At 40.0% G+C, this 57,671-nt stretch carries 61 protein-coding genes (2 of these 61 running past the window's edge); 29 read left to right on the top strand and 32 right to left on the bottom strand.

The features are described from left to right. Positions 1-874, top strand: the 3' portion of a protein-coding gene (locus ACXAFK_RS09055; protein WP_474957522.1) for an aldehyde dehydrogenase. The gene continues 497 nt to the left of window position 1, outside the view; the window shows 874 of its 1,371 coding nt (coding positions 498-1,371); the start codon falls outside the window, past its left edge; it ends in the stop codon at positions 872-874. Between the two features lie 134 nt (positions 875-1,008). Beyond that, entirely contained in the window at positions 1,009-1,809 is an 801-nt protein-coding gene (locus tag ACXAFK_RS09050) for a universal stress protein (protein ID WP_474957521.1), read from the top strand. A gap of 691 nt (positions 1,810-2,500) precedes the next feature. Here the strand turns inward: ACXAFK_RS09050 and ACXAFK_RS09045 are convergent. The 3 genes from ACXAFK_RS09045 to ACXAFK_RS09035 all read right to left on the bottom strand — a co-directional run bounded on the left by ACXAFK_RS09045 (position 2,501) and on the right by ACXAFK_RS09035 (position 4,877). Next, entirely contained in the window at positions 2,501-3,172 is a 672-nt protein-coding gene (locus ACXAFK_RS09045; protein ID WP_474957520.1) for an RloB family protein, read from the bottom strand. After that, on the bottom strand, positions 3,165-4,472 hold the full coding sequence (locus ACXAFK_RS09040; RefSeq protein WP_474957519.1) for an AAA family ATPase: 1,308 nt from the start codon (positions 4,470-4,472) through the stop codon (positions 3,165-3,167). The genes ACXAFK_RS09045 and ACXAFK_RS09040 overlap by 8 nt, the downstream gene beginning before the upstream one ends. Before the next feature lie 192 nt (positions 4,473-4,664). Continuing rightward, complete coding sequence (locus tag ACXAFK_RS09035) at positions 4,665-4,877, bottom strand: helix-turn-helix transcriptional regulator (protein ID WP_474957518.1); 213 nt, start codon at positions 4,875-4,877, stop codon at positions 4,665-4,667. A 200-nt stretch (positions 4,878-5,077) separates the two neighbouring features. Between ACXAFK_RS09035 and ACXAFK_RS09030 the strand changes: the two genes are divergently transcribed. From ACXAFK_RS09030 to ACXAFK_RS09005, 6 genes are all read left to right on the top strand, one after another. Beyond that, the gene (locus ACXAFK_RS09030) at positions 5,078-5,305 is read left to right on the top strand and encodes a hypothetical protein (protein WP_474957517.1); all 228 of its coding nucleotides are present in this window, start codon (positions 5,078-5,080) and stop codon (positions 5,303-5,305) included. A gap of 607 nt (positions 5,306-5,912) precedes the next feature. Continuing rightward, on the top strand, positions 5,913-6,713 hold the full coding sequence (locus ACXAFK_RS09025; protein ID WP_474957516.1) for an ABC transporter ATP-binding protein: 801 nt from the start codon (positions 5,913-5,915) through the stop codon (positions 6,711-6,713). A gap of 6 nt (positions 6,714-6,719) precedes the next feature. Continuing rightward, positions 6,720-7,478, top strand: coding sequence for a hypothetical protein (locus tag ACXAFK_RS09020; protein ID WP_474957515.1), 759 nt, complete (start codon positions 6,720-6,722; stop codon positions 7,476-7,478). Between the two features lie 3 nt (positions 7,479-7,481). Further along, positions 7,482-8,162, top strand: a complete 681-nt coding sequence (locus tag ACXAFK_RS09015; protein WP_474957514.1) for a hypothetical protein — start codon at positions 7,482-7,484, stop codon at positions 8,160-8,162. 404 nt (positions 8,163-8,566) lie between these two features. Continuing rightward, complete coding sequence (locus tag ACXAFK_RS09010; RefSeq protein ID WP_474957513.1) at positions 8,567-9,328, top strand: sensor histidine kinase; 762 nt, start codon at positions 8,567-8,569, stop codon at positions 9,326-9,328. Then, positions 9,325-10,035, top strand: a complete 711-nt coding sequence (locus ACXAFK_RS09005; RefSeq protein WP_474957512.1) for a LytR/AlgR family response regulator transcription factor — start codon at positions 9,325-9,327, stop codon at positions 10,033-10,035. The genes ACXAFK_RS09010 and ACXAFK_RS09005 overlap by 4 nt, the downstream gene beginning before the upstream one ends. 222 nt (positions 10,036-10,257) lie before the next feature. Here the strand turns inward: ACXAFK_RS09005 and ACXAFK_RS09000 are convergent, their stop codons facing one another. The 3 genes from ACXAFK_RS09000 to ACXAFK_RS08990 all read right to left on the bottom strand — a co-directional run bounded on the left by ACXAFK_RS09000 (position 10,258) and on the right by ACXAFK_RS08990 (position 12,103). Then, positions 10,258-10,686, bottom strand: coding sequence for an FKBP-type peptidyl-prolyl cis-trans isomerase (locus tag ACXAFK_RS09000; RefSeq protein WP_224836886.1), 429 nt, complete (start codon positions 10,684-10,686; stop codon positions 10,258-10,260). 124 nt (positions 10,687-10,810) lie between these two features. Next, positions 10,811-11,605, bottom strand: coding sequence for a tetratricopeptide repeat protein (locus tag ACXAFK_RS08995; RefSeq protein ID WP_369884563.1), 795 nt, complete (start codon positions 11,603-11,605; stop codon positions 10,811-10,813). After that, positions 11,606-12,103, bottom strand: coding sequence for a hypothetical protein (locus ACXAFK_RS08990; RefSeq protein WP_293295197.1), 498 nt, complete (start codon positions 12,101-12,103; stop codon positions 11,606-11,608). It abuts the gene before it with no gap. A 111-nt stretch (positions 12,104-12,214) separates the two neighbouring features. On the opposite strand from ACXAFK_RS08990, the gene ACXAFK_RS08985 reads away from it, so the two are divergent. Then, a complete protein-coding gene (locus tag ACXAFK_RS08985) occupies positions 12,215-13,342 on the top strand; it encodes a hypothetical protein (RefSeq protein ID WP_474957511.1) in 1,128 nt (375 codons plus the stop codon). Positions 13,343-13,448: 106 nt separating this feature from the next. After that, positions 13,449-15,059: an alanine/glycine:cation symporter family protein gene (locus ACXAFK_RS08980; RefSeq protein ID WP_474957510.1), complete on the top strand. Its 1,611-nt coding sequence runs from the start codon at positions 13,449-13,451 to the stop codon at positions 15,057-15,059. A 3-nt stretch (positions 15,060-15,062) separates the two neighbouring features. On the opposite strand, the gene ACXAFK_RS08975 is transcribed toward ACXAFK_RS08980, so the two are convergent. Together ACXAFK_RS08975 and ACXAFK_RS08970 are read right to left on the bottom strand one after the other, a co-directional pair. Continuing rightward, a complete protein-coding gene (locus ACXAFK_RS08975; protein WP_474957509.1) occupies positions 15,063-16,340 on the bottom strand; it encodes an aminotransferase class V-fold PLP-dependent enzyme in 1,278 nt (425 codons plus the stop codon). A 55-nt stretch (positions 16,341-16,395) separates the two neighbouring features. Continuing rightward, a complete protein-coding gene (locus tag ACXAFK_RS08970; protein ID WP_474957508.1) occupies positions 16,396-16,977 on the bottom strand; it encodes a YdeI/OmpD-associated family protein in 582 nt (193 codons plus the stop codon). A 253-nt stretch (positions 16,978-17,230) separates the two neighbouring features. On the opposite strand from ACXAFK_RS08970, the gene ACXAFK_RS08965 reads away from it, so the two are divergent. Beyond that, the gene (locus ACXAFK_RS08965) at positions 17,231-17,851 is read left to right on the top strand and encodes a JAB domain-containing protein (protein ID WP_474957507.1); all 621 of its coding nucleotides are present in this window, start codon (positions 17,231-17,233) and stop codon (positions 17,849-17,851) included. Between the two features lie 33 nt (positions 17,852-17,884). On the opposite strand, the gene ACXAFK_RS08960 is transcribed toward ACXAFK_RS08965, so the two are convergent. From ACXAFK_RS08960 to ACXAFK_RS08920, 9 genes are all read right to left on the bottom strand, one after another. Further along, positions 17,885-19,123, bottom strand: a complete 1,239-nt coding sequence (locus ACXAFK_RS08960; RefSeq protein ID WP_474957506.1) for a DGQHR domain-containing protein — start codon at positions 19,121-19,123, stop codon at positions 17,885-17,887. Beyond that, the gene (locus ACXAFK_RS08955) at positions 19,120-19,689 is read right to left on the bottom strand and encodes a hypothetical protein (RefSeq protein WP_474957505.1); all 570 of its coding nucleotides are present in this window, start codon (positions 19,687-19,689) and stop codon (positions 19,120-19,122) included. Before ACXAFK_RS08955 ends, ACXAFK_RS08960 begins: the two co-directional genes overlap by 4 nt. Then, entirely contained in the window at positions 19,686-20,525 is an 840-nt protein-coding gene (locus ACXAFK_RS08950; protein ID WP_474957504.1) for a DNA adenine methylase, read from the bottom strand. Before ACXAFK_RS08950 ends, ACXAFK_RS08955 begins: the two co-directional genes overlap by 4 nt. Positions 20,526-20,667: 142 nt before the next feature. After that, the gene (locus tag ACXAFK_RS08945) at positions 20,668-21,045 is read right to left on the bottom strand and encodes a DUF302 domain-containing protein (RefSeq protein WP_474957503.1); all 378 of its coding nucleotides are present in this window, start codon (positions 21,043-21,045) and stop codon (positions 20,668-20,670) included. 9 nt (positions 21,046-21,054) lie between these two features. Beyond that, the gene (locus tag ACXAFK_RS08940; RefSeq protein ID WP_252079792.1) at positions 21,055-21,939 is read right to left on the bottom strand and encodes a helix-turn-helix domain-containing protein; all 885 of its coding nucleotides are present in this window, start codon (positions 21,937-21,939) and stop codon (positions 21,055-21,057) included. 219 nt (positions 21,940-22,158) lie between these two features. Beyond that, the gene (locus tag ACXAFK_RS08935) at positions 22,159-22,575 is read right to left on the bottom strand and encodes a DUF1348 family protein (protein WP_474957502.1); all 417 of its coding nucleotides are present in this window, start codon (positions 22,573-22,575) and stop codon (positions 22,159-22,161) included. Between the two features lie 67 nt (positions 22,576-22,642). After that, positions 22,643-23,110, bottom strand: coding sequence for a YHS domain-containing (seleno)protein (locus ACXAFK_RS08930; RefSeq protein ID WP_252079794.1), 468 nt, complete (start codon positions 23,108-23,110; stop codon positions 22,643-22,645). A gap of 30 nt (positions 23,111-23,140) precedes the next feature. Continuing rightward, positions 23,141-23,686 (bottom strand): carboxymuconolactone decarboxylase family protein, encoded by a 546-nt coding sequence (locus ACXAFK_RS08925; protein WP_224836871.1) that lies wholly within the window; start codon positions 23,684-23,686, stop codon positions 23,141-23,143. 371 nt (positions 23,687-24,057) lie between these two features. Then, positions 24,058-24,792 carry a cysteine hydrolase family protein gene (locus ACXAFK_RS08920; RefSeq protein WP_474957501.1) on the bottom strand — a complete coding sequence of 245 codons (735 nt, stop codon included), beginning with the start codon at positions 24,790-24,792 and terminating at the stop codon, positions 24,058-24,060. A gap of 547 nt (positions 24,793-25,339) precedes the next feature. Between ACXAFK_RS08920 and ACXAFK_RS08915 the strand changes: the two genes are divergently transcribed. Further along, positions 25,340-25,573: a hypothetical protein gene (locus ACXAFK_RS08915; RefSeq protein ID WP_224836869.1), complete on the top strand. Its 234-nt coding sequence runs from the start codon at positions 25,340-25,342 to the stop codon at positions 25,571-25,573. A gap of 10 nt (positions 25,574-25,583) precedes the next feature. On the opposite strand, the gene ACXAFK_RS08910 is transcribed toward ACXAFK_RS08915, so the two are convergent. The 7 genes from ACXAFK_RS08910 to ACXAFK_RS08880 all read right to left on the bottom strand — a co-directional run bounded on the left by ACXAFK_RS08910 (position 25,584) and on the right by ACXAFK_RS08880 (position 32,251). Further along, a complete protein-coding gene (locus tag ACXAFK_RS08910; RefSeq protein WP_474957500.1) occupies positions 25,584-26,774 on the bottom strand; it encodes a PQQ-dependent sugar dehydrogenase in 1,191 nt (396 codons plus the stop codon). Between the two features lie 96 nt (positions 26,775-26,870). Next, complete coding sequence (locus tag ACXAFK_RS08905) at positions 26,871-27,425, bottom strand: DUF4251 domain-containing protein (protein WP_224836867.1); 555 nt, start codon at positions 27,423-27,425, stop codon at positions 26,871-26,873. Between the two features lie 67 nt (positions 27,426-27,492). Beyond that, the gene (locus ACXAFK_RS08900) at positions 27,493-28,410 is read right to left on the bottom strand and encodes an EamA family transporter (RefSeq protein WP_474957499.1); all 918 of its coding nucleotides are present in this window, start codon (positions 28,408-28,410) and stop codon (positions 27,493-27,495) included. Between the two features lie 94 nt (positions 28,411-28,504). Further along, the gene (locus tag ACXAFK_RS08895) at positions 28,505-28,840 is read right to left on the bottom strand and encodes a hypothetical protein (protein ID WP_293295181.1); all 336 of its coding nucleotides are present in this window, start codon (positions 28,838-28,840) and stop codon (positions 28,505-28,507) included. Positions 28,841-29,001: 161 nt separating this feature from the next. Beyond that, positions 29,002-29,694: a YiaD family glycine zipper/OmpA-like lipoprotein gene (locus ACXAFK_RS08890; protein WP_224836864.1), complete on the bottom strand. Its 693-nt coding sequence runs from the start codon at positions 29,692-29,694 to the stop codon at positions 29,002-29,004. Between the two features lie 4 nt (positions 29,695-29,698). Further along, positions 29,699-30,184 carry a lipocalin-like domain-containing protein gene (locus tag ACXAFK_RS08885; RefSeq protein WP_293295180.1) on the bottom strand — a complete coding sequence of 162 codons (486 nt, stop codon included), beginning with the start codon at positions 30,182-30,184 and terminating at the stop codon, positions 29,699-29,701. A gap of 87 nt (positions 30,185-30,271) precedes the next feature. Next, positions 30,272-32,251 (bottom strand): alpha-ketoacid dehydrogenase subunit alpha/beta, encoded by a 1,980-nt coding sequence (locus tag ACXAFK_RS08880; RefSeq protein ID WP_474957498.1) that lies wholly within the window; start codon positions 32,249-32,251, stop codon positions 30,272-30,274. Positions 32,252-32,360: 109 nt separating this feature from the next. On the opposite strand from ACXAFK_RS08880, the gene ACXAFK_RS08875 reads away from it, so the two are divergent. The 5 genes from ACXAFK_RS08875 (at position 32,361) to ACXAFK_RS08855 (ending at position 36,532) form a co-directional block, all read left to right on the top strand. Beyond that, positions 32,361-33,311: an isopenicillin N synthase family dioxygenase gene (locus tag ACXAFK_RS08875; protein WP_474957497.1), complete on the top strand. Its 951-nt coding sequence runs from the start codon at positions 32,361-32,363 to the stop codon at positions 33,309-33,311. Between the two features lie 2 nt (positions 33,312-33,313). Next, positions 33,314-33,643, top strand: a complete 330-nt coding sequence (locus tag ACXAFK_RS08870) for a translation initiation factor (protein ID WP_224836860.1) — start codon at positions 33,314-33,316, stop codon at positions 33,641-33,643. 143 nt (positions 33,644-33,786) lie between these two features. After that, a complete protein-coding gene (locus ACXAFK_RS08865) occupies positions 33,787-34,719 on the top strand; it encodes a DUF1835 domain-containing protein (RefSeq protein ID WP_224836859.1) in 933 nt (310 codons plus the stop codon). 5 nt (positions 34,720-34,724) lie between these two features. After that, positions 34,725-35,612: a nucleoside phosphorylase gene (locus ACXAFK_RS08860; protein ID WP_474957496.1), complete on the top strand. Its 888-nt coding sequence runs from the start codon at positions 34,725-34,727 to the stop codon at positions 35,610-35,612. A gap of 71 nt (positions 35,613-35,683) precedes the next feature. Further along, on the top strand, positions 35,684-36,532 hold the full coding sequence (locus tag ACXAFK_RS08855) for a substrate-binding domain-containing protein (protein WP_474957495.1): 849 nt from the start codon (positions 35,684-35,686) through the stop codon (positions 36,530-36,532). Positions 36,533-36,558: 26 nt separating this feature from the next. On the opposite strand, the gene ACXAFK_RS08850 is transcribed toward ACXAFK_RS08855, so the two are convergent. Then, complete coding sequence (locus tag ACXAFK_RS08850) at positions 36,559-37,224, bottom strand: uracil-DNA glycosylase (protein ID WP_474957494.1); 666 nt, start codon at positions 37,222-37,224, stop codon at positions 36,559-36,561. A gap of 239 nt (positions 37,225-37,463) precedes the next feature. On the opposite strand from ACXAFK_RS08850, the gene ACXAFK_RS08845 reads away from it, so the two are divergent. Then, the gene (locus tag ACXAFK_RS08845; protein ID WP_474957493.1) at positions 37,464-39,638 is read left to right on the top strand and encodes an endonuclease MutS2; all 2,175 of its coding nucleotides are present in this window, start codon (positions 37,464-37,466) and stop codon (positions 39,636-39,638) included. 29 nt (positions 39,639-39,667) lie between these two features. Here ACXAFK_RS08845 and ACXAFK_RS08840 read toward each other — a convergent pair whose 3' ends face one another. After that, entirely contained in the window at positions 39,668-40,006 is a 339-nt protein-coding gene (locus tag ACXAFK_RS08840) for a winged helix-turn-helix transcriptional regulator (RefSeq protein ID WP_474957492.1), read from the bottom strand. Between the two features lie 120 nt (positions 40,007-40,126). Here ACXAFK_RS08840 and nfsB point away from each other — a divergent pair, with 120 nt between their 5' ends. From nfsB to ACXAFK_RS08805, 7 genes are all read left to right on the top strand, one after another. After that, positions 40,127-40,804, top strand: coding sequence for an oxygen-insensitive NAD(P)H nitroreductase (nfsB, locus tag ACXAFK_RS08835; RefSeq protein WP_474957491.1), 678 nt, complete (start codon positions 40,127-40,129; stop codon positions 40,802-40,804). A gap of 6 nt (positions 40,805-40,810) precedes the next feature. Continuing rightward, entirely contained in the window at positions 40,811-41,686 is an 876-nt protein-coding gene (locus tag ACXAFK_RS08830) for a DUF4437 domain-containing protein (protein ID WP_474957490.1), read from the top strand. A gap of 2 nt (positions 41,687-41,688) precedes the next feature. Then, on the top strand, positions 41,689-42,492 hold the full coding sequence (locus ACXAFK_RS08825; protein WP_474957489.1) for an SDR family NAD(P)-dependent oxidoreductase: 804 nt from the start codon (positions 41,689-41,691) through the stop codon (positions 42,490-42,492). Positions 42,493-42,698: 206 nt separating this feature from the next. Further along, the gene (locus ACXAFK_RS08820) at positions 42,699-43,619 is read left to right on the top strand and encodes a leucine-rich repeat domain-containing protein (RefSeq protein WP_474957488.1); all 921 of its coding nucleotides are present in this window, start codon (positions 42,699-42,701) and stop codon (positions 43,617-43,619) included. Between the two features lie 220 nt (positions 43,620-43,839). Next, positions 43,840-44,628 carry a DUF6090 family protein gene (locus ACXAFK_RS08815; protein ID WP_474957487.1) on the top strand — a complete coding sequence of 263 codons (789 nt, stop codon included), beginning with the start codon at positions 43,840-43,842 and terminating at the stop codon, positions 44,626-44,628. Between the two features lie 149 nt (positions 44,629-44,777). After that, a complete protein-coding gene (locus tag ACXAFK_RS08810) occupies positions 44,778-47,084 on the top strand; it encodes a TolB family protein (RefSeq protein ID WP_474957486.1) in 2,307 nt (768 codons plus the stop codon). A gap of 302 nt (positions 47,085-47,386) precedes the next feature. Next, entirely contained in the window at positions 47,387-48,130 is a 744-nt protein-coding gene (locus tag ACXAFK_RS08805; protein WP_474957485.1) for a DUF2268 domain-containing putative Zn-dependent protease, read from the top strand. A gap of 49 nt (positions 48,131-48,179) precedes the next feature. On the opposite strand, the gene ACXAFK_RS08800 is transcribed toward ACXAFK_RS08805, so the two are convergent. Genes ACXAFK_RS08800 through ACXAFK_RS08790 form a run of 3 tightly spaced genes read right to left on the bottom strand, consistent with a single transcriptional unit; the run spans position 48,180 to position 49,719 of the window. Beyond that, positions 48,180-48,599 (bottom strand): hotdog fold thioesterase, encoded by a 420-nt coding sequence (locus ACXAFK_RS08800; protein WP_474957484.1) that lies wholly within the window; start codon positions 48,597-48,599, stop codon positions 48,180-48,182. A 9-nt stretch (positions 48,600-48,608) separates the two neighbouring features. Beyond that, positions 48,609-49,127 (bottom strand): peroxiredoxin-like family protein, encoded by a 519-nt coding sequence (locus ACXAFK_RS08795; protein WP_474957483.1) that lies wholly within the window; start codon positions 49,125-49,127, stop codon positions 48,609-48,611. Between the two features lie 10 nt (positions 49,128-49,137). Next, positions 49,138-49,719, bottom strand: a complete 582-nt coding sequence (locus ACXAFK_RS08790; RefSeq protein WP_474957482.1) for an NAD(P)H-dependent oxidoreductase — start codon at positions 49,717-49,719, stop codon at positions 49,138-49,140. A gap of 105 nt (positions 49,720-49,824) precedes the next feature. On the opposite strand from ACXAFK_RS08790, the gene ACXAFK_RS08785 reads away from it, so the two are divergent. Both ACXAFK_RS08785 and ACXAFK_RS08780 read left to right on the top strand, forming a co-directional pair. Further along, a complete protein-coding gene (locus ACXAFK_RS08785) occupies positions 49,825-50,229 on the top strand; it encodes a winged helix-turn-helix transcriptional regulator (RefSeq protein WP_252079816.1) in 405 nt (134 codons plus the stop codon). 198 nt (positions 50,230-50,427) lie between these two features. Then, complete coding sequence (locus ACXAFK_RS08780) at positions 50,428-50,835, top strand: thiol-disulfide oxidoreductase DCC family protein (RefSeq protein WP_474957481.1); 408 nt, start codon at positions 50,428-50,430, stop codon at positions 50,833-50,835. Position 50,836: 1 nt separating this feature from the next. On the opposite strand, the gene ACXAFK_RS08775 is transcribed toward ACXAFK_RS08780, so the two are convergent. Both ACXAFK_RS08775 and aroC read right to left on the bottom strand, forming a co-directional pair. After that, entirely contained in the window at positions 50,837-52,162 is a 1,326-nt protein-coding gene (locus ACXAFK_RS08775; RefSeq protein ID WP_224836843.1) for a dicarboxylate/amino acid:cation symporter, read from the bottom strand. 58 nt (positions 52,163-52,220) lie between these two features. Then, complete coding sequence (aroC, locus tag ACXAFK_RS08770) at positions 52,221-53,285, bottom strand: chorismate synthase (RefSeq protein ID WP_474957480.1); 1,065 nt, start codon at positions 53,283-53,285, stop codon at positions 52,221-52,223. Positions 53,286-53,477: 192 nt separating this feature from the next. Between aroC and ACXAFK_RS08765 the strand changes: the two genes are divergently transcribed. Next, positions 53,478-54,398: a UDP-2,3-diacylglucosamine diphosphatase gene (locus ACXAFK_RS08765; protein WP_224836841.1), complete on the top strand. Its 921-nt coding sequence runs from the start codon at positions 53,478-53,480 to the stop codon at positions 54,396-54,398. Here ACXAFK_RS08765 and ACXAFK_RS08760 read toward each other — a convergent pair. Then, positions 54,369-57,284 (bottom strand): FAD-binding and (Fe-S)-binding domain-containing protein, encoded by a 2,916-nt coding sequence (locus ACXAFK_RS08760; protein WP_474957479.1) that lies wholly within the window; start codon positions 57,282-57,284, stop codon positions 54,369-54,371. The genes ACXAFK_RS08765 and ACXAFK_RS08760 overlap by 30 nt on opposite strands. A gap of 88 nt (positions 57,285-57,372) precedes the next feature. Between ACXAFK_RS08760 and ACXAFK_RS08755 the strand changes: the two genes are divergently transcribed. After that, a protein-coding gene (locus tag ACXAFK_RS08755; protein WP_224836839.1) for a hypothetical protein crosses the window boundary here: on the top strand, positions 57,373-57,671 show its 5' portion. 196 nt of this gene lie beyond the right edge of the window; 299 of the gene's 495 nt are visible here — the first part of the coding sequence; the start codon lies at positions 57,373-57,375; its stop codon lies beyond the right edge, outside the window.

The following is a 57,671-nucleotide window of genomic DNA, read 5'->3' as shown; positions in this document are numbered from 1 at the left end:
TGGAGTAGAGGCATCTACCGAACTATTGGCCGAAAAGTGGGAATACATCTTTTTTACGGGCAGTACACGTGTCGGTAAAATTGTGTACCAAAAAGCAGCGGAACATTTAACACCTGTTACTTTGGAACTAAGTGGCAAAAATCCATGTATTGTGGACGAAACCGCATCCATAAAATTGGCGGCTAAAAGAATTGCATGGGGAAAATTTATAAATGCAGGGCAAACATGTATTGCCCCCGATTATATTTTGGTGCACAAGAGCGTAAAAAATGACCTTGTGGACGGGTTAAAATCCCACATTGAACAATTTTATGGAAATACTATTGAAAACTCAGAGGATTTTGCACGGATTACCACGAGTAAGCATTACGAAGAACTGAAAACCATGCTCCAAGGTCAAAAAATACTATTTGGAGGTAATTTTAACGATAAAGATCGTTTTGTGGAACCTACATTGGTGGACGAACCGCCCTTGGATAGTACTGTAATGGAAGGGGAGGTCTTTGGTCCTATTTTGCCAATAATTTCGTATGATGACGAAAGTGAACTGGACAACTATATTTCTCGCTACCCTAACTCTTTGGCCTTTTATGTGTTCTCTACCAACAAAAAGTTTCAAAAACGGATGATGCGCCAATACTCCTTTGGCGGGGGAACCATAAACGATACCGTGGTACACATCAGCAATAAGTCCTTGCCCTTTGGTGGGGTGGGCCAATCTGGAATAGGGGGTTACCACGGCAAACATTCCTTTGATTTGTTTTCGCACCATAAATCGATTGTAAAACGTGCCAATTGGTTAGATGTTCCCTTGAGGTATGCACCGTACACGATTTCTTTGGGTTTGATGAAAAAAATCAAACATTTCTTCTAAAAAGTGGTTATAAATCTTTGATTTGATGTGAAATTGGTTGCGAAAATCACATTTATCTATTAATCCTGCGTTAAAAAACGGGATAAAAGCGAGTTAGGTAGTATCTTTAAGTAAAAGGATAATCACAATCAGGTATGAAAAAACATCACAAAAAGTATCGTATCTCCGTATTGTTGGATATGACGGACAACTCTGAATCTGTCCTGTCCAGTGCGGTAGAGCTCGCCAAGCGTGTTGATGGTGACATAGAGGTCTTCCATGTAAAACCAGCTACAAATCTAATCAAAGGTGATAGCCAATTATCGGCCATTCGAACGCTGAACCAAGATGATAGGGCCACGAGGTCGGCATTGGAGCAGTTGATTTCGCGCGTTAGCTTGAATGAAGATTTCACCATCGGCTACAAACTGGAATATGGCAATGTTAGGAACAGGGTCGGCGACTATTTGGCCAAGGCAACACCCGATTTTTTGGTTTTGGGCAAACAACGACCAAAAATTGGAGTTTTCTTTGAAAGTATCATCGATTTTGTAATAGATCAGGTTAGCCATACCCACGTTCTAATATTGGGCAACGATAACACCTTGCGTTCGTTCGATGATATTAATCTTGGAATTTTCGGCGATGAATTGGCGGAAAACGACCTAGACCTAATTTTGGAACTAAAACGGGATAACGAAAAGCCGGTACGACATTTTGGAATTTCCGATGAACAGGAATCGGAAACCCGTGCATATCCATGGCAAAAAACGGTTTCCTATAATTTTAGTCGAGGCAGTAATGCCGTTGATGGCTTGGTGAGTTATGTTTCCAGGACAAATACGCAGCTATTGTGTATTTCCCAGAAAGGAAACGATTCTGATTTTTTTAAATCGAGTCCCATAAAGTCCGTTATCCGAAAGGCTAACGTTCCATTAATGATTTTGGGAGGGTAGATTGGAAAGGGAAGCTGTTAGGGCTTCTTTTATTTTCTATTTTACATAACATAAATTATAGTACAAATGTCGTTGTATTGTATTTTAATGGTTTTGCCAATTGCTTTCATAAAAAGTAAATGCCACAGCATTCATTTTTATACGCAATTCTCAGCCACTTGGCTAGCGCCATTAAAAGCTCAGCTTTTCGTTTTTATTGAAACCTTTGGTTTAATTGAAAATTTAAAGAAGAAAAATTTCACGGACTTTTCGTCAACTTGTCGCAAAAGCTTAAAATTTAGCCGAGCATAAATTTCTAAGCACTTGCTTACATCCTCCTTCGATTCTGCATTTTTTGTGAGCACCCATAACATTATGTCAAATAGGATTGAAACTTATTATTGTTGTTCCTTTTCTTTTGTCTTGAAACAAAAGAAACAAAAATTCAAGAAGAAAATATGCTTCTGCGCTCTCTTTGTGTCTTATAGCTTCGCTATTTGGCCGTTTCACGCCCACACACAGGGCCGAAACGTAAAGAAAAGGTCTGGTAGACCTTTTTAGTGAAGGAGCCAGATGGCGAGTTGGCGGCAATGCTCCACTACTCCATCTCGCCGAAAAAAGCAATCATTCACTGAATAATCACTTTTTCTCGCGTGTGCCAAGCCACAAATTCACCCCGACACCGGCCCGCATTTTCTTCAGTCACTACCCTTTATTTAAAAACATTTAACTCCTCTATGAGTTTATAAACCAAAGTTGATGGATTTGAATTTGCACACGACTTACCTTCATGGATTTCTTCCAATTTTTTTGCTCTGTTAATAGCCAAATCCTCTCTGCTATTATCCAAGTCTTTTAAAAGGTTGTAAATTTCAGTATCATTCTTTTTATATTCTCTACCCAAATGTTTAGATAATAATTTTGAATAATCATTTCGGCTCATCGCGTGTTGATAATCTTCAAAATGTAATAAATACCACAATTCAAATGCTTCATTTGAATATGCACATTTATAATCAAAAGAATTAGCTTTATTTATTGCGTTTTCAAAATTTGAATCAGGAAACGAATCTTTATCAAAAACTATCCAAACTTCATATTCTATATTCGGATTAGTGCTTTGGTACTTTGGCACCATTTTTACAGCATGGTTCACCAAGGAAATCGTGTTCTTACCTCCAGAGGGATCTATATCAATATTCACCAAATTTTTAGGCAATTCTTTTTTAATTTCTTCAAAATAATTTGGCTCTGTTCTTGCTCCCTCACAAAACAACAAATAGTATTTTCTTAATGGCTTATCTTCAATTTTTCTAGCGTTCCTTTCCTTTTTCCTCTGCAACCTTTTTAGAATAGCATTATCTATTTTTTGAACTCTAGCCATCTATAGTATTTTTATTTAAATTCCTACAAAACAATGACTCAATGTTACCCAGAAAAGGAATAGCTCCATATTTACCGTTAATATAATTTTTCTCATAAGCTTCATCATTTCGAGGCTTATATTCAATTAATGAATAAAGATGGGATTCTCCATATGCATCTTTTTCAGTAAAATATATTTGATCTCTTCTGAAAATTTCTCTGTCCAGTAAATTTGTATCATGAGTTGTGAATATTAATTGTGCGTTATTTGGATTCCCTGTTTTACTATTAAAAATTTCAATAATTTTCCTAGTTAACAAAGGGTGCAACCTAGTATTGAACTCATCAATTAATAACACATTTCCTTCCATCAAGGTATGGATTATCGGCCCAATAATGTTAAACAACTTTTGAGTTCCATCTGATTCGTGTTGGAAAAGAGAAAATTCAACTTCTCCTACTTTATTCTTTTTATTATCATACTTATCATGAAATGTAATAATATCAGCATATTGTTCATTTTTCATGGCTTCCAATGCTGACTTAAACTGTTCTCTTGCCTTTTTAGTTAAAATAGTTTCATCAAAATCTCTAAAATCACTTTCTAACTCCTTTACTTTTAAACTATTTATGCCAAGGTCAGCAAGTTTCATAAATTCATAGATGATTTCAGCTGTGTCTTCATCTTGTAACATATGAACAGTCATGTCAAAGTACATCTCATCTTTTATACCATGCACAGTATTACAATTCTTAAACCAATCAATAATTTTGGTAGAAATCTTCCCGTTAAACTGAGCTACAACTGATAGAAACAATGCATTAGGCCTTGTTTTATCCTCAAGCCTTTCGCCTTCAGAAAATTTATCGACCATTTCGATATTGTCCATTTCACGTACAAAAAGAGGCTTTTCTTTAATCTTCAAGGTTTCAAACAACCATTCCGATGTAAATCGCTCATTAGTAGCTTCAAAACCGTATCTGTATTTAATTTTTCCAACATAAAATACCATCTCAAATAGCGATGGTTTTTTTTGAGAACTATCATCTAGCAAAAATGGTTTGATATTTAATGGTTCCTTCGCATTTGATTCTCTTGCTGAATTAACTACTAACCAGCGCATTTGTGCAATAGAATCCATTAAATTTGATTTGCCACTTGCATTAGCACCATATATAACAATACTTTTTAGCAAGTTGAATCGCTCTGACTTGATAAGTGTCTTATCTTCTAATTCTTTTATAGAAGTAGCAACCATACTAAGGGTGTTATTTTCCCTAAATGATTTATTATTTGTTGTATTGAATTCTATCAACATGAGAATTAGTCATTTAATTTTGTGCAAAAAAAACTATTTTAAGCAATAAACCTATTAAATATACGGATTTATCTCAATATTATTGTTTTTTTAACTTGTTTGATGTTATAAAACCTCTAGAATTCTTTGAAATACATGGATGTATGTATTCTTGAGCTAAGAAAATTCCAACTTAATCGTTAAATAGGTAGACTACTTGATAGTCTTGGTCTGCACCAACAGCTCTCTTATATCCACGTCAAGAATTTCAGCAATTCTTTTGAGGTCTTTTAAATGTGGCTGGGATTTATTGTTACAAATTGAAGTAATTGTATTTGGATTTCGGTCAAGTTTAACCGCCAATTCCTTTTGGCTCATTCCCTTAATAACAAGTACTTCTTTAATTCTGTTTATTCGCTCAGACATAGTCCAAAACTAGTCATAATCACATTTTAAGACAATGTTGGATTTTAACGAGTGTTTATTAAAACAATATAAATATTGTTTTAAACTATATTTATATATGTAAAAACAATGAATTTTGTTTTCATTTTTATAAATAAAACCTATATTTATATAGTTATTACCAGTGTTTCCATCGTAAATACAAATAGATTTATCCCAAAATGAGCTTAAAACCAAATAACCTACTCCCTCTCCTCTCCTACTTAGAAAAATGCCATGAGGGAGATTTGCTTTCCTTTACACAATGGTTGGATAAGGCCATTTATATGTTTCATTACTTACCTACCGATTCGTTTTCAGAAACGGAGCGCCAAAATGTTTGTCATGTGCTTATGGAATTAAAAGAAGCTGTTTTGAAAATCTATGTTGACCCAAATAATTATGCCTAAAACCCATTCCATACACTTTCACCTCCCCCACTCCCTTCGGCTTCGCTCAGGACAGGCTGCGGGTTCGGCAAAACAGTATTCCATTATATTTTTAAAGGAAGTTTTTAGAAGAAATTTTTCAGGAAATACAGAACAAACTTTGCCATTACTTCAACTCGCTCAAAAAAGAAAAGGTCTACCAGACCTTCCCTTTTTATGCCGTACCAAAGCTCAAGTTACATAACGCTAGAACATTATAGTACAGATGTTATCATATAGCAAATTGCGTATAGCTGTGCTATTTGATATAAAATCAGTTCTAGCGCTTTAGTGCTATAACGATACCAGTTTTATGTCAAATCAATTTGCTTTAAACATTGGTTGTTTTATCTCCCACCCTTCTTCTCGCAGTCAAATAAAATCAGCCACGGGTTGATTTGTTTTACCACGTTTTTGTACCCACGATCAATCTATTTGCAAAATTGTTGATTTTCTCCATTAGTTAAAACATATCCTTTATTGAGCGATCGATTGCATTCGTTGATTATATTTTATGCATCGGAAAATCCTTTATAGTGTTGCATAACAACACATAGCGCACAAAAAGGGTATGATAAAAATTCAAAGTATGGAATATAACTATTCCAAGAAAATCAACATATTTAAAGACATGAACCTTGAGTTTTCTTCTGGGAAAATTTATGGTTTATTGGGCAAAAACGGTGTGGGGAAATCTACCTTGATCAAAAATATTACCGGCATGCTTTTTCCGACCAAAGGCAGTTGTGAAGTTTTTGGTCTGACACCTGGTAAACGAGAGGTTAAATTTCTACAATACTTGTTTTTTGTTCCAGAAGAATATCATTTACCCAACCTTACTATTAAAGAGCTTATTTCCGTTTATAAAGATTTTTATCCAAAATTTGATGTCGATCAATTTGATGCCTACATCAATGAATTCAACATATCTAAAGACAAAAGAACTACCGAGCTCTCCTTAGGTCAGAAAAAGAAAATTTTAATTGGCTTTGCCCTGTCCGCCAATACCAAAGTGTTGATCATGGACGAACCCACCAATGGCTTGGACATTCCTTCCAAGATCACCTTTAGAAATATGATCAAGGATGCGTTTAAAGAGGATAGGATTGTCATCATCACCTCTCACCAAGTAAGGGATCTGGACGAATTGATCGATACCGTGATCATTATGCACGATGGACAGATTTTACTGAACCTTGATAAGGATGATATCGCAAAAAAATTACAGTTTGAATTGTCTGACAACAAAAAGGATGATGCCGCAGTACTGTACCAAGAAAAAGTTAGCAACGGATTCGCTTCCATTCAAAAGAACACCTCCGACATATTGGGATATGTAGACATTGAACTGCTCTTTAATGCAGTGTTGGCCCAAAAACTAAAATTATAAAACACCATGAATTATTCAACGCTGTGCTTATTGATCAAAAGACAATGTAAAGAGCATTATAAAACCTATGTAATTGGTCTTTTGGTCTTGCTCATTTTACTGGTTTTTATGTTCCTGGTCGTACATCAATGGAAATACAGCTTTTCGGGGGCTGTACAGAATGGGGTATTTGTAATTGGTCTATTTATTGCCGGCAGTGTGTTTTCCAATGCTATGTTCAGTGAGTTTTCCACTCCGCAGAGTGGCATGTGGCTTTTGGGCATTCCGGCAAAAGCTTCGGAAAAAGTGGTGTCGAGCATAGTGATTTCCACTGTTTTCTTTTTAACTGCTTATGTGATCATATTTTACATCGCGGATTTTTTCTATTTGCTTTTTGCTGGCACATTAACTTTTAAAGCCATGCTGAATCCGTTTAAGAACGATTTTTATCAATTCTTTTTTATCTACCTAACATTTAACGCATTAATGCTATTGGGAAGTGTCATCTTCAACAAAAACAGTTTTATAAAAATGTTGTTGACCATTGCTGTGCTTTTCTTCCTTTTAAACTATCTAAACGGATGGTTATTGAGCTTTCTGATCCCCGAAGCCAACATAGTTTCCACCATTGCCTTCGATAGTTTTTTGTTTTCGCACCACGGAGAAAATGTAAAAGTGTTTTTACCCGATAACATCAACTTATACAGTGCTCTTTTTGCGCATGCATTTTTACCCATTGCACTATGGATCTTGGTTTGGTTAAAATTGAAAGAAAAAGAAATTTAAGATATGAAGACAAGTAATGTATTTATCATCATTTTAAGTATTACCATATCCGGAATGCTATTTGCAACCAATCTAGGCCTAAAAAAAGAGTATGATAAAATTGATCTGGACGATGTTTTCAAAAACTATGTTTCGGTAAGTTCGGAACACTATACTGTCCTATCGATTTCCGGAAGTAATGGATATCCCATAGAAATTGTACAAAAGGATACCAATGCCATAAAAGTACTGCGTTCGAGATTGGAGCATTTTAAAAGTGTGGTGAAGAACGATACGCTCTTTATTGAATTTACGGGAGCTAATATTTCAATGCAAAAAAGCTTTTTGAGCACTACCCCATCTGGAATTATAATTTATAAAAACAATCTCGCCGGAATAATAGCCACGAACACGCACCAAAGGGTTTCTGGATTTGAGACCGAACATTTCACATTAAATTTAAAGGGATACTCGCATGTAGAATTGCAGAACTGTACCGTACAAACCTTATCGATTGCTATGGAAAATAAGAGTCATCTTCAATTTGTAGAGCACAATTTAGCAGATTCGATAGCTTTAAAGATGACGAATACTTCTGTAGCAAATTTAACCGACGTTGCCTTTAAAAAAATGCATCCGGTTTTGAGTGACAGCGTTACTTTGGTATTGTCCAAAGAGGTTTTTAAAAACATCCTGAAACAATAAGTTGGTATAATTCTATGGCCTAGATCTATTGTATATAAAAAAGTATATTGTTGCCACTTATGATATTAGATACATTCATAAAACAAAGAAATTCTTCGAAAACCATTAGAATTGGCTCTCATATCCTATTTTGGATAGTTCTGTTTTTCAGTTCATATTTCTTATCAAAATCATCCTATGACCCTTATTCTGCGACCCCTTTGGGCTATTTGTTCCCCCTAAGAAGGACACTGGAATTAATACTGTTTTTTTATCCGTTGATGTACGTATTGATTCCGTATTTCTTCGAAAGAAAACGATGGGTTCCTTTTATTTTATATCTCCTCTTACTCCTATTTTTTATTATTTTTATTGAAGCAGTAGGTGAAAAAATCACCTTTTATTATTGTGATACCTGTGCGGCGATGGCTCAGGAAAGAGATCCTGATTATTTAAGTATTCTTCATAAACCGGTTCTCGATAATTTTTTGTTTAAATCGTCAAGTATTGGTTTATATTTTAACCTGTTTTCCGGTTTATTGCTGCCCATAGCCATAAAAAGCAGTCTGGGGTATTATCAAATCCACACTAGAAACCTTGAGTTGGAGAAAGAGAAAGTACAGTTGGAATTGAACTTTCTAAAGGCTCAGGTAAATCCGCATTTCCTGTTCAATACATTGAACAATCTATATGGATTAATTTTACATGATCGCAGAGATGCTTCTGCGGAAACCGTGACACGTTTGTCGGATTATTTGCGATATTCCTTGGATAATGCGAATAAGAAAAGTATCCCATTGTCAGATGAAATTGAATTGACCCGTAATTATATCGAGTTGGAGAGTTTACGGTTAAACCATACAAAAGTCTCTTTTACAACCCAGGTTGACAATACCAATGCCAACATTCCGCCTTTACTGTTTATACCTATAGTCGAGAATGCCTTTAAGTATAATGTGGATAAAAAAGATACGGACATCCGTATAAATTTATCGGTAAATGCAAATACGCTACAATTGAAAGTCGAAAATGGCTTTGCAGAGGCCAAAACTAAAAATGATAACGGAGGCTTGGGATTGACCAATTTAAAAAAACGCTTGGATTTACATTATTCAGAAAATTATACGTACGATATGGACATTGATAATTCCGTGTACAAGGTATCGTTGAAATTAGTCTTAGCATGAAGAATATAAATGTTTTAATTGTTGATGATGAACCGCTGGCGCGAGAAATAATTCAAACGCATATAAGTAAAATCCCAAATTGGACGGTTGTTGATACCTGCATAGATGCCAAAGAAGCTTTTGAAACACTGGTAAAGAACAAAATAGATGTGTTGTTCTTGGATATTCAAATGCCGGTAATAACCGGAATTGAATTTATAGAATCGTTACAAAACCCGCCTTTGGTAGTTTTTACCACGGCCTATTCCGAGTATGCCCTTAAGGGGTTTGAATTAAATGCGGTGGATTACCTGTTAAAACCTATTTCTTTTGCTCGCTTTTATCAAACTGTGGAGAAAGTGAACAAAACATTGGAATTGCTAAATGATGCATCCAAACCAAGTAAAAAAGAAATAACCTATCTTTTTGTAAAACACGATGGAAAACTCTTAAAGCTTAATTTTTCCGATATCCTATATATCAAAGCGGAGCAAGAATACAGTTCGGTTTTTAAAACAGACGGAACACTTTTGGTCAGTATGCACTTAAAATTATTACAAACCCTTTTACCCGAAAAGCAATTTACCAGAATCCATAGGTCCTATATTGTTCCGCACGAAACTATTACGGCAGTTTATGGAAACACGGTCCAAATTGGAACAGAGATTCAATTGCCGATTGGCAGTAAATACAAGGAGGAATTGTTGCAAAAATTACAGATTACATAAAAAACACTTGCAAGCAGTTGTTTTGCAGGTAGAATTCGTGGAACCTGAGCCTCAAACCAATTCTGTACACTTTTAATCCGACCAAATCGCCTCCCAATTAACTAAGCACAGGTTGTGTTCGGTTTTATAAAAAGAAGGTGATATCCAACAAAAAAGGAGAAAACCGCAAACCGGGCTTTCTCCTTTTCAATATTTGGTTCCCAACAATGTTGGCTACGTAAACTATAGTATCTCCACCAATTCCAAATCGAACACCAAATCTTGTCCTGCCAATGGGTGGTTGGCATCGATAATAATGTCCTCCTCCTCTACTTTGGCGACCCTGAACTGTTGTTCCTGTCCGGCGGCATTGGCCCCCACAAGCCCCATACCTACTTCTGGTTCAAGGTCTTCTGGCAATTGTGACTTGGAAATCTTTTGAAAAAGTGCTTCGTTCACCTCTCCGTAGGCATCTTTCTTATCTATGGTAATCGTCTTCTTTTCGTTAACGGCCATATCAATAAGTCCTTTTTCAAATCCGGGTATCAGCTGGCCCTCACCCAATTTTATTTCCAAGGGCTCTCTTTGCAATGAGCTGTCAAATATCTGCCCATCAACAAGTTTGCCCGTGTAATGCACTTTTACGGTATCGTTTTCTTTTACTTTACTCATAATTTTGTTTTACAGTTTTAAAAATCAAAACGTTGCAAATATACAGGGTATATAATGGTTCAACGAAGAAGTTGACCATAGCTTTTGTAAAAGTTGGTTTTAGGACATAAAAACCGTGTTGGAGTTAAAATTTGGTTTTCAGTTCATCCAAATCCTCTTGGTAGATTTCATTGAGGTATTCTTTATAGCCATCGGAATATTTATATTGAATATTATCCTGTGCCTTCTGTAAATTAATTTGGGCATTTATGGAGTCCCCCATTGTCAAGTAAGTCTTGGCCAGACCATAATAGGCTTCGCAAGTGTTCCCATATTGCTCTATTCCTGTTTTAAAAGCACCAATGGCCTCATCATAATTTTGCATATTGTAATGGCAAAGGCCAACATAAACAAAGGCCTGAACATCTACCCATTCTGCTCCTTGGTTGGTGATACTTTGCTTAAAATGTTTTAGTGCTTTTGGGTAATCACCAAGGCCGTAATAACATTCTCCACGCAAAAAATCGATATCCTCTCCCCAGGGAGCATCCACAACCTCGGGTGTCAAGGCATCCAATCGGTCAAAATCGGCCAAGGCCGAATTGTAGTCCCTTAAGAAACGTAACTTCATGTACCCGCGATACCCAAGATGGTTCAAGGGGTTCAATTCCACAGCCCTGTTCAAATAGGAAAAACCGGTTTCGTAGTCGCCATTTTTATTGAAAGGTACCGATCGCTCAAAAAACGCTGCATCATACTCCGGGTGCTGCCAGTTAAGTATCCCGAATATGGCCTGTGAAAGATTATTTCCCTGCGCACCTGCGGCAAGTTTAAATCGTGCTTCTTTGGATTGGAACACCAGTTGATAAGCAATTAAGCCAACGTAAAGCGTAAAAACCGTAGCCAGAACTATTTTTATGATTTTTAAAACTATCCTCATCTAAAAAATATCCGTAATCTTACCTTGTTCCACCTTAAAAACGATCTGTGCATAACTGTCCACTACCGTGCCCTTAATTTTTCCCGGCATCCATTCTTCCAATTCCAAAATTAAATTGTAAAAATGTTCCAATGTACTGGTTGGCACATTGATTTCTTTTAACTCCGCATCGGTCATCTTGGTTCTAAAGTAGCCCGTTTCACCCTTGCAATTCACTACAAAACGAACCGTTAACAAACCGTTTGACGGTAATCCTTCTGTATTTATTTTTGATAACAGCTTCTTTTTGATATGCTTTTTACCTCCTCGATGATACGTACCGACATGATAATAGGGGTAAATACTATATTCTCCGCAGGGACTGAATTCCTCTGAATCTACTGCTTCATCATACGAAATGTCCCAAATATATCCGGTCAATTTAAAATAGAGCCAAAGCGTTAATATGCCTGCTATAAGAAAACTGACCAACAGCCAAATGTTGAGTTTGCTTTTCAAAAAAAAAGGATTCGTTAATGGTTAACGGCCAATATACTAATAATGAAAGAACTAAAAATCCCTATCCTCTACTATTTTCATATATTGGTGAACAAACAATAACCGACCCAATTGTTTCTACTTAGTCCAGCATACCAAAAAGCATGGTCCATCGCAGCCTCCGCCTTGGAGATATCCAAATTTTATGGCTGGTGGCAATTTGCTGTCTGCCTTTTTGCCTTTATGGCCCTTATGTCCATTTGGTACCACATTGGTCGAAGGCAACGGGATTTTGGGCCCGTTTGGCTAGCACTTTCCATACTCTGTTGGGCATTTTCTGGCCTATCGGAGGTATTGTTGCCCAACGAAAATGGTTGGGGCTCCACGGCCAAGGAAGGATTTCGGAGTGTTTTTTCCCTATTGAACAGCCTATTTATCCTTATGGCCCTCCCTTGGTTCAAATATTTGCCCAAACCGTTCTCTGGTTTAATAAAAAACAAGTTCTGGCCCTTTGTTATTGGAATACCCTTTGTTTTTGCCCTGCTCCCTACCCTTCATAAAATGATATTGGGCCGGTCCGCATCGGCCATAAACGAACTGGATGTATATTATGCCCTTATGACCCTTGTTTTTTTGGGTTTTGTACTCTGGGAATCCTTTACAAAACGTAGGCTACCATTACTTGGGATACTCTCTTTGTTCACGGTATTGATTACCTTGGTAGCACAAGTATATAAGCTTATGGACAATACCATTAATTTGTTATTGTTCTCGGCCATTTTTAAAACATCGTTGATCATGCTCTTTTTCGCCCTGGCACTAAGTTGGGTAAAAGAGCTCACCGAAACCGTTATCCCAAGCGCATATCAATTACGGCTGAATTTTAAAAAAGGGGATCGCAATACCTGCGAAGTCATCCTAAAAGGATTTCCCGGCCAAACAGATAGAAATATATCCCTGACACCTGCATTGTACAAATTGCTCAAAACTTTTGCGGAACGTAGATTGGCCTCGACCGAAGATTGGCTCGAGATCAAACCTAAAAATTTTGATGGCTCCAAAAATTACGATATCAACGACCACAATGAGCTGAAGCGTTTGCTACAAGCTTTGCTCAACGGACTCTTTGGCAAACAGAATTGGACCAAGGACAAACACTATATCCCCCTAAAAAACACCTTGTTCGAAATGTCGGAAAACCGTGAACGAAAAATTCGTCTTCAATTGCCCAAAGAAAATATTTATATTGAAAATGAGTGACTTAGGCATGATTTGTCAGTTTCGGCATTACTGACATTTTAGGATTCTTTCCGACAATTGCCCAAAAATCCAAATCAGGGATAGAAATTCAGGGAAATTTCAAGTCATGGGCAGAACGCTGTTATTCAGTTTATTATCACTATCAAGTACTACATTGTTAGCATCAACCTCAACCAAAGGGTTGGATGAAAAAATCAATGATGGTTTTATGCCATTTGCCGTTTGGTGGGAAAGCCTAGTGTTGGCAGAAATCCCCATTTTTGGTCATAGCATTCCGGTAGTGCTCATTATATTGATAGTGGGTGCACTTTTTTTCACCCTTTATTTTGGTTTTGTGAACATCCGGCATTTTTCAACAGCCATTCAAGTGGTACGTGGCAAGTACGATGACCTAGAAAAAAATCAACCCCTATTACAACCACACGTTTTTGAGGTCGAAGGTGACTTAAAGGATACCATTAAAGATGAAGGTCACTTTGGCGAGGTCAACCATTTTCAGGCACTGGCAACAGCAGTTTCTGGAACAGTGGGCCTTGGCAATATAGCTATGGTCGCGGTAGCCATTTCCATTGGTGGTCCCGGTGCCACTTTTTGGATGATCTTGGCGGGACTGCTCGGCATGTCCTCCAAATTTGTGGAATGTACCTTGGGCGTAAAGTATAGGGATATCGATGGTAAGGGAAATGTGTTCGGTGGCCCCATGTACTATTTATCCAAAGGATTAAAAGAAATGGGATTAACGCAGTTGGGCAAGTTCCTTTCCGTTGTTTTTGCAGTACTCTGCGTGGGTGCTTCCTTTGGTGGCGGAAATGCGTTCCAGAGCAATCAAGCTGCGGCACAGATCATTGAGCGTTTTGGGCTCAGCGGAGCTTCTTCCGGTAGTATTATCGGGCTTGTTTTTGCCCTTTTGGCAGGAATTGTGATCATTGGCGGTATTAAACGGATTGCCAAAGTGACCGAAAAAGTGGTGCCTTTTATGGCCATCCTATATGTGGGCGCTTCGCTTTTTATCATTTTTTCCCACATAGAATGGGTCGACGATGCCTTTAGACTGATCATTACCGAGGCATTTACCCCCAAGGCCACCATTACGGGCGGATTTGTAGGCGTTCTCATCCAAGGATTCAGAAGGGCGGCCTTCTCCAACGAAGCCGGAGCCGGTTCGGCCGCTATTGCACACTCTGCGGTAAATACGGCGCACCCTGCTTCCGAAGGTCTGGTGGGACTGCTGGAGCCTTTTATCGATACCGTACTGATCTGTACCATGACGGCCATTGTAATCATCCTTTTTAATATGGATGGCATGTTCGTGTATGGCGATGTGGTAAATGGTCAGGCTTTAATGTACGATGGCAGCCGCTTGGGCGGCGTGAACATTACCTCCATGGCTTTTGAAAATTCGATAAGCGGCTCCTCTTATGTACTTATGGCCGCCGTTTGTCTCTTTGCCTTCTCCACGATCTTGTCGTGGTCCTACTATGGTTTACAGGCATGGAAATACCTTTTTGGCCGCGGAAAATGGATAGATCTTACCTATAAGATCATATTTCTGTTGTTTACCGTACTCGGGGCGGCCATTACCTTGGACGCGGTCATCAAATTTTCGGATGCCATGATCCTGGCCATGGTTTTCCCCAACATGATAGGGTTACTCATCCTGTTCCCTAAAGTGAAGCAAGAGTTTTCAAAATATTTGAAATTGATACGACGGCCTTAAAAATCAGCCCAACCCCTCTATCAATCTCAGAGCGGTATCGATCTCTGCCTTGGAATTGTAAATATGCACGGAATGGCGCAACATTTCGTTGCCCACCGAGCGTGGCTGCAAACGTTCCTTTTCCCACATATATTTTTGAAGCTCAGGGCCGCTCATGCCACTAACACCATAGGTGGTGATGCCCGCTGCCAATTCCTCGTTGGTGGATGAATAAAAAGTGACATGCTTTATTTCCTTGAGGCCATCGCGCAGGTATTTACCCAATTCTTTCACTCGGGCCGACCACGCATCTTGGCCAATAGTGTTGAAAAAGTCCACGGCGGCATCGTAACCGGCCATAAGTCCGGCATTGCCCGTTCCGTTTTGCATCAAACGAAAACCATGATCATCCTTATTGTCCCAATTATAACTGGCAATGGTGCTCCAAATATCGCCCACCACCTCTTTGCTAATGTACAACAACCCACTGCCTGCAGGGGCCAACAGCCATTTATGTAGACTGGAGTAATAAGCATCGCAACCGATATCCTTAACGTCCACCGGAACATGGCCCACACATTGCGCTCCGTCCAAAATGGTAAAAATGCCCCGTTTTTTGGCTTCGGTACAAATGGCCTTTACCGGCATTACCGTTCCAAAACCGGAAATAATATGTGGAATGGCGATTACCTTGGTCTTTGGGGTGACTTGCTTAAAAATGGCATCCACAATTTCCTGTGGGTCGTTGGCAGGTTCGGGCATAATGGCCTGCTTGTACACACAGTCCTTTCGCTTGGCGAGCAATTGCCAAGCCCCAAAACCACCACCATGTTCTTGATTGGTATTGAGCAATTCGTCGCCTTTTTTTAAATCGAGGCCCATACCCACGTAGTTCATTCCAAAAGTGGCATTCTGCACCAAGGAGATCTCCTTAAAATCACAATTGATAATGTTGCCCAATTTGGTACGAAGCTCCTCGTATGGAAAATAGCCGGTCAACAGTTCGGGGCCCGAGCCGTTTTTATAGTCCACCGTAGCGGCTTCCACGTTCCAGTGCATCATGTGGTGGAACATTTTGTCCAGGGCATAGCCCGATGTAGGACCCATGGTACCGTTGTTAAAATAGGTCTGACCTTCCTTTAAAGGAAACTGTTTGCGTACCATGCCCCAATAGGTTTCATCCTTTGGGGCATTGGTTTGCAATGGGGTCAGCGACCACTCTTTTTGATGGTCGAAAGACAAGAGGGGCAGGGACATCATCGCTGCTGCACCTTGTTTCAGGAATTTTCTGCGTTGGGTCATAGTTCGGTTGGTTTTTAGGTTATTGGTTTATTGTACAAGGGCAATTGCCGATTATTTACCTTTCGTTATATCCTTTGCCCTGCAAAATCTTAGGAACACATTTCTCGATGCGGTTTTCGCGGGTTTTGGATTGTTTGGCTTCAGAAATGTACAGCATGTACCCACGCTGCCGTCCCGGGGTCAATGCTTCAAAAGCAGTTTTAAAATCTTTATCCTTTTCCAGTTTATGTTCAAGCTCTTCTGGCATATCAAACTCGGAAGTCTTCTTCATTTTTACTTGTAGCCCTGCCCTTTCCACCTCAACGGCTTCGTATATGTAGGTCTTTATCACCTTTTCTTGTTCCCTAACCCCATCTACATTGGTAAAGCGCAGCTGCCGAGCGGATTGTACATTTTTTGTTTGCCGAAACAAAATACCTTTGGTATCCTTTAGCAATGCTCCTTTGTGGAACAACAAGGCACAGTACTCTTTAAATCCATGTATTAAAAATATATTGCCGCCATTATAGGTGTAGCAGGGCTTGCCCCATTTAAGCTCTTCGGTCAAACCTGTTTCGAGTGCAATTCTTCGTAATTCCCTGAATGCATTTTGCCATTGGGATGGTTTTTCAAAAAAGAAATCGACTTTAGGGTTCATAACTTTTAGTTTGAGGAGGGTCTGCTCCGAAAAAATACAAATTCCTTGAGGATTTATTACTCCTAGCACAACTTTAGTTTTTGTAAGCTGAAAAATGGTCCTTTAAATTTAAGAGGCAATCCTTAACCATAAAAATAAATTCCTCCGCCCCAAGAACATAGTTTGGAGCGGTTTTTTATGCCCAAATCGCATTTTTGTTTTTCTCCCGGGCATGGACTACCTTTCCCCTACCCAAAAATTATAAACACCTACCATGAACGTACGGCTTACCAAAGATCAAAAGATACAAGTGCTCAACTCTGCGGACATATATGCGATCATGCAACAGGTTTTGCTGCGCGAAAACAAGATACGCCGCAACCAAGAGCATTTTTGGGTGGTGGGGCTCAACCACAACAACAAAATACTGTTTGTGGAGCTTATTGGATTGGGTGCCAGCAACCGCGTAAATGCCGACCCGCCCGATGTGTTCCGCATGGCGATCTACAAACTGGCCAGTAAACTGATCTTGGTGCACAACCACCCCAGCGGAACGCACGAGGTTACCGATGCCGATATTACCTTTACCGACCACATGTTAAAAGTGGGGAAACTGATCAAAGTGGAGGTGCTCGACCATTTGGTGATCACCGAAACCCACTACACCAGTTTTGCCGACCAAGGCGTAATGGACGAACTGCAAAAAAGTGGCCTTTTTGAAATTATGGGACCCGAAAAGCAAGAACTGGAACAATTTAAGATTGATACCGAGAAAAAGCGGGCTGAAAAAGAAAAGGCGATTAGTATTGCCAAGAAGATGAAAGCTGATGGTCTTGACGATGAAACTATTAAAAAATATACAGGGTTAGGATTGAAGGAGATTGGGGGGATTTGAAAGATTCAGTCCAATTAAAAGACTTTATCCTTTTTATTTATTTAGATCATATTCCTTTATTAAATCTCTATACAATTGACTTTGTCCACTTGATCCTGGCTTATAATTATCAGTTGTAAAACTTTCGTCTGTAATATTTATTTTCTCAAAAACATTTTTAAACTCCTCTCTGTCAACTAGTTCACTTGACTTACCCATATCATTATATATATATCTTAAAAATCTAAAAAGAGCAACAATTCCAGTGGACTTAGTAAGTATATTTTTTTCAATCGGCGGATCATTATTCCAAGCCCTGCTCCATCTTGATCTCACTTCACTGAAATAGTTATTAATGATTTTATAAATTATTTCTTCCTTATCATTAATAAATAAATTTCTAAATATTCTTCTTTTAAGTTCACTAGGGTTTGTCTCTGGCTTTAACCCCCCTTTGCCAAAAATTGATTTTTTCTTTAAAGAGTTTCTATCCCCCATCGGGTCCTTAGAAATACTATCTATTATTAATTCGGCAAATGTAGCTTGCGCAATAGTTTCTAACTCTTTATTTCTCGCTGTACCAAGAATTTTAATCTTTTTATAAAATGGACTCTGATCAGCTTTATTTAGAATCCTAATAATATCATGTGCAGTTTTTTGTGGACTTGGAGAGTTGGCATATTCATATAAATCATAAACTAAAGATTTATTCACTTTGGTTTGAGCTTTGTTTATAACGGAAAATATCTGGGCTTGATCGTCCAAATCTAGGTCTACAAAAATGGTAACATTAAAATCAAAATCGGTTATTTCCTTTCCTGTTTCCACAGCCTTTCTAAATCCTTCAAGCCTATGTTGCCCATCTAATATTTTTGCGATTTTTTCATCTCTCCTAATACTTATAATGTTTTTTTCGAAATCTACTTCAACATTATCCTTAGTTATAATATTTTCAGCATTTTTCTCGATAAATTCATCATCATAATTTTCGATTAACTCACCTTTAAAGTATAAGGATCGGGACCTTATGTGTAAAATAACGCTTGTTGGAAAAGTAGCATCTATGTTCGTTACGTATTGTGAAATTTCTTTGATTCGACTTTTTGAGACCTTTCTTTGAATTCCCAAATAGTCATCAATTTCTTTAGAATCTTCACTTGCCTCATTTATCTCTCTAATATCAGCAAATGATATATCCGTTAGTTCCTCCCATGACATTGAACAGACATAAAACGATCCAATGGGTTGTCTTACCTCCAAAAAGGGTATTATTATATTATCCTGTTTTTTCATTTGAATATTTTACTCTCCAATCCTCTTAAATCATCCTTTCTTGAATTGGCAAGTGAAGTTGACCTGTTTTCAAAAAGTTTTGATATTAACATTGCAATCACCATCCAAATAAGAAATATGATTGAAAAATTTACTATTCTATTTTTACCTTTTTCAATAATGCTTAACGGCTTTTCATCTATTGAATCAATGTTTGAGTTACTTAAATCTTGAGTTCCGATTAACTTTTCAGATATTTCAATCTCTTCCTTATGAGAACTATTAATATTATAAACATTTTGAAGCTCTAATGAGTATAAGGCTGTACCAATGAAAATAAACAAAATGGTACACCAAAAGAAAAAATCAACAGCTCTAGAAGAACCAACATCAACTTTATATGTATATAATGTATAAACTGTACTAATTGCCAATGAAAGACAAATTATAGTTAATTCTCCGTTCCCAATAATGTCTGTTGATTCTGGAAATTCATATCCATTAAAATAGATAATTGCTACAAGAACAATTAGTGGAAGTAGACTCCCCAAAATATTAATCAGAGTATATGCAATAGATTCTCTCATTGAATGTTAACATTTGTAAAAATATATTCAGAATATTTGCCTCTTTTGGCGTTGACCCCACCTATTAAACTAGCTCGTTTTATTTTAACCACTCTATTATCTTTATAAAAAATCTCCTTAACCTTATAATGAGCAGCATTTGTTAAAATGTAATAAGCCCCCTTTCCATTTATTTCCTCAATCATTTTTGCAAGACGGTATTGATCATCAATGCCAAAAAGTTTTTGGTTGTACTTTAAAAAACCATTGTTGTTATGAGAAATTGTATAGGGAGGGTCAAGAAAAACCAAATCCCCTTTCGTTACATTATCCAAACAGTTAGTAAAATCTCCTGTTTCAATTTTAGTGTTTAATAATGCTTGACTAGCATTCCTCAATACATCGGGTTCAAAAAAATTCTTCTTTCTATAACCAAATGGCACATTATACTGGCCATTCAGATTAACACGGTAAATTCCGTTAAAAGATGTTTGATTAAGATAAATGAATCGAGCAGCCCGCTTTGAAATTTTTCTGAATTTTGAAGATCTAATACTATAATAATCTTCTTTAATGTTTTTAAACTTGCTAAGTTCAAAAATTACATCCTCAACATTATCTCTTACCGCTATATAAGTTTCAATAAGTTCACTGTTTAAATCTGATAGAATAGCTGTTTGAGGCTGTAAATGAAAAAAAATAGAACCTCCACCCAAGAAAGGTTCATGATAATTGTTAAATCCTGATTGTGGCAAAAACTTGTCAAGACTTTTTATCAGCCATCGTTTCCCACCAGCCCAACGAAGAAATGGTTGACATGGCACATTATCAATTAATGGATTTACGGTGTTATTCATTTTTAGGTTAGTCGTCGCTCAAATATATAAAAATTCTTACAAGGAAATCTATTTTGGAATTTAGATTATACCAATCATTATATAAAAAAAGCCCTAAAGGGCTTTCTCCAACATTCCAAAAAATCCAACAATCCAACCCTCCTTAAAAAGAAAGTATCCCCTGCACCCGCTTCAACAACTCGGCTGCCATTTCGGGCTTTAACCCATAGTCCTGTAAGCTGTGCACGGGGTTTTTAAAACTCAGTTGGGTGGTGGTCTCATCCAGTTGGTGCAGTACCAGTTTTAGGGGGATATCGTTTATGGCCAAAGGATCGTTCGCCATGATCTCCGCAATATATTTCGGGTGAAAAAAGAGCAATTGCCGCAACGGCGCTATGCGCACCCCATGTTTGGCCACAATGGCCTGGGTGTCTATTTCGTGCAGGAGCAAAAAATCGTGGTCGGTAATTCGTTGTTTCAAGGTTTTGTACACCTGCCCAAAGGGCAACGGTAAGGTCTGGTGAACTATATGTGCTTTCATCAATAGGGTTTACGCGGAGGCGGCACGGGCAAAGCCCACGGTTTCGCGATAGGTTTTGGGGGATATGTCCGCATTGTTCTTAAAAAATCGGCTAAAGTAGTGCTCATCGTCGTACCCCAGGTCGTAGGCGATCTCCTTTACCGTTTTGTTGGTAAGGTACAGCTCGCGCTTGGCCTCTATAATGATCCGCTCGCTGATCAGGTTGGTCATGGTCTTGTTAAAATGGTTCTTGGTCATCTTGGCCAGCGCTTTGGGGCTAATGTTCAGCAGATCGGCATATTCGCCTGCGGAGTGCATGGTCTTGTAATGGGTCTCTATCAGATTTTTGAGCTTTTGTAAAATAAAGGGCTCTTTTTCGTCGGTGCTGCCCTCCAAGGCTTCGGGCTGTTGCTTGGCCTTGGCGCGGGAGGCGGATATCAAAAATATTTTAAGATAGGATACCAACAGTTCGTACTGTGCCAATTCGGATTTTTGTACTTCGGCATACATCTGCTCTATTATGCGTTCCAGCTCGTTTTTCATATCGTCCGTAACACAGAGCATGGGCGGGCTGTAGATATTGTTAAAAAGGATCCCGTTGCAGGCCACTTGTTCGTGGTGTTTGTGAATGCAGAAAAAATCCGGGTGAAAATTTAAAACCACGCCCTCCAAAGGCTCTTCTTCGGTAAAGGTAAAGGGTTGATAGGGCGTTACGGCAAAAAGCGTGTTCGGGGTAAAGGGATATTCCGTAAAATCCACTTGGGCGGTGCCCCTCCCCTTTTTTATCCAGATCAGGGAATAGTAATTGAACCGATGGGTATCGCAAAACTGACAGCTATTATCAAATTCGGAGAGTTTAAAGGCCAAGTTCCCGGTCTGTTCGTTAATAAGTGTGTTGGTGTTGTAGATGTCCATATATGTTGAGTTTTCAGTAGGCGGTTTTCAGTAGGCAGTTAGCAGTTAGCAATTGTTAGTAGGTAGTTTGTAGTAGTTAGTTGTTTGTTATCAATCATTATAAACCCTATGTCTGTCACTTCGAGCGCAGTCGATAAGCCATATATCTCAACATCTAAATAAGCGGTCTCGACTTTAGTTTATCTTGAGCGAAGTCGAAAGACTCGACCTGACATTTGACTAAAGTCTTCTTTCCGATTCGTCTATCGGCAGATCGTTGATGCTGGCATAGCGCTTTTGCATAAGCCCGTGCTCGTTGAACTCCCAATTTTCGTTCCCGTACGCGCGTATCCACGCTCCTTCGGCATTTTGGTATTCGTATTCAAAACGAACTGCAATCTTATTGTCGGTAAAGGCCCATAGTTCCTTTCGTAGTTTGTAGTTTTTTTCTTTTTGCCACTTTTCGGTCAAAAAGGCAACCACCTCTTCTCGTCCGTTCACAAATTGGGAACGGTTGCGCCATTCGGTATCCACGGTGTAGGCCTTACTCACTTTTTCCGGGTTCTGGCTGTTCCAGGCATCTTCGGCCAATTGTACTTTTTCCTTTGCGGTAGCCTCGGTAAAGGGAGGCAATGGATATTTCTTTTCTGTTTCCATAATCGTGTTTTTTAGATTGAAAAAGGGCAGGACCTTTACGACCCCACCCCTCTCAGGTAATTAAAACCTACTTGCTATTTTTTACTTTGGGCCATTTGGCATGCGCCGCTTTTTTAAGCTCGGTGGTGCGTTGTGCCCAATCTTGGTACGTATTAAAGGGTTCTCCGTTAAAGGGTCCGTTAAAGAACAGGTACAATTTTCCATCGATCACCGTATAGGTTTCCGGATTGATGGGAAACTTGGCGTCTTTGGCACCTACGCCCCACGCACAATACCCATCGAATTGGGGCAAATAGTTCTTGGGCGATTTTTTAAAGGCGTTCTGATTTGCCTTGCTGGCAAAATAATAGGTAGCCCCGTGGTGCTTTACCGCATAACTCTTGCTTCCTTTTTTGGCTTCTCCGGAAAAGTAGGAGACTACATCGTACCCACCAATGGCAAGACCGTTATCGTCTACCGGAGGGGTCTGGGCCTGTACACTTATGGCTGCAAACAATGTGAATGCCACAAGAAATAGATTTCTAAATGTTTTCATCTGTTTTTGATTTTAAGTTGTAATGATCGGTTATACCGTTGCAGCTTCCACTACTGGGAAATCGATATCGGTATTGGCCGTATTGTTAAAATAATTGGTAAAAATGTTCAAGGCCACATGGGCAACGATCTCGCCGATGGCGCCATCGGTATATCCGGCATCTTTAACAGCTGCCACATCTTCTGCAGAAACCCGTCCGTTCTTGGCGATCAAGGTTTTGGCAAATTGAAGCGCTGCCTCGATTTTTGCGTCCCCGTTTTCACCACCTCTTGCGGCCTGTAGGGTATCTGTGTCTATCCCTACCAATTTTTCACCTATAAAAGAATGTGCGGAAAGGCAATAGTTACAGGCGTTGGACTCTGCTACGGACAAGGCCAATAATTCGCCCAATTTTCCACCCAAAGAGCCTTTGCCCAATGTGTCGCTAAGGTTTAGGTAACTTTCCAACACCACAGAGGAGTTCCCCATGGTTTTCATCATATTGGGAACCATTCCCAATTTTGACTGGATACCTTCAAATAATTCTTTTGATCTTCCGGTTGCTTCCTTTGGATCTAATGCTTGTAAACGTGTCATAATTTTCTGTTTTTTAAATTCGTAAATGCTTTGTCTTTATTGACGATACAAAGGTGCGTTGATGATAGCTAGTAAAAAATGGACAGATTTCGCCAGTCCTTGGACAATTTTCCCTTTGGAAATTGAAAGCATTGAATATCAAGCAAAAACATTGAGATGCGTCATTCTGAATTCATTTCAGAATCCCATCATGGTTTTGAGCAAATCATTATGAGAACCTGAAACAAGTTCAGGTTGACGAAAACTACCTCCTTGGATATCCTTCTCGGACATTTTTACATGGGTTAACTACTTGACCGTCAAAAAAACAAGGGGCCCGATCTACATCGAACCCCTTGTCAACCTACTGCAACATCACAAACACTTAAGTCTTACTTTATGCCGTGCATTTTTAGTTCTTTCACTAATTCGTCCGTGGTAAACACTTTACTGGATATCATTTTATAATTGGTCTGAGCAGCTTGGTCGCCATCCAACCCAGGTAGCTTGGCAGAAGCTGTGGCATCGCCAACAACAGCTACCTCGAAACCGTTTTCCACCAACTCCCTCATGTGCGATTCTGCACAAAGGTTACCGGACATTCCGGCCAAGATCACCTTGTCCACCCCTTGTTTTCTTAGCTGTAGGGCCAAATCGTTGGATTCGGAACCGAACACTTTATGGGGACCGGTAACCACTACCCTATCCTTATTAATGTATTTTTTGTACCGTGGCAACCAGTCGGCGCCAGAGCCTTCAAATCCTTTTACGTTCAATTGATCTCCACGATCGAACATGGTAATGTTGTGCATCAACTTTTCCAGGGTTCCTTCGAATTTCCATTGGTGATCGTGCTCGTAGTAGTAATGGGGAGAAATAAACACAGGAATGTTATACTTTTCTCCCAATTTGAACATGGTCTCCAAGTTCTCGATAGTGTTGTTTTCCTGTACACTTTGCCCTACGGCCCCCCAAGCCACTCCGTCCGGGCTAAGGAAATCGTTTTGTGGATCGGTGATCACAATGGCGGTAGAGCCATCGATTACAAAACCGGGTTCTGGCAATTGGGCATGTAGCCCCGAAATGGTGATCATAAACACGCAAAGTGTTCGCATTAAATTTTTCATTCTATTTTTCTTTAACTGATTAAACTTAAATTTTGATGAGACAAAGTTCCGGTAATGAAGAGGCTTAAAAAATGGACAGAGTACGCCAGTAAATGGACAATTTTCCTTTTTCGGAATTTTTAAGCGCAAAGAATAGCTATCCGTATATTCAAATGCAGTATTCATCAATTGAAAACCTACATTCGTCAATTGGTTGCGTAAAATAATTGCACAACGTGTAGCTTGCTAAAAAAACGGGAATATGACTACACTCGAAACTATAAATGCCTTACAGATCTTTTGTTTGATCATGGCCGGAATTATTATTTTTATGATCGGTTGGTTGGCCGGTGCCCATTGGGGATCCAGACACAGGGTGTAATATAATGCCTGTTTTGCCGTTACCACTAATTCCAAATCATTTTAAACCTACGCAGCTATTTTTTGGAGCGACCCATCACTTGATCGTATACTGGCCTATTTTGGCGATGAGCAGTTCACTGTAAGGATCGATAGGCTCCGTACCGGAGAATTCCGCTACCTATGCTGGCACAATAAGAGCAGCATTTTGGGCAGGCCCCAATTGATCCTTAGGAACGGACAGGTCACCAAAAACCCAAACAAAAGAATTACACAGTATGTTTTCCACCACGAAGGCTCCACTTTTACCATAGAACATTTGGTCTCCAAAATTGAGGGCGGTATTAATTACTATTTTGTTGAAGTGGTGAGCAAAGACCAAAAAAAAAGTACTTGGAAAATGAACGAATTGACCATTCCCAAGTACCTTTTAAATTTATGATATTATTGCCCTAACCTTTATAGGTAACCCTATATATGGCATTTCCATAATCGTCCGAAATTAACAGCGAGCCATCTTCCAAAAACAACAGGTCCACCGGTCTACCAAATGCCTCTTGGGTTTCTTCGTTTAACCAACCATCGATAAAAGGAGCATAACTAATTGCCTTGCCATTTTCCAATTTTACCAAAGTTACCCGATAGCCAATTTTAGACGAGCGGTTCCATGAGCCGTGCTCTGCCAGAAAAGCATGTCCTTGATACGACTCCGGGAACATGGGTCCTTTACCAAATTTTACGCCCAAAGCAGCTACATGCGCATCCAAAGGTTGAACAGGAGGTACAAAATCGGAACAAGGTCGTTGATCGCCGAACTCAGGATCTTTTACGGTTCCCCCATGGCAGAACGGATAGCCAAAATGTTGCCCGGTTTCGGTAAGCTTGTTCAACTCACCGGGAGGAATATCGTCTCCCATCATATCCCGTCCGTTATCGGTAAACCATAACTCTTTGGTATTTGGGTGCCACGTAAAGCCAACCGTATTTCGCACACCATGTGCCACTATCTCCCGGTTGCTCCCGTCGGCATTCATTCGTGTTATGGAAGCATAACGTTTATCTACCGTTGCACTATCGCAAATATTACAGGGCGCGCCAACCGGCACGTAAAGTTTATCGTCTGGTCCAAATGCAATATATTTCCAACCGTGATGGAACTCCGTTGGATAATCATCATAGATCAATTCTGGTTCCGCAGGGTTTTCCAATTGTGTTTCTATATCAGAAAACTTGAAGAGTCTGCTTACTGCGGCCACATACAGATCACCATCCTTGAAAGCCACACCATTGGGCTGCTCCAAATCGGAAGCAATGGTGTACGTCTTGTCCGCTTTATAATCACCATCGGTGTCCTTCAATGCATACACCACTCCCTCGTTACGCGTTCCCACGAACAAGGTGCCATCGGCTCCCATGGCCATGGAGCGCGCTCCCTCGAGGTTTTCTGCATATAATTCGATATTAAAGCCCTCGGGAAGATTCAGCCTTTCCAAGGGTAAATCGCCATTAGATTCTTCTGTGTTCTCGGTGATCTCTTCGGAAGCTTCTTTGTCTTTGTCTTCTTTTTTTCCATTGCAGGAAAACGTAGTAATCGCAAATGTGAGCAAACATAATGACCTAAAGGTCAGCGCATACATTTTCATAGTGATTTTTTAAGTGTTGTGGTTTTGAATTGATAAAGCTAAGACAAAATGAAGAAAACCATGCGTCACTGCGCATTACTTTTTTTGATAAACCGTTTATTCCTCTTTGAATGGGACAAGATCCCCCTGAAACCACATATTGGTCCGATGGGTACTGGAAATATTGAGCCTGGCGGTACCGTTAGGGTATAATTGGGCAATTACCTGATACCCTTCGGAATCACCATTGATCGAAAAACGGATGGTTTTCCCATTATCTTTTTTTGTTGGAACTATGGTCAAGTCCCTAGGAATGCCTTCAAAAACAATACCTCCCTTATTTTGATTATAGCCACCTCCCATTCTACGTTCTCCAAAAAAGGGCAGATCGGCCATAACACTGTCCCCTACCATTTTAAAATAATTTGCAGCACCTGTAATTTCAATGCGGTTTGCAGTGCTGCCCGGAGGCAACAAGCCTGCATTTGCGATACTGTTCATGCTTTGCGTGACCAATGGTTGCGCCCAGAGCGCCCTGATTTCAAAATGCTTGTTTGCGACCATTTCTTCCAGTGCCGATACTTGTTCCGGTGTAGCTTTGTTTTGCGAAGAGGCACAAGCCACCAAAGACAATAACAGCGAATAAAGTATGAATTTTTGTAATGGTTTCATCGATTTCAGCATTGTTACCGATAAAATACAAAATATTGACATCAAATCCGAAAGAAATAACGGTGTGTTAACGTTTGAACCGCTCAAATATGGCCAAGGTTTTTTTGGTGTTGATGAAATATACTCCTGTTAAAAGAATGGCGGCCGCAGCTACCGATTGAAGTGTAATCTTCTCATCCAAAAAATACCAGCCCAATAGTAAGGCAACAATGGGGTTAACATAGGTGGAGGTAGCCACTTTTTCGGGAGAAACCGTCTTTAACAAATAATTGAAAGAGGTAAATGCGACAATACTTCCAAAAATAATGAGCAATACCATGGAAATCTGCACTTCTGTGCTCCAAACCAATGGAGAGGACCACTGCTCACCAAAGGCCATGCTCATTAAACTAAGAATAAGGCCTGCAAAAAACATCTGGTAGCCGGTATTTACAAAGTAATTGCTCGGTAAATCCGCTTTGGCCACAAAAAGACTGGCATAGGCCCAGCAGACCATACAAAAGAAAATCATCATCATGCCCAAAATCGATTCTTCTTGAGTAATGATCTCTTTTTGGCTTACCAACAAATAAATGCCAATTATCCCCAAGACCACCCCAACTACAGACATGGGTTGAATTTTTTTACCCTGCAAAACTCGCATCATTAAAAGTATGATCAGAGGTTGGGAAGAAATTTCCAAGGCCGCAAAACCGGTATCCACATAACGCAACGCCCAAACCACAAGACCGTTGCCCACACTTAAAAAAAGTATGCCGGCAATTATAGTGTTTAGTGCTTGCTTTTTGGTAATCCGAAGAGAGATACCCATTATTTTGGCCAAAAGAAAAATAAATAGGCCTGCCAACGTGAACCTGCAACTGGCCAACATAAACGGGGCTAGTTCCAATACTGCAATCTTGTTCAGCAAATAGGTCGACCCCCATATTACATAGATGGCAAAAAAAGCCAATACGACCAATGCAGAGTTTGATGATTTTCCCATTCCACGACAGTTTTACCGTCCTGCAATATTACGCATGTTTATGGTGTAAAGAAGTACTTCCAAACAAAATAAACGTAAAAAAGGATCTTAGGTATTATAAAGGTCGGTCAAGGCTGAACAAATAGGATGCAAAATCGCTTTCCAATTTTTTGAAGCGATCTAAATGAACCCTTATTTCCTTTTCCAGACCATGGGAGAGATCGTTCTTCTTTTGCTGCACTTTTTGCATCAGGCTTTTTTGATGCTTTCTAAAATTATGGATGCCATCTTTTAGTTCATGGAATTTTTCGAACCGCTGTGGACATTTTGGTTCATAGGTATAAGAATTTAATTTTTGGGAAAGCCGTTGAACCATTCTATCGTTTCTTTCAACCCTCAACAGCAACATTTCTTGCTGATCTTGAATACTTTTTGGTGCTTTACTTTCCATGGCAACTCAAGGGTTTCATTTTTAACCTTTTACCTAGATAATTTACATAATTTCTTTCAAACTGTGCTAGTTTAACCCACATTTAATGGTTTATTTAACATCCGTAAACAAAAAAAGGTCCGATATAGTACCGGACCTTGATGTGTTATAAAAGATGAATCCTAGTTTTCGGTCTTCTCGTAGGCTTCCTGTTTTAGCTCATCGCTCGCTATAATAGCAAGTTCCACTCTTCTGTTGGCCGCTTTTCCTGCGGCAGTTTCGTTGGATTCTATAGGCTGTTCTTCGCCATACCATTTCGTGGTAAAGCGACCACTGGAAATTCCTTTGGAAACTAAATAGCTGGTTACGGATTGTGCCCGGCGCTGAGATAGGCCCATATTGTATTCGGCCGCGCCATCGCTATCGGTGTGCCCCTCTATTAGAATATTGGTTTTAGGATATTCTTTAAAAATTCCCGCCAATTTATCCAAAGTTGCAGCAGAAGCGCCTTTAATGTCGGATTTATTAGTGTCGAAATAAACACCATTCTCCCCACTAAAGGTAACATTGATGCCCTCTCCTACCCTTTGTACCTCGGCACCAGGGATTTCCTCTTCGATTTGTTCTGCCTGGCGATCCATACGATTACCTATATAGCCACCGGCCGCTCCACCCACAACGGCTCCGATAATGGCGCCCAGGGCAGTATTTCCTTTTCCTACATTGTTTCCTATAATTCCGCCGATCACAGCTCCGCCTCCTGCACCGATCGCAGCACCTTTTTGGGTATTGTTGGCATTTTTAACGGCATCACAACTAATGATTAGTGTCAGGGCCAAAAAAGCCGTTGCACTTTTTAAAAGTATATTTTTCATGTAATTATTTTTTTGAGAATTCATAAACAACGGTCACAGGCTGACCATCAACGGACACATTGGATTTAAGTGTCATGGATTGTTCCGTTAGATCAACGATGTTCAAACGGTATCCGTATCCTCCGGATATATCCTTTCGTTTTTCGTCAATAAACTTAAATTGCAATTGGCTTTGGTAATTTTGTTGGGGCTCTACAACGGACCATCTAAAAAAGCGGTCACCTCCTTGGCAAAGCGAACTTTGCTTGATCGTGTAGCGGCCAGTACTGTTGTTATCCCTAAAAAACCACTCGCTATCCTCAAAGCAGATATCCTCTGCATCGTTAAAGATGGTGGATTTAAAGTTACCTGAATTGTTTTCGTAATAAACGTTGTCCAAGTTCCAAGTTCCACTGAACAAATTTCTTTGTGTTCTCGCGCTCTTGGAAACGGAACATGATGTGAGCAAAAGCCCCATCACGGCAATTAATAATAGTGATCGTTTCATCATAAGTATTAAGTTAATGTTCAAAAAATATACGATTGGGGACGTATTTACAGTTGTTAAAGTATTAAAAAAATAGGTAAACCACTCATATTAATATTGATACAGCTCAATTAATTCTGTTTCAAATCTTTTCTTTGGCAGATAATTCTCTTCGAGCGGTTTGGCAAAAGGTACCGGTGTTTCCAAACTTCCCACCCTTTTTACCGGGGCATCGAGGTATTTAAAACAATTTTCCATGACCATGGCGGAAATGTCACTTGCCACCCCTCCAAATAAGGTATCTTCTTGTAAAATTATCAATTTACCCGTTTTTCTCACGGACTCGTAAATCGTATCTGTATCCAACGGCTGTAAGGTTCTCAAATCTATCAGGTCGGCGTTGATCTCCGGGTGGTTTTCCAACGTTTCCAAAGCCCAGTGCACACCGGCACCATAAGTAACAATGGAAATTGTATTTCCTTTCTTCAAAATATTTGCTTTACCAAACGGGAGCGTGTAATAATCCGTAGGGACTTCGCCCTTAACACTACGGTACAATCCCTTATGCTCAAAAAATAGAACTGGGTTGGGGTCGTTGATTGCGGTATTGAGCAAGCCTTTGGCATCGACCGGAAATGCCGGGTACACCACCTTTAACCCCGGTGTTTTGGTAAACCAGGCCTCGTTGGTCTGCGAATGGAACGGGCCTGCTCCGACACCACCACCACATGGCATTCTTACCACTACATCGGCATTTTCGTTCCAACGATAATGCACCTTGGCCAAGTAATTGACAATGGGATTGAATCCTGAACTAACAAAATCGGCAAACTGCATTTCCATTACGGCTTTCATCCCGTTTATGGACAGGCCCATCGCAGCAGATACTATAGCAGACTCGCAAATAGGCGTATTTCTAACCCTTCGTTTTCCAAACTTGGACACAAAACCCTCGGTAATTTTAAAAACTCCGCCATAATCGGCAACGTCCTGCCCCATTATAATCAATTCGTTGTGCCTGTACATGGATTGTTCCAGGCCTTGGGAAATTGCATCTACGAACCGGATTTCTTCAGTTCCATTCTTTTCAGGAACAATATCTTGATAATCAAATTCTTGATACACTTCTTTTAACTCCTTACTTTCACTACAGGTCACGGCCGGTTCATCAAAAGCCAACTGAAGATTAGAGTTGATTTCCTCAGTAATCTCAGTTTTTAATGTCTCGATCATTTCGTTGGTCAGTACACCTTCCTCCAACAAAAAGCTTTCGTAATTGGAAATAGGGTCTTTCTCTCCCCATTCTCTCATTAATTTATCCGGAACGTATTTGGTGCCACTGGCCTCTTCGTGCCCCCGCATCCTAAATGTCTTAAACTCCAACAATACAGGTCTCGGTCTTTTGCGAATTGCCCTGCAAAGCTCATCAACTTTGGTAAAGACCTCCAAAATGTTGTTTCCGTCGATAATCCTGGACTCTATGCCATATCCTTTGGCCCTATCCGCCAGGTGCTCGCAATTATATTGTTCGTTTGTGGGTGTGGACAGGCCATAACCGTTGTTCTCGATACAGAACAACACAGGTAAATTCCAAACGGAGGCTACGTTCAACGCTTCGTGAAAATCCCCTTCGCTAGTCGCCCCTTCTCCTGTAAAAACAGCCGTTACCCGCTTTTTTCTCCTTAGCATATCGGCCAATGCAATTCCATCGGCAACACCTAATTGTGGGCCCAAATGGGAGATCATCCCCACGATTTTATATTCTTGGGTTCCAAAATGGAAACTTCGGTCCCTACCTTGTGTAAATCCGTTCTGCTTGCCTTGCCATTGGGAAAAAAGTCGGTTCAACGGGATGTTGCGCGAGGTAAAGACCCCTAGATTTCGGTGCATGGGCAAAATGTACTCGTTTTCCTTAAGAGCTTGTGTAACCCCTACAGAAATGGCCTCTTGGCCCATACCGCTAAACCATTTTGAAATTTTGCCCTGCCTAAGTAGAATCAGCATCTTTTCCTCTATCATTCTAGGCTTCAGCATACCTTTGTACAAATCCAGCAACTTATGTTCTTCCAAGTTGCCCACATGATATCTCATACAATAAAATTCTGTTCGGTAAATGTAGTAAAAAGCCGTTCAAACTCTTAAGAAAAGAAAATCCTAAAGCAGAATTTCCTATTTTTGATATTATTCCAAAGATGATATTATGAGTGCTATACCAAGCGTGGACCTGAAAGATTTTGTTTCGGGCGATCCAGAACGAAAGGATAAATTTGTGAAAGAAATTGGTGCCGCTTTCGAGGATATCGGTTTTGTTGCCTTGGGCGGACATTTTTTATCCGATGAACTGGTCGAAAGTCTTTATTCCGAGATTAAAAAATTCTTTGAGCTACCACAAGAAGTTAAAGACACATACGAGATAGAGGGCATTGGAGGGCAAAGAGGCTACACTTCCTTCGGAAAAGAACACGCCAAGGGGAAAAAGGAAGGCGATCTTAAAGAGTTTTGGCATTTTGGCCAATACGTTGAGGACAACCCAAAACTAAAAGCTGAATATCCGGATAATGTAACGGTCAAAGAACTGCCCAACTTTAACAGTGTTGGTAAAGAAACATACCAAATGCTGGAAAAAACAGCAAAATATGTGTTGCGTGCCCTGGCATTGCACCTAGGGCTAGAGGAAAACTACTTTGATGATTACATTAAAAATGGCAATTCCATTTTGAGACCCATACACTACCCTCCTATTACCGAAGAACCCAAGAATGCGGTAAGAGCTGCGGCCCATGGGGACATTAATCTTATTACTTTGTTGATGGGCGCCCATGGCAAGGGGCTTCAAGTAAAAGATCACCAAGGCAATTGGGTGGATGCCATTGCCAAACCCGACCAGTTGATGATCAATGTCGGGGACATGCTGTCCAGATTGTCCAACAATAAGCTGAAATCCACTATTCACCAGGTAGTAAACCCACCAAGGGAACTTTGGGGCACTTCGCGCTATTCCATTCCATTTTTTATGCATCCAGTGAGCGATATGCCTTTAAATTGTTTGGAAAATTGCATCGACGAAGAGCACCCGAAAGCATTTGATGACATTACTGCGGGAGAGTTTTTGCACGAAAGATTAATCGATTTAGGACTGATAAAGAAATAAATATGGACCTGGGAGACCAATTAAAAAACCTATTTCCAGACCACGTTCCAGAAGAAGAACCCGATAAAGAACAGGGAAAATCGCCATATTGGCTGCAGGATGAACCTGTTATCTGCAAATATGAAAAACGCAAAGGCAAGCCCATAACCATTATTGAAGGGTACAATGGAGCCAACAGTGACTTCAAAAAATTGACCAAAGACCTAAAAACTTTTTTAGGGGTAGGCGGCAGTTTTAAGAACGAAACCATAATCATACAAGGGGATTACAGGGATAAAATAATGGATTTCCTAAAGGAAAATGGGTTTTCGGTAAAACGCGTCGGTGGATGATGTTCAACCATTCCGCAATAGAATAAAGTGGTTTTATTGATAGTCAAGCAACCCGGGAACACCAATGTTTTTTTAAAAAATTTTTGTGTTGTTGCTTTAAGTCTTACTTTTATTATTCCTAACCAACGAAAATAAAGCTGAAAATGAAATCACTGTTGCACATAACCAACGGGGACAGTTTCACATCCAAACTACAGTCTTTACAGTTAAAAGGAGATGTAATTACATGGAGGGAAATGCTTTGCGAAGGCAAAACACTCTCCACAGTAGGGAGCGAATCGTTCTGGAAAACCAGGTTCGAATTCCTCAATAAAAATTACAAAGTCTCCAAGTCTTGGTTTATTGAAAAAACCTTAAAGGAATATAGATCTCTATGCAACCACAAACAACAAGATCAAATTGTTTTGTGGTTCGAATACGATCTTTTTTGTCAAATAAATATGCTGGCGGTATTGAGCTGGCTAAAAACTCATAGAAGACATGCCGAAGTATCGCTGGTATGCAGTGGCAAAGAAGACAATTCCGGCAGACTATACGGTCTTAACGAACTGAGCGATGACAAATTATTGGAGCTTTACGATAATCGAAAGGTACTGACCCAGGATGACATTGAATATGCGGACTACATTTGGCAATTATATTGTAGCGACAACCCTATCCGATTGGAGAATCAAATTGCCAACAACGATTTCCAATTCGAATACCTCTCCGATGCCCTTAAAACCCATCTTAAACGATTCCCTACCATTAAAAATGGATTGAACGACCTTGAGAACCATATTTTGGAAACCGCAAAGAGCCAAAAACCTAAATCCAAAAAGGAATTGATGCGCGAGTTGTTGACAAATCAAGGATTTTATGGTTTTGGTGATACACAGTACGAACGAATGATTTTATCCCTAAAACCGCTTTTTAGTTCTTTTGACCCGGTAAAACTTACAAAAAAGGGACTGGATGTTTTAAAGCAGGACACTAATTATTATTCGGAAATACGTGATAATCAAATGTATTTGGGAGGCTCCTTAAAGTATAACTTCTTATACAATACCGATACAAACCGCATTCTTAAATTGTAACCAAAATGGATTCATCTTTGGGCAACTCAGAGCTTATTCTGAATCCTGATGGAAGTATCTATCACCTGAACCTGCACCCAGGTGACATTGCCCATACCATAATTACCGTGGGCGATCAAAATCGAGTCCATGAAGTTTCCAAATACTTTGATTCCATTGAAGTAAAAAAGAGTAAACGCGAATTTGTTACACATACCGGATATTGTTCCGGTAAACGGATTACAGTAATCTCCACAGGCATCGGTACCGACAATATCGACATTGTTTTTAATGAACTCGACGCACTCGTAAACATAGATTTTACTTCTAGACAAATTAAATCAGAAAAGAAACAGCTTAATTTTATACGGGTCGGTACATCTGGCTCACTACAAGCCGATATTCCCGTTGACTCTTTTTTGATGAGTACTGCAGGAATAGGTTTTGACAACCTGATGCACTTTTATGATAGTACGGATATTCGGAACACCGAACTGGAATCTCATCTTACCAATTACTTGTCATGGGACGATTACCATATACACCCGTATGTGGTCGATTTTGATGAAAAATTAGGTGAAGTAATGCGTTCAAATCGTATACGATTAGGTGTAACAGGAACAAATTCAGGATTTTATGGGCCTCAAGGAAGAGTGTTAAGACTACAACCGGCAATTCCTGACTTTAACGAAAAACTTGCTGGCTTTACCTATAAAAACCTAAAGATCACCAATCTGGAAATGGAAACCGCTGCCATGTACGGTATTGCCAAATTACATGGACATAGAGCTATTTCATTAAATGCCATAATTGCCAATAGGGCAACAAGCGAGTTTTCCAAGGATGGAAAAAAAACCATAGATGAGTTGATACAATATACCTTGGAGCGCATAGTCAAAAGTCAACTGGTATAATTTTATATCTTCAGTTTTTTAAAATATACCGACCGGAACCCTATGAAACAAACCATGAAAAAAATCGCCAAATGAAAAGAGTAAAGATTATTGGGGTTCCAGAACATTTTAACCTGCCATGGCACCTGGCACTCGAGGACAATGCCTTTAAGGATAGGGGCATCCAACTCGAGTGGACCGATATACCCGAAGGTACCGGAAAAATGACCCAAATGCTTCAACACGGCGAAGCGGACCTTGGCGTAATCCTCACCGAAGGGGTCATTAAAAGTATTTCACAGGGAAATCCCGTAAAAATTGTGCAAGAATATGTATCCTCTCCCCTACTTTGGGGCATTCATGTAGATGCCAACAGTGAACGAAATTCTGTCACAGCTCTTAAAGATGATAAAGTTGCCATTAGCCGAATGGGAAGTGGAAGTCATTTAATGGCCTATATCCATGCACAGGACCGTGGCTGGGATACGGAAAACCTGGAGTTTGAAATCATCAATAATTTGGATGGAGCAGTAGAAAACCTATCAAATGGTTCCAACGCTTATTTTATGTGGGAACATTTTACCACAAAACCACTTGTGGACAATGGCACCTTTAAGCGTTTGGGCGACTGCCCTACCCCTTGGCCTTGTTTTGTGATCGCTGCCACGGACACATTTATTTCCAAAAACGCCGGTGCCTTGGCTCATATTCTGGATATCATCAACACCTATACTTCAGAATTTAAGCAAATTCCAAGTATAGACAGGACATTGTCCAACAGATACGGGCAAAAACTGGAAGACATAAAAGAATGGCTTTCCAAAACCACTTGGGGACAAAAGCAATTGCCTGAACAAACCGTAAATGAGGTTCAGTCCAGACTATTTGATCTAAACTTGATTGACGAAGTAAAATCGCCGAAAACCTTTCTTTGGAAATAAGATCCAGTTGGGGCAAAAGTACCGTCCTACCAATCAATGGGCGTTTTGCCCATTCGGGCCAATAATGTATTTGTTTTGCTGAAATGCTGATTGCCGAACCACAGTCCACGGTTGGCGCTCAATGGCGATGGATGACCGGAGGTCAAAATGTGATGCTTCGTCGTATCGATCAATGATGATTTTTTCTTGGCAAATCCACCCCAGAGCAAAAAAATAACGCCCTCCAATTCATTTGAAACTGTTTGTATCACCGCATCGGTAAATTGCTCCCAACCTTTTTTTTGATGGCTTCCGGCCTGTTGCGCCCTTACTGTAAGCGTAGCGTTCAACAATAGAACCCCTTGATCCGCCCAACGTTGCAGATTACCACTTTCTGGATAAGGTTTGCCCAAATCCATATTGATCTCTTTAAAAATATTCATCAAAGATGGCGGATGTGAAATCCCGTCTTTGACCGAAAAGCACAGCCCATTGGCTTGATCGGGGCCATGATAAGGATCTTGACCGATCACAACAACATTGGTCTCGTGAAACGGAAAATGATTAAATGCCGAAAAAATCTCGTGGTCCTTTGGGTAGCAAGTGTATTGCTGATATTCCTGTTTTACAAATCCGGTCAACTCCTTAAAATAAGGTTTATCAAACTCCTTTTGAAGTTGAATTTTCCAACTAGGCCCAATGTTTACGTCCATGTGATAACTTTACTTCTTTTTGGTCAGTTTATAGATCAAATACCCGATTCCAACCACAAAATGTAGCAATATCACCCCAGCTATAATATAAATAACGGTATTGTCGCCTCTCATTTTAACTTAGATCTATGTAAAGGATTAAGCTGCAATCAAAAGTACACAAACCAACTTGTTTTTGCCAAAGGGCGTGTCTTTAAAAACACATCAAAATCCTATCTTTGCGATGCTAGAAGAAATAGATGCAACAGATCCACCCCAAAACACTTCAAGATTTAGAATTCCCAACTGTATTGACCCAAATAGCCTTGCGCTGCAATACGGAACTGGGAAAAGCAGATGCCTTGAACATAGTTCCATTTAAACAAAAAGAGGAACTTATGCATGTACTGGGGGAAACTTCGGAGTATTTGGCTTCCTTTTCCAACGACAACCGTATTCCTAACCACGGCTTCGACCAAATCAATAGTGAACTTGGTCTTTTAAAGATAGACAACAGCACCTTGGAGATTGCAGGGTTCCGAAAAATTGGCGGCATCTGCAAAACTGTGGCGATCCATCAAAAATTCTTTAAAAAGTTCAAGGAATACTACCCATTGCTTTTTGAAAAAATTGATGCTTTGGAGCTACAGCCGGACATTCCCGGTGCCATCGATGAAGTTATCGACAAATTTGGAGAAATCAAAGATTCCGCCTCCACTGAACTGAGGTACATTCGGACTCAGATCAACGAAGTCCGCGGTAAGATCAATCAGAGTTTTGGGGCTGCCCTCGGACGATATCAGTCCTTGGATTTTCTGGATGAAATCCGTGAGTCCGTAGTGGAAAACCGCCGGGTTTTGGCGGTAAAAGCCATGCACCGAAAAAAAGTGAAAGGTACCGTAATGGGTACGTCCAAAACCGGGAGTATCGTGTACATTGTGCCAGAAGCCACGCTAACCTACACCAGGGAACTTGGTAATTTGGAGTTTGAGGAAAAAGAAGAGGTACAGCGCATACTGAACCAGCTTACGGATACCATCAGGCCCTATCGGGATGTACTAATGGACTATCAAACCTATTTGTCCAATACGGATATCACCGCAGCCAAGGCAAAATATGCCAACGAGATGAACGGCATTTTGCCCGAGGTCAACGAAGAAAGGGAATTGTTCCTTCGTGATGCTTACCATCCTCTACTTTTTTTATCCAATAAAAGAAAAAATGAAAAAACCTGGCCGCAGACCATAAAACTGCACCAGGAGAATCGAATTATCGTAATTTCCGGCCCCAATGCAGGTGGAAAAAGTATCACTCTTAAGACAATCGGGTTGCTTCAAGTAATGCTCCAGAGCGGTATGCTGATTCCTGTACACGAGCGCAGTTCAGTGTGCTTTTTTGATAAGATATTAACGGATATTGGAGACAATCAATCCATTGAAAATCATTTGAGTACCTATAGTTATCGACTTAAGAACATGAATCATTTTCTAAGAAAATGCAATGATAAAACCTTGTTCCTGATCGATGAGTTCGGTACAGGTAGCGACCCTGAATTGGGTGGGGCTTTGGCAGAAGCATTCTTGGAAGTATTCTACGAACGTGAAGCCTATGGCGTTATCACCACTCACTATGCCAATTTAAAGGCTTTGGCCAACGAATTGCCCCATGCAACCAATGCGAATATGTTGTTCAACTCCAAAACCTTGGAACCTACTTTTCAGTTGGTGTTGGGAGAAGCAGGAAGCTCCTTCACTTTCGAGGTGGCGCAAAAGAACGGCATCCCCTACTCCCTGATCAACAAGGCGAAAAAGAAAATTGAACGTGGCAAGGTCCGTTTTGATGCTACTATTGCCAAGCTGCAAAAAGAACGCAGCAAAATGGTGGAAACCGGCTCTAAATTAAAGGAAGAAGAAATTAAGGCCAGAGAGGAATCCGAGCGCTTGGAACAATTAAACTCCAAAATCAAATCCAAGTTGGAGAGCTACCAGGAAATGTACGACCACAACCAGCGCATGATCCAATTGGGAAATAAAGTAAACACAGCTGCCGAAAAATATTTTATTGACAAAAAGAAACGACCATTGATATCGGAAATGCTCCGAATCGTGGAAACCGAGAACAGCAAGCGTAAAAAAACCACAGCCAAAAAGGCCAAGGCCCAACAAGAAGAAAAGAAGCAAGTGGCCCAAGAGCTGGAGCAAAAAATCAAGAAGGTCCGTGTAGAAAAGAAAATAAAAAAGAAAAAGGAAATCCAGGCCGAAAAGAACAAACCCCGCCCCGTATTCAAAGTAGGCGATCGTGTCCGTTTATTAGATGGCAAGGCAGTGGGCACCATTGACACTTTGGAAAAAGGCAAAGCCGTTGTAAATTACGGCATGTTTACCACTAATGTAAGTGTTGACCAATTAGATTTGGTCGAGGCTAAAAAGAAATAGCCACGCCACAGCTCTTCCAAGGTCAAATTTTACGCATCTGAATAATTTTCAACAACATAATCTCCCCAATCCGCAATAGATTGGATCAAGGGTATTAAAGTTTTGCCAAAATCGGTCAACGAATATTCCACTTTTAACGGCGGTTTTGAGGTGTACACCTTTCTTTTGATCAAGCCATCCTCTTCCAACGCTTTTAATTGTAGGCTCAAGGTCCTTTCGGTAACTGTGGGCATTGTTTTGCGCAACTCATTGTACCTCAGGGTATCATGCATTAAATGGTAAAGAATCACCGTTTTCCATTTACCGCCGATCAGCCCCATCGTCAAACTAGCGCAACATGGATATTTGGTCCCTTTATAATTGAGCATCTTTGGTTCATTTTCTTCCATAAGGCTATACTATCATTTATGACCGTTATTGCAAAGATAGAATACTATACTTACGTTTGCAACTATAAATAGTATAGTAACTAATATTTGTATTTAGAAATGGAAGCAAAAGTTAATGATCAAATTGATTTAAAAGAAGTACTGAATTGGAGGTATACCACAAAAGAGTTTGATCCAACCAAAAAAATCGCAAAAGAAGACGAAGACAACATTAAAGCATTGCTGCAAATGAGTGCTTCGTCCATCAACTCACAGCCATGGCATTTTATAATTGCCAGTACGGATGAAGGCAAACAAAGACTGGCGAAGGGAACCGAAGGTTTTTTCAGTTTCAACAAACCAAAGGTTTTAGATGCCTCGCATGTGGTTCTGTTCTGCTCCAAAACGGATATAGATGATGATTACCTCCAGCATGTAACGGATATCGAGGATGCAGACGGCCGATTTGCAAAGGAAGAGTTCAAAACACAGAATTTTGGGGCAAAACAATTGTTTACCAACATCCACAGGTTTGATCTGAAGGATGCCCAACATTGGATGGAAAAACAAGTGTATCTGAACATTGGCAATTTCCTTCTTGGCGTTGCGGCCCTTGGCATTGATGCTGTCCCTATGGAAGGAATTGATGTAAAGGCTCTGGATGAAGAGTTTGGACTGCGCGAAAAAGGATATACCTCACTTGTGATGGTAGGTTTGGGCTATAGATCAGCAAACGATTTTAATGCCGGCTTACCAAAGTCCCGATTGCCGAAAACGGAAATTTTCACAGAGATATAGAGTACCATGCAAACAAGAACAAACACATTTATAGCGATAACATCCTTATTCATTGCGCTTGGGTGCAATCAACACAAAGAATCTGTAGAACCCAAAAACGGTGGGGCTACCGAAAAGACAATTGAACCCACAAACAAGGTGGTGTTGAGCTCTGATATTGTTTGGCAAAAATTGAATCCCGCCCGTGGCGACCAAAGTCCACAGGCGGGCACAATATGGGGCAATAGAAATGGAAAGGTCGCCACTGGCTTTCTAGCGAAATTTACGGATGGATTTTCCTCTCCTCCCCATATTCACAATGTAACCTACAGGGCAGTGGTATTAAAAGGCTCCATACACAATGATGACCCCAAAGCGGAACATATGTGGATGACCCCTGGCAGCTTTTGGACACAGCCGCGGGGAGAAGCACACATTACATCGGCCAAAGGCGACGAAAACATTGCTTATGTGGAAATTGATCATGGCCCTTATTTGGTAAAGCCCAAGGATAAAGCTTTTGACAATGGCGAAAGGCCCATCAATATAGATGCTTCCAATGTGGTTTGGTTGAATTACGAAAAAAGCGAGTGGCTTGCCAAGGACAGCAAAGCGGAAATCAGTTTTCTATGGAAAAGCCATACAGATAATGCGCTCCAAGGCGTATTCGTTAAGCTTCCAAAAAGATTCAACGGCAAGCTACACAGTACTGGAAATATTTTTCATGCGGTCGTGGTCCAGGGCGGTTTGGATTACACTTTGCCGCAGACCAAAGAAATAAAAGCATTGGATATCGGTAGTTACTTTACTTCGTCCGATCGGGCTTTACATTCCATTGCCAACACCTCCGATAAGGAAACAATCCTGTACATACGAACCAATGGTTCCCTTAATATTGATTAGCAATGAAAACAATTTTGGTTACAGGGAGCACGGACGGTATCGGTAAATTGACGGCCATTGCGTTGGCCAAAAATGGAAACCGGATTCTGTTGCATGGGAGAAACCCCAAGAAATTAGAAAAGACGATCACTGAACTAAAGGAAGCAGCCAACCATGAAAATATAATCGGTTTCGTCTCGGATTTATCAGATTTTGAAAGCATACAACACATGGTCGGTGAAATTTCGAAAGAAGTTTCGGCCATCGATGTTTTGATCAACAATGCAGGGATTTATGTCAGTCCCAACAGAGTTAACTCAAACCAATTGGACATGCGGTTTGCCGTAAATTATTTTGCTCCATACCTTTTAACTTATGGACTTATACCACTTCTAGAAAAAAGCAGTGCCCCACGGATCATTAATTTGAGTTCCGCTGCGCAATCCCCGGTATCGTTCAATGCCTTGATGGGAAAAGAATTGCTAACGGAGCAAAAGGCATACGCACAAAGTAAATTGGCCCTGACCATGTGGAGTTTTTATTTGGCAAAAACAAAAAAAAACCTGAATGTAATCGCTGTGAATCCAGGGTCGCTTTTAAACACCAAAATGGCTCAAGAAGCATTCGGGCAACATTGGTCGCCAGCAAGCAAGGGTGTAGAAATATTATGTGATTTGGCCTTATCGGATGTTTATAACCAAAGTAGTGGCCAATATTTTGACAACGACAAAGGGTCCTTTGGCGAAGCCCATCCCGATGCCTATGATAAAGTAAAAATTACCCGGTTGATTTCTGAAACCAACAAAATCTTGGGGATTCGGCCATGAGCATTCCAAAGAAATAAAAACTGCCGGCATAAAATGGTTGAACACCACTTAAGCGACCGACAGAGAATAAATGCATTGATGTAATCCTCTACTTAGTGGTAATTCTTGCTCACCGTCCTCAATGATTTTTTAAATTCTAATTAAAAAAAGTGTAACATTTTTGATGATTCTGAGTCCTATGGATTCATCATCAAAAAACAATCAGAATGACCATCCGTAAAATGGCAAATACATGCTTTGCCCTTACCTGTATTTTTTCCTTAGCGCTTTTGGGCTCGTGCTCCAACGACAATGCCGACGATAATCTGGTAAATGACCAGTATCTTCTTATCCCGGACAACCATTTTGAGCAATTACTTATTGATCAGGGAATCGATACCGATGGTACACTTAACGGGCAAATGTTACGGGAAGATGCCGAAAAAGTTGAGCGACTGGATATAAACCTGAACAGTCACTTTGGGGATATAGAGGATCTCACGGGCGTCGAAGGGTTTGTAAACATTACTTTTTTGTCCGCGATCGGTCAGAACCTGCAGGAAATCGATTTAAGTTCCAACACAAAATTGGACACCTTGTATCTTCAAAACAACAACTTAAAAACCATCGATTTAAGTAAAAATACCCGTTTGATCTTGATGAATGTATTGCAAAACGAGTTGAATACCGTTTCCGGACTGGAGCAAGCAACGCGATTAAAATTTTTGAACCTGTCCTACAACTACTTTGAAGATTTTAGCATTACCAACGAGTCACTGGAACATTTGCTCATCAGCAATAATGTGCTGACCTCTTTTAGTTCTTCCGGAGCGCCCAATCTAAAAAGTATTCTATTGACCACCAACCAACTTGGCTCAGTGGACCTCAGTTCCAATCCGTCTTTGGAAACCTTGGTAATATCGGACAACAGCCTCGAGGGCATCCTACTGGCAGATAACCCGAACTTGCAGTATTTTTATGCCTCTTCCAATATGATGACCCAATTGGACGTAAGCCAAAATCCAGCGCTGATAGATTTACGTGTGGATAGAAATCCGAACTTGAGCTGTATCAAAATAGAAAGCGGACAGGAAATACCTACGGTGATCTTATCCGAATATCAGGAACTGAACGAGGATTGCAAATAAACGTGCGGATAGTAAAAACCATTTACACGAACTTTTGTTTTTATTGGATATTTCTCAAAACTTGAAATCCTATAAAAACTCAACCCTTGGTAAATACATTTCGAAATGAGGAACTGAGTTCCGATTGAGACATCCATATTTCTCACACTCCCTTTGGTCGGTTGGAGATGACCAGTGTTCAATTCATTAAAAGTCATATCTTTATAGCAACCAACCTCTTATGATTAAATTCTTTAGAAAAATCAGACAGAAATTACTCTCTGAAAATAAATTCAGTAAATATCTTCTATATGCGATCGGGGAGATCGTACTTGTTGTGATTGGGATTTTGATTGCTCTTCAAATTAATAATTGGAATGTAAAACAGAACGAATTGGCCAAGGAGCAATTAATACTAAAACAATTACATAGTGAATATCAAAGTAATCTGAAGCAACTCGATGAAAAAATACTAATGCGTAATGAGGCACTAGAGGCTTCCAACAATTTGCTAAATCAAATAGATGATCCTAATTCAATTAATGAAGATGGGCTCTATCAATCATTATGGACACTATTTAGAGACCCAACTTTTGACCCCATTAAAAATGATATAGTCGGTTCAGAAAATCTTCGTTTAATAAACAATGATACCTTGGTGCGATTTTTATCCAATTGGTCTTCTGAAGTATTTCAAGTCCAAGAGCTAGAGTTAGAGTATCAAAAATTCAGAACACAGATTTTATTGCCCTGTTATCTCAGATTGGGAGTTTCAAGAAACGTAAATAATAACTTATGGAAAGATGGGTACACCCCTACTGAGGCATTGGACAAAGAATCAAAGAATAAATTCACTATAAAGCCAACAAAAAAAAGTTTGAATTTGACAAAAGTTCTTGAAGATGTTGAATTGGAAGGTATGGTTAGCCAAGTAATTACACATCATCAAATTACAAACATACAATCACATACTTTGCGTAAAAGGATACTAAATATGCTCGAAATAATTGAAAGGGAAATAAAAAATTAATGAAAGTACATCAACCTGCAAGCACAATAACGGTTGAATTTCCAAATTGGAACTCATTGTAATTTGTCATCTTTCGGTTATGGCGAAAAATCATAGCTGGTTTTCCGCAACGGGTCAAACACAAAACCGTTAACTACAAATTAAAACCAATGAAAAAAGTAAGATTATTTATTGTCTTTCTCATAACCTTGGGAAATTTATCTCAAGCGCAAGAGAACATCTTTTATTCTTCCTTTAGGCCTCAAGGATGGGATATCTACATATCCAAAGATGACGGTAAAACCTTCTCAAAATTTACCGATCATGAAAGTTTGGATTACGATGCAAAAATTTCTACTGACGGTAGATGGATAGTGTTTACCTCGGAACGAAATGGTCGTCCACAATTGTATATCAAAAGTACGGAGGAAGATTCAATTCCCAGACTCTTGGTAACTAGTCACTCCATGCAAGACCAAGTGGATTTTTCTCCTGATGGGGAAAACATAGTTTTTGTATCTACCCATGAAGGCAATTCAGATATTTATTTACTTCCTTTTTCACCTTTGGACACCTTGGACATTTCGGAGGCCGTGAACCTCACCAATGATCCAGGAGGAGATTTCAGACCTAAGTTTTCAAATGATGGAAAATTTATCGCCTTTTCAAGCGACCGAGGTCATGATACCAAACCCGACCCGAGATTTGTTTTTGCGATGCAACGTTTTGGGGATATCTATGTAATGAATGCAGACGGTACCCATACCAAAAGGTTGACAAATTCAGAAAACTGGGATGGAAGCCCAGTTTGGTCCACAGATGATCAGGAAATTATTTATTATTCTTCCAATCAACTTTCGGATAATAGACATGAATCCTCAAGGCTCTATAAAATGTCAAATACTGGTGAGAATTCTATGCAAATTTCGCCCGACAATTACTCTTGCTTATCCCCTTTAGTGAAATCTGATGGTCACATATTATTTACAAGTTTCGTAGACGGACCCAACGGTTTTTCCATACTAGGGCTCGATCCTAGCTCAAAAGATATTGACACCACCCTAATTAGGGAAATGAATATGTTGAATGTAGACTATCATGAATCAGGAATTTTGATTTATCACGGAGGTAAGACTCCAGAGCAAAAACCTACAAATATTAATAGTTTTACAGGAGATCTATTGGTAGCAAACAGCCCTCAATTGGTTAATGATGTTCCTAACAAGGTACTTTCATTATATGGTGTTAGACGTGCTTTCGCTGCGCCAGGAACTCCCGATGGAAAAATTATATATGATGTTTCTGAAGTCAATAATTTTCAAGAATCACTAACGTCTTATGCTTATATAGTATTGTTGATACCCATTCTCGCCATTTTTTGGCTGTTGTTGGGGATTTATAAAAGCGTTAAACATAGGAAGACCATTGCCTTCTGGAAACATCTCATATTCTCTTTGGTGGCAATTGCTATTGCAGTTTACTTTATTAAATCCACTAATGATCAGCTGTTCACAAATCTATTGCCTTTAGATGAAGTACAACCGTTCTTGGCAATTTTTGCTGCTATACTTTTTCTATTGGGAGTACTAACCTATTACCTTTTCAAACAAAGGAAGAAGGCTGGAAAACCTATCGCCTCATTGTATAAATGTTACACTTTGATGTTTATTCCTTATGCCTTTATAGTTTTATATGCTTCGCTAATGTTATCCTCATTTTTTAAAACCGACAAAGATTTTTATGCGGTTGATTATACCACCAATGAAGTAAAGCATATCTTCAACTTTCAACCTGATGGGGAATTCAATCCGCAATTTTCAAATATTATTGATGCCAAGATTACTCCAGACGGGAAGTACCTTCAATTCTCCGTAGGTGGCTTTAGATTAAGCCCGCATGCTAAAGGAGGTGTTTATCGCTATCACTTTGAAAACAAAACTTTGGAGCGAGTAACCGATCTGGAAAGCAACACGGGATTTGCTGATTATTCCGGAGACAATGAGGTGCTGGTTTATAGAAGTGGAAGATCGGGCAATATGGATATTTATATCGAAGAAAATGGAACCACCACGAATATAACAAATAGCCCGGATAAGGAAACATTCCCTGTAATCTCGTCCGATGGCAATAAAATCGCATACTGTTCTGACGTAAATGGTACTGAAAAAAATGGTGTGATCAAAACAATGGATATTTTTATTGTTGAGAGGACGAGCAATGGTTGGAGTAAACCAAGGCAATTAACAATGTACTCTGGTCAAGAAGGACATGCCCATTTTTCACCTGATGGTGAATGGTTAATTTATTCCTCAGAGGAATTTGGTATTAATGATGAACAACCAATAGTTCAACCTTTTATTTTCAGCCCTCAGATGTATGGCGAAATTACAGCAATAAGAATATTGGATGGAGAGAGATTTAGATTAACACATAATAAATGGGAAGATGGTGCACCGCTTTGGATAAGAGAAAACTAATCTGCTGCTATAAATATATCCTATGTAAGGTCCTAATCCAGTTCTCTACAGTCAATATTTGATTTCTTTTTTTAATTAAACCTAATTCCCTTCTATTAAAAAAACATATATAAGAGGAATCGCAGCACGCTACTGTAAAAGCACCCTCAAGGTCATTTCGACATGAAATGGAAAGTATCGATGGAGAAATCTAATTTTCTCATACGTTCTGATGATTGGCCACATCATGTCCGGTTTTGATGTCTTTTTCTTTGGATGTAACATTATTGGGGCTATGGAGTCTACAAGTAAAACGAACATCAATGAGATCAATCAAAATCCTATTATTCCTTTTTGCGTTATTAGTTATCAGCAATTGCAAGAAGAGCCCGAACAGTACAGAAGTATCAAGTTCCATGGTCACCTTTACCGAAGATAGGGCAAAATTTACCACATCGGAAAAAGAACTCATTCGAGAAACAGTACTGGAATCGGAACAAGAAATTCGAGCCCTAATACCGACCCTACCGGACAGTATAACCGTATCCTTGGAAATTGTGGATTGGGACCTTGATGTGGTCGGAGGTGTTACCGGACGTACCGAATCCAATTCCCCTCCCTTGGTTCTAATTCAAATCTCTGATAAATATCCAGGGGGCATTACCAATGCCGTGCATGTAGCTCTAAAACACACAATTTATCATGAATTTCACCATTTGTACCGAGGTTGGGCCATTCAGGACAACAAATATGGGCCTGGTATTTCCACAGCTGCCATAAACGAAGGTTTGGCCGTTGTTTTCTCAGAGGAATATACTGGTAAAGCCATGGAAGCGGATACCCCACCAGAAGCAGCCATTGCGGAGCAGTGGGCGGAAGAGATCAGGTCTTTGCCCCTAAATGCGAACTATCAACATTGGATGTTCCAACACCCCGATGGCAGACAGGCCGTTGGTTACAAAACCGGAAACTACCTGATTAGAAAAGCAATGGCCAATTCAGGCAAAGACGTTCTTGAACTCAGCGAACTTACTCCCGATGAAATTTATAAACTGTCCGGACTGTAGGTACGTGTTATACGGGCCCCAGCTTAGAAGGAACATGTATTTTTAAAATTTATGCCCTTATAAAGTTATATACTCCTTTACCTTCTGCAACCAGAACATCATCTTGGAAAGCCTTCATTTTGGTGACCATTATCCGATTTCCCATTCTGACCAATTTTCCTTCAAACATTAAATCTTTTCCATCAGCAAACCTCAGATAATCTACTCTCAAGTCTATTGTTGACAGTTTATCTTCTGACGAATTGAAATTGGCAATTCCTATAGCGCCACCAACGGAATCTAAAATTGTAGCAATAATTCCACCGTGCCAATGATTAGTGCGAATATCACCGACTAAATCTTTTCTAAATGGCACTCGTACTTTAATGAAATCCTTTTCAACAATTTCAACTTTTAATCCAAAATGTCTATGAATTGGGATTTCTTCTTCTGCCAATTTTATCAATCTTTCTTTTGTCTTAATATCCATATCACAGATTTATAGCATTTCACCTCTTGCAGGATAGCCTGACTGAACTATATAATCAACTGCTTTTACAAATGACGGCAAATATGGTCTTCCCCAAGGGTTACTGTTAATGGCTGAATAATAAACTTGATTACTATTGTCAACTAAAAATAATCCTGGTTCACTAAATTCACTTGGTTCACCATCTTTTACACCTGCACTTAAATACAAAGCCCAATCTCTTGCTGATTTTTCAGATAAACCATAGCCCAAAGTAAGATTAGACAATTCCCACTTTTGACGAGAAAGTCTAGCTCTCTTTTCGGTATCCATACTTACTGCTACTACATTAACACCTCTTTGCTCAAATTCTGGTAACAATTCTTGTAATTGTTGTAAATACTTTTTGCATAGTGGACAATGTAACCCACGATAAAAAACAACCAAAGTAAAATTGTCTGGATTTTGGTCTGCTAAAACCCATTGATTTCCGTCTAATAATGGAAACTGTAAATCTGGTGCTGTATGTTTTGGTGTTGGTCTATTCATAATAAATACTTTAAAAGTTTGCTTTCAAATGATTTTCAAAACGAATAAAATCATTCTCTATTTCTGGATTTTTCATTACATCATATGCCATAAATGTTGGTAATGGTTCAAAACCAAACCACTTAAAATTAAGATGCATTGGTTTTAGCAAATCATCTTCACTCATTCCATTAAAAAATGGTTCCTCTGGATTATTAAAAGCTTCTTTTGGTGCATTAGCAGTTACCGACATCATGTACTTTCCGTTTAACTTTCCACCTAATCCATAATTCTTCTTCGGTGCTTCTTTGCTTCTACCATCACCATCAGACATTTCGCCCATCATTCCAATCGAAAAAACTTCATCAATGTATTTTTTAAAAGACCAACTTACACCCATCCAGTTCAATGGTGTTTGAAAAAAGACCACATCTGCCCACTTGAATTTTTCTATTTCCTCAGTAACATCATAATCATCTTCCATAGTAGTTTTCTTAATGATGTAACCATTACTTTTAAAGTAGCTTTCTGCTTTTTCAGTTAAACTTGCGTTTAATTTTCCTTCTGAAAACGGATATTTCTGATGACCGTTGATGATAAAAATATTTTTCATTTTAAAATTTTGATTACTTTTGTTTCACAAAGAAACTAATATTAGTTCAATAAAGAAACTATTATGCTTTCATCTGAACAAATAGTGGTAACCAAAAAGTAACTAATGGCAAGAAAATATATAGACAACCCGAATGCTTGTTCCCTTGTGCATACGATGAACATAATTGGTAATAAATGGAAACCGATTATTTTATATTTATTATCAAATGGTTCTATGCGATTTGGGATGCTGAATACTTTAATACCTACAATCTCAAAAAAGGTGCTGACTAATCAGTTGAAAGAATTGGAAAACGATGGATTACTTTTAAGACAGTCCTTTGCAGAAATTCCACCAAGAGTTGAATATTCATTAACAGAAAAAGCAGTTGGACTTTTGCCCGTTTTAAGAATGTTAAGTGATTGGGCAAATGAAGCTTATCCTGAAATGTATTTTGAACAATGTAGAATTGCTGAAAGCGCTAGAACTCCAACTATTGAAACTATTAACAAGCAATATGAGCCTTAGTGAACAAACAGAAGATATTGCTTTACCAGCTCGTACTTTGACACCAATACGTCCTATCTTTGCGCAGCAATCCTTATTTCGAAATAAGTAGTCTTGCAAAAAGATGGTAATTGGAGTTTGCACACTTATTCCAGGGTATTCAAAAACCACAAGAAGGCGGTCTATACAATAAAATAATGCTAGCTATACATCAATAGCATGGAAAACGGTAAAAAAATAATTTTGTTCGATGGGGTATGTAACCTCTGCAACAACTCTGTCCAATTTGTAATAAAACGGGATAAAAACGATGTATTCCGCTATGCGGCACTCCAGAGTGATGTGGGCCAACAGTTATTGAAACAGCGCCATATAGACACCATTGCCGTGGACTCCATTATCCTCATCGAGCCGGGAGTAGCCTATTATACCAAGTCCGACGCTGCCTTGGAAATTGCACAGCATTTGGGCGGATTATGGAAATTATCCGCCATATTCTCCTGGATACCTGCAACCTTAAGAAACCGCATTTACGATTTTGTGGCAAAAAACCGCTATAAATGGTTTGGCAAACAGGAGTCCTGCATGATTCCGACCCCTGAGTTAAGAGCGAAGTTCTTGGATTGATTTATTTCACCTCATCGTAATGATCGTCCCATTCTTGCACGTGCGGTTCTCCCAATTTACCTACTGATTTGGCCACTACCATGGAAACTGTTGCATCACCAGTGACATTTACAATGGTCCTACACATGTCCAAAGGCCTATCTACTGCAAAAATCAGTGCAAGACCAATGGCCAATTTATCGGAAGGAAAACCTATGGATTCCAATACAATAACCAACATAACCATTCCCGCTCCGGGTACCGCCGCCGATCCAATGGATGCCAATAAGGCAGTCAAAACAATGGTCAACTGATTTCCAAAAGTAAGGTCGAATCCGAGTGCCTGTGATATAAATACTGCTGCGACCCCTTGGTACAGGCTGGTACCATCCATATTAATGGTTGCTCCCACGGGCAATACAAAACTGGACACTTCTTTATCTACACCAATGTGTTCCTCTACCCTTTCCATTGTAACTGGCAAAGTGGCCGCACTGGAGCTTGTCGAGAACGCCAATAATTGGGCAGGACTGATCTCTTTTAAGAACCAGAATGGGTTTTTCTTGGTAACTACACCTACTATTGTTGCATAAAAAACAATCATTAGGGCAAGACCCAAAACGACTACGCCGGCATATTTAAGCAACGCCAGTAACAAATCGGGGTCACTGGAAGATACCACTACTCCCGCCAAAAGGGCAAACACGGCATAGGGTGCCGTAAGCATGATCAGGTCTACCATTTTTAGTACCACATCATTCAGGGCATCAAAAAAATCCTTTAAGGGCTTTGCCTTTTTCTCGCCTATCAATAACATGGAAATTCCCAAGAAAATGGTAAAAAATATTACTTGCAACATCAAAGCATTGTCCGTCATGGCCGCCATGGCATTATCGGGGACCATATCTACAATAAATTGCAATGGCCCACTATCTTTCTGTCGGGATGCTTCCTCTATTTTGGATGTAACACCTGCATCTCCCGCATAAGTGTCAGTTAACTTTGTTACCGTATCCTCGGAAATGCCACTGCCTGGATTCATCACGTTAACCAACAATAACCCAATGGTAATAGCAACCACAGTTGTAAGGATGTAAATCCCTATGGTTCTTAGCCCTATATTTCTGAATTTTGATATATCCTTTAGGTCGGAGATACCTTTTACCAAGGATGCCAAGATCAATGGTATGGCAATTAGTTTAAGAAGTTTTACAAAAATGGTCCCCAATGGTTGGATCCAGTCAGATACAAATTCCTTGCCCCAGCTAATTTGGGTCATTGCAAATCCGAAAAGAATACCTAAAAGCATTCCGATAAGAATCTGCCAGTGCAATTCCAATTTCTTCATAAAGTATATTTATTGAGGGTAATATACTTTATTGTATGGAAACCTCCTAATGGGTCAATCAGATTTTGTTGGTACGGGCCAACAGGGAATAATCGGCCAATACCATTGCCGCCATGGCCTCCACAATGGGCACAGCTCTTGGAACCACGCATGGATCGTGCCTTCCCTTGCCTTGGGTGGCAACTTTTTCTCCGTCCTTGTTAATGGTTTCGTAGGATTGTAAAACTGTTGCGACGGGTTTAAAAGCTACATTAAAATAAATATCCATTCCATTGCTAATACCTCCTTGCACTCCTCCGCTACGATTGGTTTTGGTGGTACCATCAGCATTATACGCATCGTTGTGCTCACTCCCTTTCATGGCAACCCCGGCAAATCCGCTTCCGTATTCAAATCCCTTTACCGCGTTAATGGACAGCATGGCCTCGCCCAATTTGGCGTGGAGTTTATCAAAAACCGGTTCGCCAAGACCAACCGGTACATTTTGGATTACACAAGTGATCACACCCCCTATGGTATCGCCCTCCTTTTTAATGGATTTGATATAATCTTCCATTTTTTGGGCCATTTCCGTATCGGGACAACGAACTGCATTGGATTCAATTTTGGAAAAGTCCAATTCTTGATAAGGTTTATCCAGCTTCATGCCCCCTACTTGCGACACGAAAGCATTTATTTGGACACCATGTAAAAATTGTTTGGCAATAGCACCGGCCACTACCCTACTTGCAGTCTCCCGAGCAGAACTCCTGCCTCCGCCCCGATAATCTCGGAAACCATATTTTTTATCGTACACATAATCTGCATGCGATGGTCTGTACGAATCCTTGATGTGAGAGTAATCCTTTGATTTCTGATTGGTATTGTGAATGGCAAATCCAATGGGAGTTCCTGTGGTCTTTCCTTCAAAAATACCTGAGTATATCTCTACCGTATCGGGTTCTTTACGCTGGGTAACTATGGATGATTGCCCTGGTTTTCTTCGGTTCAAATCCAATTGGATCTGCTCCAAGTCCAATTCTATTCCTGCAGGGCAGCCATCAATAATGCCGCCCAATGCTTTTCCGTGGGATTCGCCAAAAGTGGTAACCCTAAAAAGTTGTCCAAAAGAATTTCCTGCCATTCGGTATAAAATATGATGCCATCAAAGGTAGAGCTTACAAAGTTAATTCAAAAACAAGCCTTTGGCTTAATGTTATTATAACATATTTCATTCTTAGGTGATATTTTTTTAACGATATGCTCATAAATTATTGACCTCGTGTTGATTTCTATGTTATTCCCACTCCTTTATTTTGTAATAAACCTTATCAGATTGAAAAAAAGGAAGATAGATTTAGCAGTCATCTCGGATGTTCACCTAGGAACATATGGCTGCCATGCAGATGAGCTTATTACCTACCTGAACAGTATACAGCCCAAAAAACTGATTTTGAACGGGGATATTATCGATATTTGGCAGTTCAGTAAAAGATATTTCCCCCCATCACATTTAAAGGTACTGAGAAAGATCATAGGCATGGCCTCCAAAGGCACAGAGGTGTTCTATATCACTGGGAATCACGATGAAATGCTGCGTAAGTTCAGTGATACTTCAATGGGGAATTTTAAGATAATGAACAAATTGGTATTGAACTTGGACGGCAAAAAGGCATGGATTTTTCATGGCGATGTATTTGATGTTTCCATCCAAAATGCCAAATGGCTGGCCAAACTGGGCGGTTATGGCTACGATCTTCTTATTTTGATCAATAGCTTCCTCAACTGGTGCCTGGCCAAAATGGGGCGCGAAAAATATTCATTGTCCAAACGTATTAAAAATAGCGTAAAGGGCGCCGTAAAATATATCAACAATTTTGAAAAGACAGCTGCAGAGCTTGCCATTGAAAACGACTACGACTACGTGATCTGCGGCCATATCCATCAACCAAAAAAAGAAATATACCAGAACAAATATGGCAGCTGCACCTATCTAAATTCAGGTGATTGGGTTGAGAACCTCACTGCTTTGGAGTATTCCTTTAAGCGATGGAGAGTCTACCATTACAACCACGATAGACTTTCTCCTTTCTTTGTGGACGAAGACCTAAAGGAAATGAACATGAACGAACTGATCGCCTCCATTACCGATAAAGAGGTCGATATCGAAGATATTACCCAAGAGCACATCAGCGAAATTGAAGAAGAAAGTGTCGATCGAGATTTTTTAGATGACAAGGGCCTGTCTCAAGATTGAAACCGGGTGCTGTGCCTCCCTTTTTGTCCCATCCATAATCTGATGCCTACAACTTGTGCCGTTCGCTGCGATCAATGTCTCTTCCGAGCTCTTTGCTACCGCAGGGAACAATTTTAGGCTGCCCACCTTCATGCTGGTCTCGTAATGTTCTTTTTCGTACCCAAAGGAACCTGCCATACCACAACATCCAGATGCTATTATCGTTACTTTGTAATTCTTGGGCAGGTTCAGCATATCAAAAGTTACTTTTTGGTTGCTCAATGCTTTTTGATGACAATGTCCATGTATTTTGATGGTCTTCTCCTCATCGGTAAAACTATCGGATGTAATATGCCCTTCTGCGATTTCGGCTGCTAAGAATTCTTCAATCAAAAATGATTGGGAAGCCAACTTCCGTAATTGCTCCTTATCATCGTACAATCGCTGGTACTCATCCCTGAACGATAGAATGGCCGATGGTTCCAACCCAACAATGGGCAGACCTCGGTTCAAAATATCCTTTAAACGCTCCATATTCTGGGCAACCAGTTTTTTTGCCTGTTTTAAATACCCTTTAGATAAATATGTCCTGCCACTTTCACCATAAAACAGTTCAACGTCGTAACCTAATTTGCACAACAGTTCAATCGCATCCTTACCTACTTGGATATCCAAATATTTAACAAACTCATCTACATAAAGGATGACTTGTTTTTTGGAAAGGTCCGTGCGTTTTACCCGATGTTTTTTTAAATGCTTGGTAAAATTAAAACGACCTACTTCCGGCAAGCTTCGCTCTGGGGCTACCCCCGATGCTTTTTTGAGCAATGCACCCACCGATTTGGATTTGTACATCCAATTGGTAATGCCGGGCATTTTACTGCCCAATGCGTTCAATCGAGTGTTATGGGCGAACAACTTGCTCCGTAAAGAATATCCATTGGCTTCTTGATAATTGTACAGGAACTCGGCCTTAAGCGCGGCCACATCCACATTACTGGGACATTCACTGGCACAAGCCTTACAGCTCAAGCATAGATCGAATGCGGTTTTAAGCTCTTTATGATCAAAACGATTGGCTTTTTGGGAATTGGTCAAAAATTCTCGCAAGGCATTGGCTCTTCCACGGGTTGTATGCCTTTCGTTTTTTGTTGCTTGGTAACTTGGGCACATGGCGCCGCTCATATGATGACTCTTTCTGCAGTCGCCACTACCATTACATTTCTCCGCCGCTTTTAATATGCCCTCACTGTCCGAAAAATCCATGAGCGTTTTTACCTCGGGCTCTTCACGGTCCACCTCGTACCGCAAAGATTCATCCATGGCGTAGGCATCCACAATTTTACCGGGGTTCAGAATACCGTTGGGATCAAATAAGCTCTTTACTCTTTTTAACAATTGATAATTAGCCTCCCCGATCATTAAGGGAATAAACTCCGCACGTACAATCCCATCGCCGTGCTCCCCACTAAAACTACCTTGATATTTTTTGGTGAGTTTTGCCACATCGGTGGTTATGCTACGGAAAAGGACCACATCTTCGGATTTTTTCAAATTCAGAATTGGTCGCAAATGCAGTTCGCCCGCACCCGCATGGGCGTAATAAACCGCACTTTGGTCATAGCCTTTCATGATCTTGGTAAACTCGCCTATAAAATCCTTTAGATCCTCCAATGCCACGGCGGTATCCTCAATACAGGCTACAGCTTTTTTGTCGCCCACCATATTTCCCAAAAGTCCCAGACCAGCTTTGCGCAGTTCTATGGCCTTATTGATGTCGTCCCCATAAAGAACAGGGCTGGCATAGCTTAACCCAGACTTTGCGATGGTTTTCAAGAGTAATTCCAGCTGTTTTTCGAGATCTTCCTCCGTTTCGGCCTTTACTTCCAACATTAAAATGGCTACAGGATCGCCATCCACAAAAAAACGGTTGGCCGATTGCGCCCTATTGTTTTTGGTACAGTCTAGAATCACTTTGTCCATCATTTCGCATAAATGGAGCTTGTGTTCCATTACTGGGGCCACATCCGCCAAACAATCTTCCAAGGTTTTATAATGCGTGGCCACCATAGCAGAAAACTGAGGTGGCAAGTCATCCAGTTGAAGTGTAACCTCGGTAGTAAAAGCCAAAGTTCCCTCGCTACCCGAAAGTAATTTACATAAATTGAATTCATCCGAGTCTTCGCCAAAAATGTTGTTCTTGAGCAATTCGTCCACCGCATACCCTGTATTTCTTCGATGTATACTGGGTTTCGGAAATTCTGCCTTTATGTTGCCCTGAATGTCGGGATTGGAAAGCTCTTCATATAATTTGTGATAGATTCTTCCTTCAAGGGAATCGGTCTGTTTCTTTGCATCGAATTCCTTTTTGGTGAGACTCGAAAAGTATGCCTCACTGCCATCGGACAAAATACATTGCATGGCCACCACTTTATCCCTTGTTACCCCATATTGTATCGATGTAGTCCCCGAGGAATTGTTCCCGACCATTCCCCCGATCATACAACGGTTGGAGGTTGAGGTATTTGGCCCAAAAAACAGGCCGAACGGTTTCAAATACTGATTGAGCTCATCCCGAACCACACCCGGTTGTACGGTAACCTGCCTTTTCTCCTTGTTCAAACTAACTATCTTGGTAAGGTATCGGCTCACATCCACTACAATGCCGGGACCCACGCACTGTCCGGCCAGAGACGTTCCTGCCGTTCGTGGTATGAGACCAACTTTGTTGGTATTGGCAAAATCAACCAGTACTTTTATATCTTCCGCGTTTTTAGGATAGGCCACCGCCAACGGCAAAATGCGATAAACGGAGCCGTCGGTGGCATATAGCGCTTTACTTAAATCATCGAACAAGAGCTCGCCTTTCAAGTTTTGGGAAAGGTCTTTTAACAAATATTTATCCAATTTGGAATACTTTTTGGGAACTAAAAATGTTTTTCAATCGTAAATCTAGTACAAAGCTATCTCTAATTTTTAACTTAACGAGAAACTCATGAAGATTACAACATTATTTTCTGTATTTATTTTGTTTGTTACAGCAAACCTTAGCGCTCAAAATATATCCGAACATGCACTTGGCCTAAGATTGGGCGATAGTGATGGTTTTGGTGCCGAAATATCCTATCAAAAATCCATCGGGCGTTACAACAGGGCCGAATTTGACCTAGGTTGGAGGGACAGCAGGGATTTTGACGCCTTTAAACTTACAGGAGTTTACCAATGGGTGCATCAACTGGATGGAAACTTCAACTGGTACTATGGTGTAGGTGGAGGACTGGGAAGCGTCGATTT

The organism is Flagellimonas sp. ABD4_174, assembly GCF_056160185.1.
Note: the sequence above shows the minus strand (reverse complement) of the source record. Positions and strands in the feature narration are given on the sequence as shown.

Coding starts and splice junctions, on each gene's coding strand:
- ACXAFK_RS08860 (WP_474957496.1), top strand. CDS start 34,725: ATGGATTCATCTTTGGGCAACTCAGAGCTTATTCTGAATCCTGATGGA.
- ACXAFK_RS08795 (WP_474957483.1), bottom strand. CDS start 49,127: ATGAATAGACCAACACCAAAACATACAGCACCAGATTTACAGTTTCCA.
- nfsB (WP_474957491.1), top strand. CDS start 40,127: ATGGAAGCAAAAGTTAATGATCAAATTGATTTAAAAGAAGTACTGAAT.
- ACXAFK_RS08830 (WP_474957490.1), top strand. CDS start 40,811: ATGCAAACAAGAACAAACACATTTATAGCGATAACATCCTTATTCATT.
- ACXAFK_RS08995 (WP_369884563.1), bottom strand. CDS start 11,605: ATGAGGATAGTTTTAAAAATCATAAAAATAGTTCTGGCTACGGTTTTT.
- ACXAFK_RS08855 (WP_474957495.1), top strand. CDS start 35,684: ATGAAAAGAGTAAAGATTATTGGGGTTCCAGAACATTTTAACCTGCCA.
- ACXAFK_RS08825 (WP_474957489.1), top strand. CDS start 41,689: ATGAAAACAATTTTGGTTACAGGGAGCACGGACGGTATCGGTAAATTG.
- ACXAFK_RS08930 (WP_252079794.1), bottom strand. CDS start 23,110: ATGAAAACATTTAGAAATCTATTTCTTGTGGCATTCACATTGTTTGCA.
- ACXAFK_RS08870 (WP_224836860.1), top strand. CDS start 33,314: ATGGACCTGGGAGACCAATTAAAAAACCTATTTCCAGACCACGTTCCA.
- ACXAFK_RS09015 (WP_474957514.1), top strand. CDS start 7,482: ATGAAGACAAGTAATGTATTTATCATCATTTTAAGTATTACCATATCC.
- ACXAFK_RS08955 (WP_474957505.1), bottom strand. CDS start 19,689: ATGAGAGAATCTATTGCATATACTCTGATTAATATTTTGGGGAGTCTA.
- ACXAFK_RS08935 (WP_474957502.1), bottom strand. CDS start 22,575: ATGGAAACAGAAAAGAAATATCCATTGCCTCCCTTTACCGAGGCTACC.
- ACXAFK_RS08890 (WP_224836864.1), bottom strand. CDS start 29,694: ATGAAAAATATACTTTTAAAAAGTGCAACGGCTTTTTTGGCCCTGACA.
- ACXAFK_RS08885 (WP_293295180.1), bottom strand. CDS start 30,184: ATGATGAAACGATCACTATTATTAATTGCCGTGATGGGGCTTTTGCTC.
- ACXAFK_RS08875 (WP_474957497.1), top strand. CDS start 32,361: ATGAGTGCTATACCAAGCGTGGACCTGAAAGATTTTGTTTCGGGCGAT.
- ACXAFK_RS08945 (WP_474957503.1), bottom strand. CDS start 21,045: ATGAAAGCACATATAGTTCACCAGACCTTACCGTTGCCCTTTGGGCAG.
- ACXAFK_RS09025 (WP_474957516.1), top strand. CDS start 5,913: ATGGAATATAACTATTCCAAGAAAATCAACATATTTAAAGACATGAAC.
- ACXAFK_RS08850 (WP_474957494.1), bottom strand. CDS start 37,224: ATGGACGTAAACATTGGGCCTAGTTGGAAAATTCAACTTCAAAAGGAG.
- ACXAFK_RS08775 (WP_224836843.1), bottom strand. CDS start 52,162: ATGAAGAAATTGGAATTGCACTGGCAGATTCTTATCGGAATGCTTTTA.
- aroC (WP_474957480.1), bottom strand. CDS start 53,285: ATGGCAGGAAATTCTTTTGGACAACTTTTTAGGGTTACCACTTTTGGC.
- ACXAFK_RS08880 (WP_474957498.1), bottom strand. CDS start 32,251: ATGAGATATCATGTGGGCAACTTGGAAGAACATAAGTTGCTGGATTTG.
- ACXAFK_RS08920 (WP_474957501.1), bottom strand. CDS start 24,792: ATGAAAAATTTAATGCGAACACTTTGCGTGTTTATGATCACCATTTCG.
- ACXAFK_RS09000 (WP_224836886.1), bottom strand. CDS start 10,686: ATGAGTAAAGTAAAAGAAAACGATACCGTAAAAGTGCATTACACGGGC.
- ACXAFK_RS08950 (WP_474957504.1), bottom strand. CDS start 20,525: ATGAATAACACCGTAAATCCATTAATTGATAATGTGCCATGTCAACCA.
- ACXAFK_RS08840 (WP_474957492.1), bottom strand. CDS start 40,006: ATGCTCAATTATAAAGGGACCAAATATCCATGTTGCGCTAGTTTGACG.
- ACXAFK_RS08910 (WP_474957500.1), bottom strand. CDS start 26,774: ATGAAAATGTATGCGCTGACCTTTAGGTCATTATGTTTGCTCACATTT.
- ACXAFK_RS08790 (WP_474957482.1), bottom strand. CDS start 49,719: ATGAAAAATATTTTTATCATCAACGGTCATCAGAAATATCCGTTTTCA.
- ACXAFK_RS08815 (WP_474957487.1), top strand. CDS start 43,840: ATGATTAAATTCTTTAGAAAAATCAGACAGAAATTACTCTCTGAAAAT.
- ACXAFK_RS09005 (WP_474957512.1), top strand. CDS start 9,325: ATGAAGAATATAAATGTTTTAATTGTTGATGATGAACCGCTGGCGCGA.
- ACXAFK_RS09050 (WP_474957521.1), top strand. CDS start 1,009: ATGAAAAAACATCACAAAAAGTATCGTATCTCCGTATTGTTGGATATG.
- ACXAFK_RS08975 (WP_474957509.1), bottom strand. CDS start 16,340: ATGACCCAACGCAGAAAATTCCTGAAACAAGGTGCAGCAGCGATGATG.
- ACXAFK_RS09030 (WP_474957517.1), top strand. CDS start 5,078: ATGAGCTTAAAACCAAATAACCTACTCCCTCTCCTCTCCTACTTAGAA.
- ACXAFK_RS08865 (WP_224836859.1), top strand. CDS start 33,787: ATGAAATCACTGTTGCACATAACCAACGGGGACAGTTTCACATCCAAA.
- ACXAFK_RS09035 (WP_474957518.1), bottom strand. CDS start 4,877: ATGTCTGAGCGAATAAACAGAATTAAAGAAGTACTTGTTATTAAGGGA.
- ACXAFK_RS08820 (WP_474957488.1), top strand. CDS start 42,699: ATGACCATCCGTAAAATGGCAAATACATGCTTTGCCCTTACCTGTATT.
- ACXAFK_RS09010 (WP_474957513.1), top strand. CDS start 8,567: ATGGCTCAGGAAAGAGATCCTGATTATTTAAGTATTCTTCATAAACCG.
- ACXAFK_RS08940 (WP_252079792.1), bottom strand. CDS start 21,939: ATGGACATCTACAACACCAACACACTTATTAACGAACAGACCGGGAAC.
- ACXAFK_RS08785 (WP_252079816.1), top strand. CDS start 49,825: ATGGCAAGAAAATATATAGACAACCCGAATGCTTGTTCCCTTGTGCAT.
- ACXAFK_RS08895 (WP_293295181.1), bottom strand. CDS start 28,840: ATGGAAAGTAAAGCACCAAAAAGTATTCAAGATCAGCAAGAAATGTTG.
- ACXAFK_RS08900 (WP_474957499.1), bottom strand. CDS start 28,410: ATGGGAAAATCATCAAACTCTGCATTGGTCGTATTGGCTTTTTTTGCC.
- ACXAFK_RS09040 (WP_474957519.1), bottom strand. CDS start 4,472: ATGTTGATAGAATTCAATACAACAAATAATAAATCATTTAGGGAAAAT.
- ACXAFK_RS08965 (WP_474957507.1), top strand. CDS start 17,231: ATGAACGTACGGCTTACCAAAGATCAAAAGATACAAGTGCTCAACTCT.
- ACXAFK_RS08980 (WP_474957510.1), top strand. CDS start 13,449: ATGGGCAGAACGCTGTTATTCAGTTTATTATCACTATCAAGTACTACA.
- ACXAFK_RS08845 (WP_474957493.1), top strand. CDS start 37,464: ATGCAACAGATCCACCCCAAAACACTTCAAGATTTAGAATTCCCAACT.
- ACXAFK_RS08780 (WP_474957481.1), top strand. CDS start 50,428: ATGGAAAACGGTAAAAAAATAATTTTGTTCGATGGGGTATGTAACCTC.
- ACXAFK_RS08805 (WP_474957485.1), top strand. CDS start 47,387: ATGAGATCAATCAAAATCCTATTATTCCTTTTTGCGTTATTAGTTATC.
- ACXAFK_RS08960 (WP_474957506.1), bottom strand. CDS start 19,123: ATGAAAAAACAGGATAATATAATAATACCCTTTTTGGAGGTAAGACAA.
- ACXAFK_RS08905 (WP_224836867.1), bottom strand. CDS start 27,425: ATGAAACCATTACAAAAATTCATACTTTATTCGCTGTTATTGTCTTTG.
- ACXAFK_RS09020 (WP_474957515.1), top strand. CDS start 6,720: ATGAATTATTCAACGCTGTGCTTATTGATCAAAAGACAATGTAAAGAG.
- ACXAFK_RS08810 (WP_474957486.1), top strand. CDS start 44,778: ATGAAAAAAGTAAGATTATTTATTGTCTTTCTCATAACCTTGGGAAAT.
- ACXAFK_RS09045 (WP_474957520.1), bottom strand. CDS start 3,172: ATGGCTAGAGTTCAAAAAATAGATAATGCTATTCTAAAAAGGTTGCAG.
- ACXAFK_RS08970 (WP_474957508.1), bottom strand. CDS start 16,977: ATGAACCCTAAAGTCGATTTCTTTTTTGAAAAACCATCCCAATGGCAA.
- ACXAFK_RS08800 (WP_474957484.1), bottom strand. CDS start 48,599: ATGGATATTAAGACAAAAGAAAGATTGATAAAATTGGCAGAAGAAGAA.
- ACXAFK_RS08925 (WP_224836871.1), bottom strand. CDS start 23,686: ATGACACGTTTACAAGCATTAGATCCAAAGGAAGCAACCGGAAGATCA.